Source organism: Acidobacteriota bacterium (assembly GCA_022562055.1).
Classification (GTDB): domain Bacteria; phylum Actinomycetota; class Acidimicrobiia; order Spongiisociales; family UBA5794; genus BMS3BBIN02.
In genome coordinates this window covers 1-40,778 of the sequence record JADFQA010000029.1, presented here as the reverse complement: position 1 = coordinate 40,778, position 40,778 = coordinate 1, and the positions used below count along the sequence as shown (strand labels likewise).

The following is a 40,778-nucleotide window of genomic DNA, read 5'->3' as shown; positions in this document are numbered from 1 at the left end:
TTCTCGCGGGCCATCTTCTCGGCGGAGTCACCCATCGATTCGCCGGTGGTGCGTTCGGCAATCGCCGGCGGGTTCGGTGCCAGGTCTTTCGGTCGAATCTTCGCAAAGGCCTTGAGTCTGGTCGGAAGGTCTTTCGCTGCGTTCGCCCTCATCATTGCGTCGACAAAGTTGTCCTGATAGGTGAGTGGTGGCCGCGACAACGTGTCGGCACCGCCTGCAATGACGATGTCTGCGTCCCCGGTGAGGATCTGTTGTGTGCCGCTGATCACAGACTGTGTGCTCGTTGCGCAGGCTCGCGACACTGAGTACGCGTCAACCGAGTACGGCAGGCCGATGGAGAGGGCGATTTCTCTGGCGATGTTTGGTCCCGAAATCTCTGGAACTACCGCACCAAACACGATTGAGTCGATGGCGTCGCGGTGGAGGTTGCTTCGCTGTATTAACTCTGCAACGACGGTGGAGCCGAGTTCGATGACACCTACGTTCGCGAACTGGGTTCGAGATTTAAGGAAGGGTGTGCGCAACCCGTCGACGATCACGACGCGTCGACCGTTGATCTCGCCGCGACTGTTGATGCTCATAACGCCTCGCAAACTTTGAGTGGTTGCTCCAAATTGTAGCGGAGCTGTGGTAACTACCTGCTATCGAATAGGATTGTTACATGGCCGACGAGTTCAACTTCCGATTTGATCCGAAATACCGGGCGTTACTCGCGCCGCTGGGAGTTCGGCCGCGCAACACCAGTGTCGTGGTCGATGACGAGCGTTTTGTTGCTACGTTCGGGCGATTTGTGATCGACACACCGATCAGCAACGTGAAATGTGCCCACATCACCCGTGACTACTCCGCGTACAAGGCGATCGGACTCCGTCTGTCATGGGTCGACTCTGGCGTGACGTTCGGCACAAACACTCGGGCTGGAGTCTGCGTGTGCTTTCACGAGCGCGTGCCCGCACTGATGCCGTTCGTAAGACGTAAACATGCCGCGGTTACGGTCACCGTGCGCGATCCTGAAATGCTTCTGCAGACGCTTGGTGAGCGCGGCATCGACATTTCGTCGGCGGTGTAGCTGATGAGTTCCTCGCGCCGGCAGTTCCTCAAGGGCCTCCTTGGTGGCGCCGGCGCCGGTGCGGTCGCGGTGTTGGGATGGACCCGACTTTTCAAGGAGAACGATGCCGACTCCTCCTCGGTCGCGGCGAGTTCGTCGACGTCTTTGGCCGCCAGTGCGTCGTCGGCATCCTCTAGTAGTTCCGTGCCCGCCGACACGACGCCGTCGGTAGCACCCGATGACACAACGAGTTCGTCTTCACCGCCAACGACATCTGTCGCGCCTACCTCGACGACCAACACAACAACGACCCCGCCCTCGACATCAACATCGTCGACAGGGACCACCACCACGACCAGTGCTCCGACCTCGACGACTTCGCCGCCGTCGGACTCGACTTCGCAGTTCGCCGCCTTCGTGACTGTTGCGGGGGAGTTGCCGGTGTTGTGCAAAGCTGCATGGAGCGCCAACCCAAATCTCGGCGAATTCACCAGCCACACGATTGAGCGATTCACCGTGCATCACACCGCGGCCGTCCTTTCAAGCGCCTCTCGGGCGCCGGCACGGGCCCGCCAGCACCAGAAGTTTCATCTTGGCAAGGGCTGGCCCGACTTGGCGTACCACTTCCTCGTCGACTCGCTAGGCAACGTATATGAGGGTCGTCCGATTACCGCTGTTGGCGATACCGCAACGAGTTACGACCCCACCGGCCATTTTCTGATCGCTGCTGAGGGGAACTTTGACGAGCAGGGCATCCCGGTTGCGCAACTCGCCGCGATGGCCGAACTGTTGGCGTGGGCCGCGGTCACATACAATGTCGATCCGAGCGAGGTACGCGGCCACAAAGACTGGGCGTCTGCTACCTCGTGCCCCGGTAGTGCGCTATATCCCGCGGTATCCGACGGCACGCTCGAATCGATGATGCGTGCCAACATCAAACGGGGCGTGAAGAACCTTCGTGTGATCTGCACTGCCGCCGCAGACCAGTACGTGATGGACCTTGAAGCCTCTGCCTAGATAGCGACCTCGCCCGTGGAGGTGTGGTCAGCGGTCCTCGACGGACTGTGTTGCGAACTGGAGGCGATGGAGGTCCGCGTACAGTCCGCCGTTTTCTAAGAGTTCTTGGTGTGTCCCTACCTGTTCGATCCGACCGTTGTTGAGCACGACCAACTTGTCTGCGTTGCGGATCGTTGACAGCCGATGCGCGATGACAAACGTCGTGCGGCCCTTCATCAATACGTCGAGGGCATCCTGCACAATGGCTTCGCTCTCAGAGTCGAGCGAGCTTGTAGCTTCGTCGAGTATGAGAATGCGCGGGTCGTTGAGCAGCGCCCGAGCAATGGCTACGCGTTGGCGTTGACCTCCCGACAACTTCACACCGCGTTCGCCGATAATTGTGTCGTATCCGTCGGGGAAGCTCGTGATGAATTCGTCGGCGTGGGCCGCTACGCAGGCGTCGCGTAGATCGTCGTCGGTCGCGTTCGGATCACCGACGCGCAGGTTGTCCGCAATGGACCCCGAGAAAAGCTGTGTCTCTTGGGGCACGGCTGCCATGATCGACCGGAGTGATTCCAGATCCCACGTTGCGATGTCGACTCCGTCGATCATGATCGACCCACTCTGGGGTTCGTAGAATCTTGGCAGCAATGCCACGAGTGTTGACTTGCCAGAGCCGCTGGGTCCGACGAGAGCTATGACTTCGCCTGGGGATGCTTCGAGCGTCACGCCTTCAAGCACGCCGGTGTCTCTGTCCGAATAGGAGAATTGGACATCGGTGAACGTAACCCTCCCCTCGACGGATTCCGGCGTGTAGGTTCCGCTCGTGGGGTCGCTCTCGCTCGGATTGTCAAGTAGTTCGAAGATGCGTTTCGACGCACCCATCGCCTCTTGGAGCTGTCCCCACAACCCGGTGAAGGTTCCGATGGCGCCTGCAATCGCCAGTGTGTAGAACAGGAATGTGACGAGCTGGTCGGCACCTAGTGCGCCGTCGAGCACCATCCGTCCTCCTCGCCACAAGACAAAGGCCAGGGTGCCGAAGCCGGTAAACGTGACGAATGGGATCATCGTTGCCCGCAGCCGAGCACGGGTCTTCGCGAGCACAAACGATCTCCCGACCGCATCGTTGTAGCGGCCTTCTTGCTGCCCGCTGTCGGTGAACCATTTCACGACGCGGATAGCCGAAAGGGCTTCCTCAGCAGCGCCGTTCGCTTCCGCGATGCTGTCCTGAAACTCCGTCGATGTGTTTTTGAGCCGCACACCGATCGCCCGGGCGACCACGATCGCGACAGGGAGGAACACCATGACGGAGAAGGCGAGACTCACGGAGATTCTGAAAATGAGAATCACGCCGCCGATCAGCGTGATGACCTGGGCCGCGGCGGTCGCAAGGGACGTCGAAACTGTTCCTTGCACCACCGCAATATCCGAAGTGAGGCGTGAGGTAATTTCGCCGGTCTTGTTTTCGTCAAAAAACCGGATTGGCATGGTGAGGAGATGGCGGTACGTCGCAATGCGCACGTCGGCGACAACACCCTCACCGAGGGATGCAAGCGTGAAGATCCGTAGCGCCATGAACAGCGATCGTGCAAGAAAGATGAAAGCAAGAAATAGTGCGGTCCTGTCAATGTCCGCCGTCGAACCCGAGCCGGTTAGCGCGTCTCCGACGAGCGAACCCATGACCTGTGGAAACACCAGCCCGAGGGCCGAGGCCATGAACACCCCAATGCCACCGAGAATCGCGTATCTGCGGTAGGGACCGACAAACGCCATCAGGCGGCGGAGCTGTGAGAGGTCTCGGCTCTTGGGTTGATCCTTGTCTTGTGCAGTCATGGCCCGTCATGTTAATTGCTGGTTCGCGGGTACTGGCACACCGTCCAGCCACAATGGGTGGTGTATCGATAGTTGCGCGTTGCTGGCGGCGCGGTTGCGGTTCCCGCCGGGCCATGCGGCTTGCTCGTGTCATCAGCGTATCCGCATCAGCTTATGCTTCTGCCATGACATGGAGTGTGGATCCTCCCATTGACACGATGGAGGCGAAAACGAAAACGTCCCTCCCGTCGGGTCCAGGTTGGGTGTACGAGCCGAAGTGGGATGGTTTTCGATGTGTTGCGTACGGGGGTGATCTCCGGTTGGACAGTCGCGCCAAGAAACCGTTGTTGCGCTACTTTCCCGAGTTGGTGTCCGCGCTTGAACAGCTTCCGGCAGACGCGGTTGTCGACGGTGAGGTCATCATCGTCACGGATGGACACCTCGATTTTCCTGCCCTACAACAACGAATTCATCCCGCCGAGTCCCGCATCAACAAGCTCGCTGCCGAGACTCCCGCCCAGCTAGTCGTGTTCGACCTCATCGCTATCGATGGTGCGGACATGCGCCCACGACCGTTTTCCGAGCGTCGTGCTCGGCTTGAAGAGTTGTTTGCAACCCTCGGCGAAGGGTGGAGTCTCACGCCCTCGACGGATGACCTTGCCACCGGGGAACGCTGGTTCCACGAGTTTGAGGCTGCGGGTTGTGACGGCATCGTGTGCAAAGAGTCGGCTGCCGCCTACCAGGGTGGTAAGCGTGCGATGGTCAAGGTGAAACATCGCCGCTCGGTGGACGTTGTCGTTGGTGGCTACAGGGTGCACAAGGACGGCGACAAGATCGGTTCGCTTCTGCTCGGTCTCTACAACGACGCCGGGGAGCTTCATTTCATTGGCCATTGCAGCGGGTTTTCAAACACAGATCGCACAGAATTGCTTGCGCGGTTCGAAGCGCTGCGTTCCGATGAGTCTTTCGGATCTGACAGGATGCCGGGTGCCCAGTCGCGGTGGTCCAGCGGTAAAGACATGTCCTGGGTGCCTGTGCAGCCCGGTGTCGTTGTCGAGATTTCGTATGACCAGCTGACCGGCAATTCGTTCAGGCACGCTACGCGATTCGAACGCTGGAGGCCTGATAAAACTCCGGAGATGTGCACGATGGAGCAACTTGAGCGGCCGACCGGTCCCGGTATCGATGCGGTCCTGCGCGCTGGAGACGACTGATCGGTCAACTAGGGTTCGCCTCGTTATGGCACACATCATCTGGGACTGGAACGGGACACTTTTGGACGACCTCCACATTGTGGTGGACGCCGTGTCGGCGTGTGTTGCCCCGCTCGGGCGAGGCGCGATAACGGCAGACGACTACCGCGATCACTACACCAGGCCGGTGGTGTTGTTCTACGAGAACCTGATGGGGCGTCCCGTCACGTCTGATGAGTGGGCCAGCATCGACGGTGTCTACCATGACACCTACCGGTCGCTAATGCGCCAGGCTGACCTTGCTGCCGATGCTCGTGCCGCGATTCGCGATGTCGCAGACCGGAATGGGACGCAATCAATCTTGTCCATGTGGTGGCATTCTGAGCTGGTTCCTTTCACCGCCGGGTTCGGTCTGCGTGATGTGATGCAACGCATCGATGGCAACCGCGAGGATGCGGGCGCTCTCAAGGCCGATCAGATGCGTTCCCACATCGAGATGCTGGTTGCCGCTCACGGGGTTGTGGCTTCAAAGGTGGTCGCCGTCGGAGATACCTTCGACGACGCGGCGGCAGCCGCCGCGGTTGGTATCCCGATCATCCTTTACGACGGAGGATCCCACCACCGCGTCGACCTCGAGAAAGTCGGCGTACCGGTTGTCTCCACTCTCCTGGAGGCAGTCGACATCGCTTCGACCCTCGTGTAGTCACGGCCGTTCTTGCTGTTCTGGCGTCCAATCGTGCAGGATCCTGCGGCACGATTGGACGCCAGAACAGAGAAAATGGGGCGGTCGGACGCTTCGACTGTATCGGCGATGCCCACGAGTGCAGTGTCTAGTCAGTTGTGTTGTCTCTGAGTGGCGCGCGGTAACTCTAAGTGGTTATGGTGGGCTTCGGAATTCCGTCGAGTTGAAGGGCCCAGGGTGGCCACGGGGAAGCGTTCGGTGTTTTGGTTTCGGTTTGTGACGTCGGTGTGGAGTTGCCCCGGTTTCTTCGGGCGACGCCCTGCCATCCAGCTTCATCTTGTGCTCAACCCTGTTGCGATCGCCGGTGTACAGCTCAGATACCCCGGATAGGTTCTGAGTTCATTGGTGCTGAGTCGGGGAGCCTTGAGGTAATGAACACCATCGTTCCTTGAAGTAGCACGGCCGTCGACCTTCTCGCTCAGCTCGCTGGCTTGTCTCGCGAAGTCGACATTTCCGTTTCGATTGACGATCCGAGAACCGAGCTACCAGAGTTACTAGAAACGTTTCTGGTAGCCTGGTGAGCAACATTATCATCAGCAAAGGAGCAATCCCATGATGATGGCAAGCAAGCAGGCCCTTGTCACTGGCGCCGCCAGCGGCATCGGACGGGCCGTGGTCAACCGGCTCGTCACCGAGGATGTCAGCGTCATCGCCCTTGATGTCGACCGTGAGGGTCTCGACGCGGCGTTCGGTGATGGCGTCACCAAGCTGGTTATCGATCTCGGAGAACAAGATGCCCGCCAGAGGGCCATCGAGGCCGCCGCAGGGTTTGACTATCTCATAAACGCGGCTGGGATCATCCGTCTGAAGCCTATCGCGGAATTCACAGTCGACGAGTGGCGGGAGCTAATGACGGTTAACGCCGAAGCGATTTTCTTCCTCTGTCAGGGGATCGGCCCGACCATGCTGCCCGGTAGCGCCATCGTCAACCTGTCATCGTCTTCCGCAAAGCTCGCTACGACCACCGAAGCTGCCGTATACGCCGCCACGAAAACAACTGTCCTGTCGATCACACGGTCATTCGCCTACGCCCTCGCCTCCATCCCGGTTCGTGTTAACGCGATTTGCCCGGCCATCATTGATACGCCGATGCAGGATGCTCTGCTCGAACGCCTAGCGTCGCTGCGGGGCACGACCACCGAGGAACTGGCGTTGGTGCGCAACGCCTCCGTGCCACTCGGGCGACCCGCTCAGCCAGAGGAACTGGCCGGGTACATTTGGTTCATGCTCTCTGACGAGGGTAGCTACATCACAGGCCAGACCCTCAACTACGGCGGGGGCTACGTCACATGGTGATCGACGGCCCTCAGACCGGATCAACGCGGCTACGTCGCGTGCACCACATCGGCATTACTGTCGTCGACGTAGACCGTTCTCTTGCATTTTGGAAGGTCTTTCTCGGCGTGGAGCCTCGGTGGCGTCGGATGCTTGACGGACCGTACCTTGGGCAGGTCACGGGATACGACGGAATCCGCATCGATGCCTCCATCATCGAGCTTCCTGGCGGCATCGCACTCGAAATTCTCGACTACAGGACCGACAAAAAAAGTCCCAACCCACCTGAGACAGCGAATCCGGGCAACGTTCATATCTGCATCGAAGTTGCCGACATCGACACAACGTGGGGCCACGCTATGGCCGCTGGAGCCACGCCGGTGAGTCCGCACCCGGTAATGGTGACTGTCGGGCCCAACACAGGTGCCAGGGTGGGCTATTTACGCGATCCCGACGGCATCACTGTGGAGCTGTTCCAGCCACCGCGCGGTGCCTGACTGAGGCTGGGACTTGACCTTGCAAGAAATCGATCAGTCAGACACCTTCCGCCCTTCAACGTCGTTTCCGCGTCGATCAGCCGTCCTCCGAGCGGCGCCTCAGTCGCCACACTTGAACAGCCAGATCCGCCGGTGCGCGAGGCGATACCGCTCACAGACTATCATCGAAACGATTCCTGGGAGGGAGTATGACCGAATCAGCATCAGAGCCCGAGCGACTCCTCCCACTTGCCGACATCCGTATTGTTGCCATCGAACAATACGGAGCCGGTCCCTTCGGGAGTCTCCACCTTGCCGACCTCGGCGCGGATGTCATCAAGATTGAGGACCCTCGGTTCGGCGGAGACGTGAGCCGCTACATTCCCCCACTCCAGGAGGGTGAGGACAGCCTGTTCTATGAAGCGTTCAACCGGAACAAGCGCAGCCTCAGCCTCGACATGTCGACCTCGGCGGGCAGGACTGTATTCGAAGACCTTGTGCGCAACTCCGATGCCGTGTACTCCAACCTGCGCGGCGACGTGCCAGAACGGCTCAAGATCACCTACGCCGATTTGTGCTCCATATAATCAGGCGATTATATGCGTGTCGCTGTCGGGATTCGGAATGAGAGGACCCTATCGCTCCGAGCCCGGTTACGACTATATCCTCCAAGGACTCACCGGGTGGATGAGCCTCACGGGTGAGCCGGGTGGCCCTCCGGCGAAATCGGGCCTGTCGCTGGTCGACTACGCCGGAGGCTATGTCGCTGCCATCGCTGCTTGCCGGTGTACATGCGGCACGTCGCGACGGTGTCGGCATGGACTGTGACCTGAGCCTATTCGATACCGCGATCAGTCTCCTTACATACCCGGCTATATGGTGGTTGAACGGAGAAATCGAACCCGTGCGTAAATCAAAGTCGGCGCACCCGTCCCTCATCCCATTCCAGGCGTTCGAAGCGAATGACGGATGGCTTGTTGTCGCCTGCCCCAAGGAGAAATTCTGGCAGCGGCTCACCATCGCTATCGGTTGTCCAGAGCTTGCCAGCGACCCTCGCTTTCGCAATTTCAAGGCCCGTCACGAAAACTCCGACGAACTCGCAGCGATCCTCGATCGGTTTGGGTGGCCGGCCCGGTGCCAACCGTGTTTAACTTGCTTTGAACGTTGAGCTGCGGAGGATAAGGTGAGTAGGCACGATCTCGACTTGAGCCGTCTGTACTTCCGCGGTCATTCGTTGCAGCATTACTTCGGCCGCAAGTTCGCCTAGAGCGACAGTATCACGAGCGATGACCGACACGGGAGGAACGTGGAGTTCGGCAAGGGGCACGTCGTCACACGAAATCAACGCCACATCTGATCCAACGCTCAACGATCTACTCTTGAGCGCACGTAGAACGCCGATAAGCGTAAGGTTGCCCCCGCAGAGGATTGCCGTAGGTGGGTTCGGATCATCGAGGACTTCATGCGTCATGGCCTCGCCGAACTCTGCGTTCATAGGCCCGCTTCTGATGAGATATTCGGGCTGAGGAATGTCGTGAGCACGGAACACCGCCCGAAAGCCTTCGAGACGTTCACGCCCGGGCCGTGTGACGAGAGGACCCGAGATCAACGCAATCCTCCGATGACCAAGACCGACCAGATGTTCGGTCGCATCGTTCATGCCTGAACGGTGGTCGGTGAGTACTGCGGCCGCCATGTTCAGTTCAGGGATCTCGCGATCAAGAAGCACAACGGGCGTGTCCACACGTTTCAGTTCTTCTATCGTCGATTTTCTGCTCTCATCCGCGACCGACACAATGAACCCGTCGACCTGCCTCCAACGAAGCAAGCGGATCATCTCCCCATCGCGTTGCGGATCCCCCTCTGAATTGGTGAGCACCATCGTATAACCAGCCTCTTCGAGACGCCGCGATGCGCCCAGAGTGATTTCAGCGAACAGCGGGTTGGAGATGTCGGAGACAATAAAGCCGATAGTTCGAGTCGATCCGCTTCGAAGTCCCGCAGCGAGGAGGTTCGGTTCGTAGCCGAGAGCTTCAACAGATTCCAGTACTCGACTGCGCATCGCAGTGCTAACGTCGGGGTGCTTATTGAGAACTCGGGACACGGACGACAGCGCCACGCCCGCGTACGCGGCAACTTCCTTGATGGTTGGGGCAGGTGTGTCAGTCGTCACATTGATGCACCGTTGTGTTCGCTCCCGGTTGTGCGCGATTCACATTAGCCGGGATAGTCTCCGGGAATACCCAGCTCGGCCAAACCCGCGCGAACCCACCGGACTCTTTCAGATCCCGACGTGCGCGCGAATCGGGGAACGGGGAGAGCGATAGGTCGTCCGCCGAACTCCAGCGACCGAAGCTGTGACTCATCGGGAGCAAACGATACGCGCATTCAGCGTAAGGTTACTCCGACGGGATAGGTCTCGCGTTTCCATACGATATTCCCGATGCTGAGCGCTGTTGGCCTTGAGCGTGCCAATCGCCACCAACCTGCGGGAAAAGTAGGGGAGCGCGTGTCTAGCTATCCGCGGGGCTTCGTTGTCGGTGCCGAACATGTTGCCATTGGGACACGGCTGGTGCTGGGAACATCAACGGTTTCAACACTTTGACGAATCGCGCCGAACGACACCGCCGCGAGACCGATGCCCCGGTGTGATCGCCCGTAGCCGAAGCCGGTGTCAGGCTCGCAGTGTCGCTGATTGGCCGAAGTGTCGGGTTCGGCATCGAGATGCAAGACGCGGTCGCGGCCGGATCACGGCAACGAACGACACGACATCAGTAGGACCGGTGCTCATGCCTCAATGATACAGATCGGCGTGCCGGTGGAAACTTCGTCATCAGACGACACGAGCATCTCAATGAGTGTTCCCGAAACCGGCGACGGGACTTCCATATCAACCTTATCGGTTTCAACCTGAACCAGCGGTTGTCCGGCTTCAATGATCGACCCTACCTCGGTAAGCCATTCCAGTATCACGACTTCGTCGACCGAGTCGGCAACCTTGGGCATTTTGATCTTGTAACGCATTCCGATCTCCTCGACAGATTATGGCGCGTAGATATGCCGAAACATTGTCGAAGGGTCGGGCTTCGGACTCTTGCCGACCAACTCTACCGCCGCTTCGATAGTTTCTTTGACCTCTGCATGGATTTCGTCACGCCCCTCAGAGTCGAAAACGCCGCGCTCGATCAATTTGTCTCCGTATGTGACAATGGGGTCTCTCCTGTACCACTCATCGAACTCGCCTTCCACCCGGTACGACGCCGTATCTGATCTCGAGTGACCCGCGTAACGGTATGTCTTCATTTCAAGGAGCGTTGGTCCGTCGCCGCGACGTGCGTGCTCCACAGCCACGGAGACAGCCTGTCGCACCGCCTCAACATTTTGACCATCGACGATCTCATTTCTCATCGCGTACGAATTCGCCCTGATCGCAAGATCCTCGATCGGTGTCGTACGATCGATACGGCTGTATTCGCCGTAAACGTTGTTCTCGCAGACGAATACGACTGGCAGGTTCCAGATCGCCGCCAGATTGAGGCTCTCGTGAAATGCGCCGATGTTCGTGGCACCGTCACCGAAAATCGCCAGCGCAACGGCGCCATTACCAGTTACCTGTGCTGTCAATGCGGCTCCAGCCGCAACCGGCAACCCTGCACCGACGATGGCGAACGTCGGCAGCAGACCCAACTCCGGCGCCGAAAGATGCATGGAGCCTCCCAGCCCACCAACCGGACCAAGCGTTCGCCCCATGATCTCGGCCAGAAGATCGACGACTGTCAACCCTAGAGCGAGTTCGATACCATGGCCGCGGTAAGTGCATGTAACCGAGTCGGCCGGGTTGACGACCGCCGCGATGCCCACAGCAACTGCTTCCTGGCCCGTGCAAAGATGGGTCGTGCCATGGACCAATCCATCGAGAAATAGTTGATTCACCCGGTCTTCGAATGTGCGAATCTCGACCATCCGTCGATACCATTCACGTGGGTCATCTCTAATGGATTGCCGCCGATCGAGCCTCTCAGCGGTGTTTACTGCTTTCATTGTTGATCCTCCCACCAGTGCGGCGGTATCGTGTCCCGTTTCAGGTAGTCGGTCACCTGCCGTGCAACGTAGGCAGCGTTCGGTCGATACCAGTTCTCGAGTTCCTTACCAAACGGTACGGGTACATCTGGGCTAGTTATTCGCAAAATCGGAGCGGCGAGTTCCCGAAACAACCGCGTTCCTATCTCCGCGGCGATGTCTGCCCCCCAACCGCCGCTGTAGGGATTCTCTTCGACGATTACGAGGCGACCGGTCTGTCGAACTGATGCTTCAACGGCGTCGACGTCCCACGGCACGAGACTCTGCAAATCGACGATCGTTGCGGACCATTCTGACTTGGACGCGGCCTCGATAGCAGTGCCCACGGTGGATCCAAGAGCAACAATCGTGACGTCCTCGCCCTCCGCCACAATGCTCGCTTCGCCGATCCGAATGATTTGGTCAACTCCTGTTTTGACTTCAGCTCTCTGCGCATAGAGGACTCTCGGCTCGAGCACCACGACGGGGTTGTTGTCTCTGATCGCCGCGCGCAACAATCCATACGCCGACTGCGGCCCAGACGGTACAACCAGCTTCAACCCAGGAGTTCCCATCATCCACGTTTCCATGGTTTGAGAATGCTGGCAACCGAACCCGAGACCAGCACCGATCGAAGCCCGTACTGTGATAGGTACCTTTATCTGCCCATTGGATAAGTAGTGGAACTTGGCGGCCTCAGTGGTCAACTGATCAAGGGCCACGCCAAGAAACTCGACGAACATAATCTCGACAACAGGTCGAAGGCCAGTCGCAGCAGCACCGACGGCGGCACCCAGAAAGGCCATCTCCGATATTGGCGTGTCCCTAACTCTTGATGCGCCGAACGCAGCAAGAAGCCCGTCACTCGTTTTAAACGGACCACCGGCTTCGGCAACATCCTCACCGAACACGATCACTGAAGAGTCTTCCTTCATCTCATCGTGAAGAGCTGCGACGATCGCTTGGTTCATTCTCATCCGGGGCATGGTCGACCTTTCATTGACATCCGATGACAGCTCCAGGATCTCCCTGACGTTGAGCGTTTACCGTCATATCGATCCGCATCGGAGGATCCAACCAATGTCCCTCGCCAAGATCGAATCTTTGTCATGAGCACATCGCCTAATCCAAAACGAAGCTGGCGGTTACCGGATGAAGATAACGGCCAGATCCGAAAGGGCAGAGCGCCATCGCGCGATCGACTTCCCCGGTCGACCGCGTTGCCAAGTTGGTACTTCTCCGCGCCTGCCACATCAACCTCCCGGGATTCCCAGGCTCAGAATCGGCACTCTTGCATCGCAGCGAGGGTGGATCTCGTAAGTACTGGTAACGTTTCCACATACTATAAGACATCATCCCGCGCTGTCAACCGTCGCAAAATCTGGCCCGAAAGACTCGGAAGGCTGAGACTTGACGGACCGCCGATCACGGAACCCGCGGCGGCACAACACCGCCAGAAACCTGCCGAACAATTCACCGGATGCCACAGGTTCCAGGGCGATCACGACCCGTTCGACAACGACCGCTGAGCCGGGACCCAGCCCGCGTGGACCGATCCGGGCTTATCGGGGTCTGTGCGTTAGCCGGGGGCATCCACTTTCGTGCGATCAGGGAGGTCAGGAGATTTGGTGGGTGCGCGGTTCTCGGTTCGGGACATGGACGTTCCGGAATCTTCACGCTGGTCGGTTGCGGCGGGTGGTGCCGGCTCGGACGGCGGGGACGAATGCGCTCCACTGCATCCAGGCTGAGAACCCTCGACGATTCGACGGTGTCCCCGCAAGCTCTATGAGGCCCATGGCGAGGGCGGCTTTTAGGTTGGTTCTGCCCATGTAGATCCGGTACAGCTCTCGCACCGACCCGCGCACCGTTACAGCCACGGGTAGGCACGGGTCCTCGAGACACACCGACACGTCGTGGCGTTCCATAGTGAGCCAGAACCGCCGTGGCTCGTTGGCGAATTCGAACGCCACGACCGTGCGTCCCGACGGCAGTTCCTTGCGGCGGACATGGCGCGAAATGGACAGCATCAGGAGTTCGGGATCGAGCTCGGCGGGTCGAGGGTCTTCCATCACCCATTCACCCACCCAGTCGCCGATTGCCCGAATAACCGGGCGCAGCGATTCGCCAGCTACGGTGAAGCGATACCCGTCCCCATCGGCAGCTCGCTCGATGATGCCGTCCCGTTGGAGCCTCTTGAGACGGCTTGCAAGCACCGAGCGGGAGATGCCGGGCAGCCCACGCTCAAAGTCTATGAACCTAGTGGGTCCGAACAAGAGTTCTCGAATGATCAGAAGTGTCCACCGGTCGCCGAGCAGTTCGGCACCTTTGGCAACTGGGCAATATTGGCCGTACGAGCGCATGCGGGCCAGTATCGCACGACCGCCACAAAAAGCGTGTTCGAATTTCGAACTTCTATTGTCGGTCGCGACCACATATGGTGACCACTATGACGCACACGCCAATCCCGCTGTTTCCAGAAGACGCCTTCAAGGGCACGATCCATGTACCCGGCTCGCTGGCTTACGACGAGGCGAGACAGATATGGAACGGCCAGATCGACAGGCGACCCGCACTCATTGCTACTTGCGTGGATACCGACGACGTCGCCACCGCCGTCAGATATGCGGTGGCCAGCGGTACACCGCTTTCGGTTCGGGGAGGCGGTCATCACGTCGCCGGGAGCGCAATCGTCGAGGCAGGCCTGGTCATAGACCTGTCGCAAATGTCAGACGTGACCCTATCTCCGGACAAGAGCACAGCATTGGTGCAGGGCGGGGCGAAACTCGGAAATCTTGATCGGGGCACGCTCCCGTTCGGCCGCCTCGTCCCAGCGGGAATCGATCACGACACTGGCGTCGGCGGTCTGACCCTTGGGGGTGGCATCGGTTGGACCTCTCGCAAACACGGCCTCACAAGCGACAACCTCACCGGCGTCACGATGGTCACGGCCGCTGGCGAAATCCTTCATGTCGACGAAGCCTCTGACCCTGAACTGATGTGGGGTCTGCGCGGTGGTGGCGGCAATTTCGGAATTGTCACGTCGTTCGAGTTCGCAACCCACCCACTCCCCGACAAAGTCCTGGCGGGGTTCGCCGTCTACGACGGCACCCACGCGGCCGACGTTCTGCGTCGCTACCGGTCGGTCGTCGCTCATGTACCGGATGAAATCACCACAATCGTGTTCCTGAGAAGCGCCCCAGAGGTCCCATGGATGCCGGAAGAGGTCCTTGGCAAGCCGGTGGTGATGATTGGTGTCGTATACATGGGCGACCCGGATGCGGCCGAAGCGGTCGTTGCCCCGTTCCGGACCCTCGGCACGCCCATAGTCGACACGATCCAACCGAAACCGATGATCGAACACCAGGCGGTACTCGAAGGAGCGAACCCCGTTGGGCACCGCTATTACTGGAAGTCCACGCCAATTCGGGAACTCTCAGACGACGTGATCGATACCTTTCACCGGCATCTCCAGACTATCTCCTCACCGCACAGCCTCCTCGGATTCTTCCAACTCGGCGGGGCCGTGGCACGTAACAGAGACATCGGATGTTTCCCCAATCGCGAAGCGCGGTTTCTCGTCAACTATGCAGTACATTGGATCGACCCCTCCGAGGACGGGCTCCACCGCGACTGGACACGTCAAGCAATGGCGGAAATCGAACCACACAGCTCAGGTGGCGGTTACGTGAACTTCCTCGCCGACCAAGGCATCGACGCTGTCCGTGCTGCCTACGGCGACGACAGATACTTGAGGCTGGTCGCCTTGAAGCATCGGATGGACCCAACAAACGTGTTCCGTCACAACCAAAACATCCCACCGTCCTGAGCCGTCGTCGGGCTGCACAATTGGTCGCAACCGGCGGCTCCCCTGGCACCGCCCTGCTGCCCGCTGACCCCGGTTGCCACGACATTTGTGAAGTGTCGGCTTCCAGTAGTCTCGTGGTCATGGATATATGCGACGTTTGCGGATTCGATTTCGAGGTGGTCGGTCGGGATGACGTCGGGCCGCGGGTGACGACCGCGGTCGAATCTATCGCTGCGCTGCTGACCGATGAGCCGAAGGTTTGTCTTGTACGGCCGTCTGAACAGCGCTGGTCAATGTTGGAGTACGGCGCACACGTCCGTGATGTGCTGCTGACCCTGCGCGACAGGCTCGTCATTGGTCTCGTCGAAGATGATCCAGGGTTCAAACCGCTGTATCGAGACGAACGGATCGATCTTGGCCTGTACTCCGACGACACGCCGGCGGCCGTCGCTGCCGAGTTGGGCGCTGCGACGTCGATGTTTGTCCGACTGTTCGATGCAATCGAACCGGAGCTGTTGTCACGATCGGTGCAGTACGGATCACCAAATCCGCAACCCCGAACGTTGCTCTGGATGGGCCTCCAGGCGATCCACGAATCGGAACACCACCTCACCGACATCAGAGAGAACCTGCAACAAGTCAAGAGAACTGACTGACAGTGTCGGCTGACGACGAGGCCGTTTCGTTGCCCCGCACGTCGAGCGGGTCACTTGGCGAACTTTCGCAACAGCGTCTCGGTTGCGGCGTCTGCGGGGAGCAGAGTCTCTAGGCGCAGTTCTTCGAGGGTGACGTCGAACGGCGCACCGATCGTTGCAATGGTCGTCAAGAACCGCATTTCTCCCATGGGTGTATCCATGTGCAACGGGACCAGTAGGTCGGCGCCGGTTGGTACCTCGGCTCGGGACAACAAACCGCTGACGTCCGGATAGGCAGTGACTTCGGAGAGGAGATCAACAAGCACCTTATCGCCGGGGCGTTCGGCGACCTCGCGTTCCAACCGACGCAGCAGCGCCGCCGCGGCGCTTTCCCAGTTGACGACAAATTCTCGGACACCCTTCGGGTGTAAAAGGAGCCGCATAATGTTGCCGCCAAACAACGGTGCATCCTCGGGAGATACCATCATCGACGTGAGCGCAGCGGCGGGCTGGTTGATCATCACCAAGGTCCATGCCCGGTCGACGACGTATGCAGGGAAGGGGGCGTGGGCCTCGAGAATCAACTCCAGCGCATGCCGCACCTGGTCCATGGCGGGCTCCTCCAAGCCGTGTTGGGAGTACACCGCGGCGTACCCGGCCGCATGGAGCCAGGTGTTGCGGTCGCGCAACGGCACATCGAGCACCGTTGCCAGATGGATGATCATTTCCCTGCTGGGTTTTGCCCGACCGGTCTCAAGAAAGCTCAAATGACGCTGCGAAACGTCCGCTGAAACCGAAAGGTCGAGCTGGCTCAATCGCCGCAACATGCGCCACCGCTTCAGCGCGGCACCAGACGTCTCCTGGGTGGTGGTCATGATGAGCTCCCGGTCGTTGGCCTCACCGTACCCGCCACCCTGTGCGAAGTCTATGACGTGGCAGGTAATTGAATCGCCTCGTCAACCTGCGGATACTTACGGGGACGGGCGAACGAAGGAGTAACCGATGACAGCCCTAGACACAACACTTCATGAAATGGCGACACCCAGACGCGGGCTGCTGAGCAAAGCAATGCTCGTAAACGCCACCGTCTCGGGTATCAGTGGAGCCGGTCTCGCCCTAGGCGCCCCTGCCCTCGATGAGTGGCTCGGACTCAACATGTGGGTACTCGTCGGTGTGGGAGGTCGGCCTAGTCGGGTTTGCAATCGACCTCAGGATCTGGGCTCGATCGGCGATATGGTTGAAACGCGGCGGCAAGCTTGCCGTTGCCGGAGACATCGTATGGGTGCTGGCTAGTGTCGAACTGATTGGGTTCACGGACGTTCTAACACCCTCGGGCAACGTTGCTCTCGCAGCCATCACTGTCATGGTTGCCGCATTCGCTGTCGTCCAGACCATCGGCCTCAAGCAACTCCCTGCGGAGGCGGTGTAACCGTGGCGGATTTCACCATCGAGACAACACGAGTTTTCAACGCCCCGATCGACATCGTGTGGGAAGTTGTTTCGGACGCCGGTGGGTACCACCGAGTCGTCGATACCCTGAGACACACTGAGATCACATCCGGGGACGGTCTCGGCATGGTGCGCCACTGCATTGACACCAAGGGGCGCGAGTGGAACGAGGCCTGCACGCTATGGGAACCGGGGAAAAGGATGCGGATGACGGTCGACGTGGCGAGTTATCCATCTGCCTTTCGGGCGATCTTCGAGCGTGTCGTAGGCACGTGGTCGGTCGAAGAACTGGCCGATGGCGTACACCTGTCGATGCGGTTCGACGGAGCCACCAAACTCGGTCCGATTGGCAAGGCGGCCGTCGTGGCGATGGGCCGCAAGTCAGTTCTTGGCTTGATCATGGACGGATACGAAACCCAGATTCGCGCTCGGTTAGCCACCGATTCGTGATGTAGCGCCGCGGTCTACAGACCTCGGCTCATGCCATCTCTGTGTTGAGCACCAGACAGAACGGGTGGCCGACCGGGTCGAGGAACACCCTGAACGTTTCACCGGGTTGTGATTCGGCCTTCGTCGCCCCGATCGCAAGCACCTGTTCTTCGCCAACATCGAGATCGGGTACATCGAAGTCGAGGTGGGCCTGCTGGGGATGTTCATCACCCGGCCACACCGGCGGTTGGTGATTGGGTGCGAGCTGGAACGCAATGGTCGCACCAGACCCGTTGTCTAGTTGCCACCATTGTCCAGCGCTCCTGGGATCCACCTCCCACCCGGTAATCACCGAATAGAAATTCGCCAGCCTTTCCGGGTCGGCGGTGTCGAGAGCAACCAATGCGAAACGAGCAATACCAGTCATGCGCTCACCCTAGCCAGCCAATCCTCCGCGACGCGCTTACGTTTCGGGGTCTGGCACGCGTCTCTTTGACGGTGCAACCCTTGGCGGCTCGCCTGGCATCTTCGGGTAATGCGGTGGCCACGGGGCATCACCAAGACCGTTCTCCTCGTCGGCTTCGACCATTGCTAGCGCGGGTGTGAGATCACATTCCGCCTCATCGATCCCATCTGTGAGGTCGCCAACATCGTCGAGACGGTCACGGAACCCCTCCATCGGAAATTGGTCGGGCTCGATAGATGCGAGCTCATCCCATGCGAACGGCGTCGATACCCAACCGGTGTGCCTCACGCTATAGGCGGACGCGACCGTCTTGCCCCAGGCGTTCTGGTTATAGTCGATGAAGATTCCCGTCCGTTCTTCTTTCCACCAGGCCGTTGTTGCGAGATCCATACGGCGTTCGAGTTCGCGACCGATGGCCAACGCCGCACGCCTGACCTCGTACGGATCCCATTGCGGTTTGAGGCGCACATAGACATGTATTCCGCGGTTGCCCGAAGTTTTCGGCCACGACGTCATCCCCATCTCGTCGAGTAGCAACCGCACACCGGCGGCCACTTCCTTTACATGCGAGAAGCCGAAGTCAGGCGTTGGGTCGAGATCGAGTCGAAGCTCGTCAGCATGACTCAGATCGTCAGCGCGACTAGCCCATGGGTTGAGATCCACACAGTTTTGTTGGGCCATCCATATGACGTCCGCGACGTCGAGCGGGACAAACATCTTCCCTGGCGACGACGCCGGAAAGTCCACGTCGACGAGCGTGCGAGCTCCCTTGGGGCGCTTCACGAAGATGGGTTTTTCACCGACCCCGTGGTTCCACCGTTTCAGCATCACAGGCCGGTTGTACACACCGCGGAGTGCCCCCTCCCCGCAGGTCACGAAATGTTTGGCGAGGTCGAGCTTCGTCCACCCCTGATCCGGGAACATCACCTTGTCAGGCGATGAAATACGTACAGGTCGGTCGGGGGTTTCGACATGGGTTTCTGAACTGGCCACACGGATATTGTGGCATGCCCCCTAAGTTTCGGCGGCGGCTACAGCGTGAACGTGTACACGTTCGTGTCGCGCCGCTCGAACCCCAGACTTGTGTACAGCCGGTTAGCGGCCTCGCGTGCAGGCCTGGATGTGAGTCCCACTGCCTTTGCGCCCGCGGTACGAGCTTTCTCAACTGCTGTCTCGGTCAACAACGCCCCGATGCCCTGGCCCCGAGATTCTGAGTCAACGATTACATCTTCAATGCGGGCTTGAAGCCCGGTCGGTATGCGATAGAACGCCAGCGTCAGCGACCCGACGATGGTGCCGGTGTCGCTGTCTTTGGCGACGAGCAAGAGGCTGTTGGGGTTTCCAGCGATGTCCGCCAGTGCATCGGCGTCTGGGGGTGGGCTTGTCTTGGAAAGTTGCGGCACGAGCCGTTCGAACGCTTTGACTACTGCGTCGTCGACTTCGACGATCTCGGTGATATGGATCATTTCCACAGTGTATTACCCAAGTTACGATGCGCGGTTAGCGGTTACGGGTCGTCGGTGCGTTCGCTGCGATCAAGAAAAGTGGTACAAATGCCGACATATCCTTTATGGAGTCTCTGTCCGGCAACGACCTTGTCGCGGCGCTCGATCGCGCCGCCGAATCGGCTGCGTCGCGCGATGGTGTCGACGCCGCGCATGCGGCCTTCGGGACCCTATCCGAGGCCGTCGGTCCCGATCTCTTTGTGTCCATCTACTTCCAGGCGATCGACCGACTCTGGCTAGTTGCTCAGGCTGGATATCCAGAGACGCTCGATGGCATTCCTCTCGGTAAAGGTGTCATCGGGCGTGCTTTAAACACGGGCGAGGCCCAGGTGATACTCGACCCAGACTCTGACGAAGACCTCATTGCTGACATCGAAGGGATCGAAGTTGAAGTAGTGGTCCCGGTTGGCGAATTTGTCGTGAACTTCGAGTTCACATGTCCTGTCACTGATCTCGAACTCGCCCCGTTTGTAACGTTCGCAGAGACCGTGATTTCCCGGATGACTCTGAAACTCGAAACCGATCCGCGTCAATTGTCCGATGGTCACGCGGTTGTCGCGATGGTGGGTCTAAACAATCCCGTCCTCATTGCCGAGTACGCGGCTCGCCTTGCTGGGCAGGGATTCGGTCTCAACATTGTGCAATGTGTTGTTGTCCTCCCAAACAGTGAGCCGATCAGCGCTGCATGGCGCCAACCAGGAAGCGAAGGAGCTAGGACCGTCTCGACCGAGCAAGCTCTTTCTGTGCTTAGGGAGTTTGCTGGCCTTACCGTGGGCACGACCGCAACTCCAAAGTCCTTCGGATGGGGCGAATACAACAGATTGCTCGTAGTGCCGTTTGTCAGCGACGGTGTCTTGATTGGGGGTGTGCTCGGTGGGGGGCGCAGCGTTGGTGTATCGCCGTCCGCAATGGCACATTTGTCGATGCTTGCCTCACAAGCCACGGTGTGTATTGGGCGCGTCCTCCACGAGGAGGAAATGCGTAGGACCCTCGACGCCCGCGCCGCGTTCATGGCAGCGGTGAGTCACGAGCTGCGCACACCGCTAACCGCCATGATTGGCTACGCCGAACTGCTCAGAGATCATAGCCTGACCTCAGCGGAGGATCGCTCTGAGTATGCCGAAGCGATTCGTGCGAACGCAGACCATCTTTTGGCATTGATCAACGATCTGCTCGATGTTGCGCAAGCGGAGTCTGGATCGCTTGCGATCGGTGATCTTGTGGAGTGTTCCCTTGGGGAGGCGATCGATGAGAGCATTCACAACGTCAGCTTGGGCGCCACCGACAACGGTGTCGAGATCGTATTCGCGGGGACCGACGCCCTTGTTCGATCGCACGCCATGCGTCTCCGGCAGATCCTCATCAATCTCCTATCAAACGCTGTGAAGTTCACCGATCAGGGTAAGATTTTCGTCAGTATCGATGTGGGTTCTAGCCAGATTCGGGTCGAAGTTGTCGACTCGGGGTGCGGTATTGACCCTGACGTGCTTGTGGGGCTTTTTCAGCCGTTTCAACGGGGACCCGCGCAGGGCGATCGAGCGGGTACGGGTCTCGGTCTTGTCATTTCGCGGCGTCTCGCCGAGGCCATGGGTGGATCACTCAACCTCTACAGCGACGGTCCGGGAACCGGCACCACCGCGGTTCTTACGATTCCGTCCGCGGGCTGATGGTTGGCCGCGCAGTCTCACTACGGCGAGTGGAGTCACATCCCTGCAGGCGCGGTCCCAGCGGAGTTTTCAAGGGCCGCAATTGTGTCGGCGTACATGCGGTGCTTGATGAGACCCAGAGTGTCAGGGTCTTTATCAGCTAGCTGACTTGCGACCTCAATGGCACGCGGGAGGACGTCCTCGTCTGCCACCGCTTCGTCGACGATGCCGAAGGACACGCACTCGGCGCCGCCGAACCGCGCTCCGGTCACCATCACACGATGTGCCGTCATTGCAGGCATACGCTGCATCACGAGGCCATTCATCCCGTCAGTGAACGGAATCTTGATATCGACCTCTGGGAGGCAAAAGAAACCGCGGTCGCTGCGCATGATTCGAAGGTCATGCGTCAACGCGAGCATCGCTCCCGCGGCAAATGTGTGACCGTTGAGCGCGGCAACAGTGATCGCCGGGAACCCGAGTAGCCGTGCCAGAACCTTTTCGGTACTGGCGACAAACGCGCGGACGTTGAGTCCCTCGGTGGCCATTAGCCAGTCAAGGTCAAGCCCGTTGGAGTAGTACTTTTCGGCGCCTGTCGTCACCAGTGCCTTTGGCCCAGGGGTGTTTTGGACTGTGTCTAGGGCCGCGTTGATGTCAGCAACCCAGGTGTCGTTCATGCGGTTTTCGCCGTCATCCATGGTGAGGACGAAGACTTTGTCTTGACGGTCAAGGTGCAAATTTCCTCCAGGGCTACGGCCGTACGCTACCCGCACGTCCGGGGTTTGGTACATTGGGTCCTATGGACGAACTTGTCGGCTCCTGGGCTGAGATCACAGCGATCGTGACCGACACAGATACGGCCCTCTATCTCGGCAGCGGCGACGTACCTGTTCTCGGCACGCCTCGCGTTGTTGCGCTCGTTGAAGAGGCCTCATGTGCTGCGATTAGTGATGGCCTCGAAGAGGGGCGCACCACCGTTGGCACGCGAATCGAGCTGGACCACTTGTCCCCTTCAGCGGTCGGGGCGGAGATCATCGCCCGCGCCGAAGTGATCAGTGTCGACGGCAACTGGGTCGACCTTGCAGTGTCCGTCATGATGGGAGATGAAGAGGTCGCCAGGGGAAGGCATCTCCGCGTGGTTGTCTCCAGAGACCGATTCGAGAACACCTAACGGGACGTTTTCGCCTCGTCTTGTGGACACGGCGGAACCTCGTGGTACTATCGAACACATGTTCGCATCTCGGTTGGAAAGCGCTTCAGGTTGGCTTGACGAACTGAATGAAGATCAACGTCGTGCCGCCACTTACCCTGCGAATACCCCATTGCGGATTGTTGCTGGCGCTGGGTCAGGGAAGACACGGACCTTGGCCGCTCGCGTTGCCTGGTTAATCGAATCGGGCGTCCCGGCCGAACGCATCATGCTGCTGACGTTCACCCGGCGGGCGTCTGCGGAAATGCTGCGGCGAGCATCTGGGCTCACCGCCGACAGAACCATTGCTTCAGTGTGGGGTGGCACATTCCACTCCATTGCTAACCGGCTTCTCCGCGAATTCGGAGAATCCTTAGGCCTGGTCCCCGGTTTTACGGTTCTTGACCAAGGTGACGTTGCTGATCTATTTGGCATCGTGAGAACGGAGAGCGGGGCGGCCGTTGGTCGCAAACGTTTTCCGCAGAAAGTCACAATTGCATCCATCTACTCGCGCGTCATCAACGCCCAGGTAGCCGTCGCGGACACCGTGGAAGAGCGTTTTCCGTGGTGTCTCGATCACATTGACGCCATCAAAGACATCGTGCGTCGGTACACCGAGCGTAAGAAGGCCAACAACACTGTCGACTACGACGACCTCTTGCTCTACCTACGCGGGCTTTTGACCTCGCCGATTGGGGGCACGGTGCGGTCGATGTTCGACCACGTTCTCGTCGATGAGTACCAAGACACAAACGCGGTGCAGGTAGACATTCTTGAAGCGTTGGTTGGTGCTGATGGGGCGCTCACCGTCGTCGGCGACGACGCGCAAGCTATCTACGGATTTCGGGCCGCGAGCGCTGACAACCTGTTGCTGTTTGACCAACGGTTTCGTTCGGTGGTGACAGTGAAGCTGGAACAGAACTATCGGTCAACACCGCAGATTCTCGATCTCGCCAACCACGTCATGACTCATGCGAAAGACATCGTGCCGAAGACTCTGTGGTCCGCCCGCCAAGATTCTGTAAAGCCGACCGTTCACACCTGCATCGACGAGGCCACCCAAGCCGACGTCATTTGCGACATGATTCTCGAGCGTCGCGAAGCCGGCATTGCACTACACGACCAGGCGGTCCTCTTTCGCTCTGGTCACCACGCTGACGGGCTCGAGATCGAACTCGCTCGGCGCAACATCCCCTTCGTGAAATATGGCGGGCTGAAGTTCATCGAGGCGGCGCACGTCAAGGACCTCGTTGCAATGCTGCGCATCCTTGACAACCCCAGGGACGAACTCGCATGGCACCGTGTCCTTGAAATGATCCCCGGGGTAGGCCCCAAGACAGCCGCACGTGTACTCGAAGCGGTCACCGCGAGCGCTGAGGAGGATGCGACAGGGCCGTTGACAGCGTTCTGTCGAGGTGATTTTCTGGTGACCGGCGAGGCGCGCAGCTGGATGAGTCGGCTTGCGGACGCGTTCGAGAAGGCCACCGGGGATGGTGTCGAACCGCCGGTACCGGTCCAAATCGAGTACCTCGGTGATGTGCTTGCGGACCTCTTGACCGAGCGTTATGACAACGTTGCGGTCCGCCTCGGCGATCTGGATCAGCTTCATGCCTTGTCGACCGAGTACACGCGCCGCAGTCAATTCATTGCAGAGCTCACCCTAGAACCACCCGACTCGACGTCTCAGGTCAGCGACCCTCACCTTGACGACGACTACCTGATCCTCAGCACGATCCACTCTGCCAAAGGTGGCGAGTGGGACTCGGTGTACATCATGCACGCAGCCGACGGCAACCTCCCGTCCGATCTTGCTCTAGGTGACGCTGACGGCCTAGAGGAGGAGAGGCGGCTGTTCTACGTCGCCCTCACAAGAGCCAAGAACAACCTTCACGTCCTCTACCCGCAGCGCTTCTACTTCAAGCGTTTTGGTACCGACTCGTCGCATACCTACGCCCAGCCGAGCCGCTTCCTAGATGGCACCGACCATCTCGTGAAACACGTTGCCGCGGTTCCATCCGGTGCTGATCAGGATGTTTTGGCAGCTACCCCAGGCGTGGATCCCGTGGCTGACGTGGTTAGCGCCCTCTTCGAGTAGAGACACTCACGTCGGGTTTGCGTGCGACGGGAGCATTGATCGCTCGCAGCGTGTCGCGTCAGATAGCGATCGCGTCGAGGAGTTCGCCAACTTCGTCCAGGTTCTTGTTGCCCGTCTGCAAATAGAAGCGGGTGACGCCAGCGTCGGCGAAGGTGCCGAGTTGGTGACGAATCTGTTGGAACGTGCCTCGCGGCGTGTTGCGCACCGTCAAGTGCGCCTCGAGTTCATCGGTTGTGATCCCGGCCTTGGCGGCCTCGGATGCAAGCAGTTCGTCATATTCGGGCTGGGTCTGGGCAGCGATCACCGCACCGGACGTCGATATCATCATGTCGTCGGGCAATCTTCCGGCGGCAGCCGCGGCTTTGCAGGCGACCGCGATCTTTGCCCGGAACGCTTCGGGCGACCCGGGGTAGCAGTTGAACTCTGCGGCGTACGTCCCCGCAAGCCGCGGCGTTTTCACCGCTCCCATGCCACCGATCAGCAGCGGGATTCCGCCAGCTGGCTGCGGCAGATGGTTGAACGCTTCGAGCGAGTAGAACTTGCCGTCGTGCGCTCTGTTTGCGAGCGCAGCGGAAATGTAGGCAAGGGCGTCTTCGAGACGCGCAAAACGTTCGGTCATCTCTGGATAGGGGATCCCGTAAATCTCATGTTCTCGGTCGAGCCATCCGGTGCCGATGCCCAACTTGAAACGGCCACCCGACATGTCGCTGATTGTCACCGCGGTTTTGTACAGCACAGAGGGTGGCGGAATGTGATCGGCGACACGAGTATCGACAGCTCGATCGTTGTGGTTTCGCGAGCCAACCCTGCAAGCTGAACGAGGCCGTCGAATGCGGGAGCTTCAGCGTCGGCATTCAGCGACATGAGGTAGTGGTCGGGGACCGCAAACGCAACGAGGCCGCGTTCCTCCGCCCACAGGGCAGCGCGAAGGAGCTCTTCGTAGGTCCCCGATGTTTGGAGCCCATACTCAAGACGGTGTGATCGTTTTGCCATGGAGCCAACTGTATCCGATGCTGGAAGACCGAGCGACATGATGGGCGTGACTCGCGTTGCGCCCGGGTCGCACGAGGCACGGGTGCCTCGGTACTGTCTATTTTCGTAATCGAACTACGAAGTCAGGAGAACGAGTGGACATTCAGGGGTCATCAGCGATTGTTACCGGCGGAGCGTCTGGTCTGGGGGCTGCAACGGTGCGCAGGCTTTCGGCTGCGGGGATGCAGGTCGTCATCATTGATATGCAGGACGAATTCGGAGAGACGGTTGCGGAGGAGGTTGGGGGAGCGTTTGTGCATGCTGATGTGACAGATGCGGACGAGGTGCAGAGCGCTATCGACATTGCAGTCGAGATGGGAGACCTGAGGGTCCTCGTCAACTGCGCCGGCATCGGTGCTGTTGCGAGGACTGTTAACCGTGATGGCACGCCGCACGACCTTGGTTACTTCCGCAAAGTGATCGCGATCAACCTTGTCGGGACCTTCAACTGCATCCGGCTGGCAGCGGTCGCCATGGCGCGTAACGAACCCGCGGCCGACAACGAGCGGGGAGCGATCGTCAACACCGCGTCGGTTGCGGCATACGACGGCCAGATCGGGCAGGCGGCGTACTCGGCGTCAAAGGGCGGAATCGTGGGACTGACACTTCCGGTCGCTCGAGACCTCAGCTCCGTTGGTATCCGCGTGAACACCATTGCGCCAGGGCTCATCGACACTCCACTACTAGCGGCCTTGCCCGAGCCGGCCCGAATTTCGCTCGGAGAGTCGGTCCCACATCCAAAGCGCCTCGGGAGACCCGATGAGTTTGCCGAGCTGGTGCACGTGTTGGTAACGCATTCCTACATGAATGGTGAGACGGTTCGTATGGACGGCGCCATCCGGATGGCGCCGAAGTAGCACGACGCCAACACAAGGGAAGAGGTCGTCTATGAGACGGTGAATATCGCGACTCTGCGGGAGCGTCACCGGGGACCCCACCGGTCGCGGCTCGGTTGACGGTCTAGACCTGAATGACCTCTCGGAATGCAAGATCGGTCAGTTCGCCCGGTCCAAGGAGTATGAAACCGAAGCTCAATATGCCCAGCAGCCCCGTCACGGCGGCGAGCACAGTCGAAGTCACGAAAGCCTGAGGACGCGTGTCGATGCTTCGGGCCGAAGCACCAATTGCACTGAGACCGATGATACCGGACGCCGCCGCTATCTACGGGCGACCTCAAGAGTGTGGAGCGTTCCTCTTCTCGGGTGACCGTGACGAGGTATACGATTATGGCGAGGCCGTTGGCGACCAGAGCCCCATACCCGTACAAATTCTTCTGATCCATATGCGCGATCGTCTTCTTGCTGGCGAAAGCAGCAGTCTCTTGCCCGTCGGTCAACCGCAACGGCGCCACCGCACCCAACCGTGCTTACTCATTCTGACCCCTCCACGACAGCAACGTCGCTGTCGGCTGTCACATCTAACTCCTCGGCTCAGCCGCAGTCGATCCTGTTGAGAACATCCGCCAAATCGTCCAGCATCTGCCCTGGATCAGACGCGAAGGTCGTGCCCCACACGTTATACATACCGCATATGTTGTAGGCGAGGGCATACTGCACGACTGGGTCGCCCTCACCATGCTGCAGACTGAAGAACGCAACCTCGTGACCCCCGAGATCGATGTGTTCAACGATCTCAGGCACTTGCACCCTGAGGCCCAGAACCTGGCGGTAGCCATTCGTCTCGGTAGTGGAAGTGAACGCAGAAATCGAATAGATCTGATTGTCGCGGTCGTACGCAATTGAGGAGTACGGAGCGCCGTGGGACGGATCCCAGCCATAGGACTCGACCCCCTCTAAATCGGGGACAAGTCCAGTGATCGCATCCAACCTGCGGATAAGGTCAGCCCGTGCCACGTAGTCGATCGTCGTGGACGTCACAGGCGGTGGCAAAGTTGTGGTCGTCACGGTCGGCGCCGAAGTTGTCGCGATTGGCGGGGATGTAGTATTCGTGACAGGTGACGTTGCTGTCGTCGCCGTCGGAACAGCAGTCGTTTCGACTACTCCCAGCGACGTGGACACCGACGGCGTGTCGGAACATGCTGCCAATACGATCCCCGCACTGAACGCCAACAACACCCATCGGAACTGCACGGCTAACGCTGCCACTTTTCGGCCCGGTAGGTTTCCAGGTCCGCGGCGTTGGAGGCGATAAACGCCCTCTCGAATCTGGTAATTGCATCGGCGCTTGCGACCCTGAGGTCCCTATTGCAGTTCTGGTCGATTGCGAAAAGTCTTTCCTCGAGGTCGGACAGCTGGTTGATCTCATCCCGATCGATCATTCCATCGTCAAGCTGGGCCGCCGAGACCGCGTCATCAACCAGGGCCATCATGTCGCCGGGTTCGGCAGCCGACACTCCTGCAGCTCCAACGCAACTCACCCATCCCGTCACCGCGGACCGGACCTCTTCGTTCGTTTCGAACTCGGAGCGTAATCCTTCATCGTATGCCGCCCTCAGTTCGGTCACCTCTGCGCTCAATCCCGGGATCGTAAGGTACGCTTCGCCTGTGCAGCTTGCGTTATAGGCGTCGGTGTCCGGATCTTCAGATTCCCAGCCCTCTCCAAACAATGCCTCGAAATAGCTACTCTCATCGACTCCGCCGAGGGATCGGGCGTAGACAATGTTCGGATCCTCTTGGATTTCAATCACCCTTTCCTGATTTCGGCGGCTGAGGGGGTCCACAAGTCCATAGAACCTCGCGTCTTGGTTGTTCGATGCGAACGTATTGAAGTCCGCCGGAACCACTTCGTACTCCAATCCGAGCCGCTGCATGCACTCCTGGATGCTCGCCTGGCGGCGGGTCTCTTCGTTGTTGAATATCGCTATCTCAAGCTCTGGGTTGTGTCGAAATCCCACATACGCGTCCATCGGGCGAGGTAGTTCCGCCACCGCCTGAGTAGACGTCGCTGCGACACCAGACAAGAGGCCGACCGTTAGGACGCCTATTACGGCCAAATACTTTCCAAAATGGTTCATAACAAAATTCCTTTCTCGAGGGTGATCAGAAAAGCCAGGAACACCTGTCAATAGATCAGGTTCCTCGGGTATCCCCAGTATTTGTCTACCGCCCATCCGATGCGCCATTGCCATGTCCTATTCAGAAGCCAATCGACACCAAGCTGGTACGTGTGATACTCCATTTCTAGATACGCAGCTTTGGCGTTCGTAGCAGTGAGCTCGTGGAGCGAGTTGTACTGGGAACATGTGGGCGTATGACATGCCTTGTCGTTGGTGCCGGGACTTGGCGGCCCAATTCGAGTTTTGAACTGGGCCGCTAGGGACTTCTGCGAGTTGTATTGGTAGATCACCGAAGTGCCGCCGTAGGACGTCCCTGCACCACAGTTCTGCGCTTGCGCGTTCGAATGCATAGCTATATGCATATCCGCCCCCCACGCGTTCGAGTCCGAGACCTTCGTGGTAACCGAAACTCCCCACCGGACCCGTACATAATAGTGTCGGTTTAGTAAATCGGTACCCCAACCCGAGGCCGCTTCCCTGGCAATGTCGACGGCACCGGTGGTCAACCCGTCCTCGACGTACCCATTGCAACCCGTGTTGGCCCCGCTATGGGACGCCGGCGACAGAAATACTTTGTAGGTGTTCCACCCGTTTGACGGAAAATAGTTGAAGGTTCCTCCCTGTGTGGCCCCGGCAGGTGCCGACGCCGCTGCTGCTTTGATCAGAAAGGAGGCGATGAAAGCGACGACTAGTAACGACGTTTTCATGCGGACGCTCCTTCCGGTGGGATGACGTTGGAGAGAACATGTGACTCCTCCGCTATCGAAGCCGGTTTGCGCCTAGCTGTGACAACCGGGGACGTTGTCCCTGGTGGAATGGTGTGATTGGGTGAGCCCTCCTTGCGAGACTGTGGGTTATTGGACTCGCAGCTCGAAGGAGGGCGTGTCTAGTAGGCGTGGTCCTCGGAAGTGTCGTGATGGAGGACGCGAACCGCAGAGGTCCTTGAAACGTTTTCACAGGCTTTCCCCTTCTGTGTTCCAGGTATCGCGTTCGCGATACTCACTGTGCATTGCCACATGAACCGTTTTGGGTTCCATAGCGGCGCTTCGGCTTGGGGCCGCTTCTGGGGTTTCGCTGTCCCAACACTTGCGGATACATGCCTTCGCTCGCGAGAGTCGGGACTTTACGGTTCCTACCTTGATACCGAGCAGGGCAGCGATTTCCTTGTGGGCCAGGTCGTTCACCGCGTGCAGGATCAGTGTTTCCTCCAGGGACGGTGGCAGATCGGATATTGCTGCCGAGAGGGGAATTCGAAGGCGCAGTGCGTCCACGCGCTCGACGACCGCTGTGTCGGACGCGCCAACCGTGGGGGGCGGGACCTTGCGCGTCAAGAGCTGGATAGGGTGTCGGCTGCGGAAGTGGCGACTGCAGAGATGCCGAGCGATCCCACAGAGCCTCGGCCGGGCGTCGTCCCTGTCGAACTCGAAAGCGGCGCGATGAGTAAACGCAACGAGGAATACGTCCTGCGCAACATCTTCTGCACGGGTTCGTCCGACGTGTGCAACGCAATACGCGAATATGTGGTGGAAGTGGCGGCTGTAGACGTCGCAGAACGCAGACGGTTCTTGCAGCGACCGGCGCATCGTTTCGCCGTCGTGTACCCCTGGTTTCGAGCCCGACACTGTGGCGACCCCCTTCGAAGTGATGACGCTACGAGTATCAACCACAACCAGTATGACACAAGCCACCGTTAAGGCAGAGTGGTGTCGGTATCGCCTACCTATCCTTGTCTCGGTGTCCAATCGTGCACCGTCGTGCACAGATGGACGCCAAGACGAGGGAATTCTGTTTAGGAGACAGTGAACGTTGCGACTCTGCGGGCGTGACCGGCGAAATCGAAATCGGGTTCTAGTGTCAGGTGGAACCCCAACCCGTGGAGGGCGGCGAGCAGCAGCTCGGCTCGAGTGATGGCATCGTTCGGTGTGATCCCGGGTACCGATCGTCGCACCGCTGCTGAGAATATCTCCAACCGTTGCCTGTGGTGTCTTGCAATCTTGTCGCGCATGGGCCCGTTGTTGAGGGCGCCCGCGATTGCGATCTCGGTGTACACGGCAGCCAGCGTCGGGTCGCCGGTGATGAACTGGATATACGCCTCAACCAGGTCGCTGACATCCGCATCCGAAGCGGCGTCGGGAGCCACAGCAGCGATCGCCTCGCTAACGACCCGCACGATGACCTCCTCTTTGGAGGCAAATATGTTGTAGAACGAGCCGGCTTGGACCGAGGCTTGCTCGCATATTGCCTTAAGAGTGGTGCCTTCCAGGCCGACTTCGCCTAGGAGGGCTCGCGTCGCCTCAACGATGCGGGCCTCGGTTCTAAGACCGGCCTGATATCTCGCCATGGGTTCCTTCCCTGTGCGGGCAGGCTAGCCGAAAAGCCGAATCTTGATCGCATACTCCAAAATGGAGCGTATACTCAAATTACGAACAACACTCGGTAGCATCGCTGCTACCGGAAGCAAGGGACCGCATCATGGGCCACTACAAGGCGAATTTACGGGATATCGAGTTCAACCTCTTCGAGGCGAACAACGTCGAGGAGCTCCTCGGTGCTGCGCCATTTGACGATATGGACCGCGCCACTGTCATGGATGTACTGCGCGAAGTTCGTCGACTTTCCGAAGACGAGTTTGCAGCGTCGTTTGTTGATGCGGACCGGATCAAGCTGTCCCTTGTCGATGGTGAGGTTGAACTTCCCGCCTCGGTGAAAAAGTCAATGGCCGCTTACTATGACGGCGGCTGGGACATGCTCGGCCTTCCCAAAGATCTCGGCGGGTTCGGAGCCCCGCCCTCGGTGCGGTGGGCCAGCCAGGAGATGCTGGTAGGCGCCAACCCGGGTGTCTACCTGTACGCATCCGGGGCGCTGATGGCTGCTGTAATCGCTGCTGAAGGCACCGACGAGCAGCGTGAGCGATTCGCAGTTCGAATGATCGAAAAGAAGTGGGCGGCCTCGATGGTTCTCACCGAGCCTCAGGCAGGTTCGGACGTCGGCGCCGGCACCGCAAAGGCGATTCACGTCGAAGGCAACACCTATCACATCGAGGGTGTGAAACGGTTCATTACCTCGGGCGAGCACGACCTCAGCGAAAACATCATCCACCTTGTCCTCGCCCGCCGTGAAGGTGGGCCATCGGGTACCAAGGGTCTGTCGATGTTTATCGTCCCGAAATTTCTCGTTAACGCTGATGGATCGCTCGGTGAGCGCAATGGTGTCTACGCCACCAACCTTGAGGACAAGATGGGGATTCGCGGGTCAACGACTTGCGAGCTGACCTTTGGGGTCGATAACCCCGCTGTCGGGTACCTCGTTGGTGGTGTTCACGAGGGCATTCGGCAGATGTTCAAGGTCATCGAAGATGCCCGCATGCTTATCGGGTCGAAGTCTGCCGCGACGTTGTCGACCGGGTTCCTCAACGCTCTCGAATACGCCAAGGTGCGCGTACAAGGCGCCGATCTCGCTAACGCAAAAGACAAATCTGCCGCTCGTGTCGAAATCATTCGGCACCCCGACGTTCGCAGATTGCTCATGCTGCAAAAGGCCTACTCGGAGGGCATGCGGGCGCTGGTTCTCTACACGGCATCGCTCTCGGATCACATGCTCGCCAAACCGGACAACGAAGACTACGCAAAGCGCAACGACTTTCTGTTGCCGATGGTGAAGGGATACTGCTCGGAAAAGGCCTATGAGCTGCTTGCGCAGTCGCTGCAGGTGTTCGGTGGCTCGGGATACACCCGTGACTACCCAATGGAGCAGTATCTCCGCGACGCCAAGATTGACACGATCTACGAAGGCACGACCGCAATCCAGTCGCTCGATCTGTTCTTCCGCAAGATCGTCCGCGACCGAGGTGCCACCCTGACCAACCTGGTCAACGAGATCCTTGAGGTTGTCAAGGGCGGACACGACGGGCTCGAAGCCGAACGGGCGCTGTTGGGAGCTGCGCTCGAAGACACACAGCAGCATCTCGGTGTGTTGGTTGCCCATACCATGGCATCGCAGGAAAACCCGACTGAGATCTACAAGACCGGTCTCCACACCAACGCGTTGCTCGAATCGCTGTCAGAAGTGGTCATTGGGTGGCTGCTCATCCGCCATGCCGGTATCGCGCTGGATGCGATCGACGGGGCGTCTGACACCGACAAGGTGTTTTATGAAGGCAAGGTTGCGTCCGCGAGGTTCTTTGTTAGAGATGCGCTGCCAAAGGCCCGGTTGCGCAGGGAAGCCGCTGAGACCGAGGATGGTTCTCTCATGACGCTGTCGGATACCGCGTTCTAAGGTTCCCTGAATTGGCCTCCCCAGCCGGCCGCACTACCCCGAGCACCTGGTGCCAGGGCTGAGGTACTCGGATGGGCCGTGCGGGTTGTTGGCTGACTGCCTAGTCTTTTGCGTGAGAGGACAGCCATGACCGACCGGACCGCATTCAGAACCTGCCCGCTGTGTGAGGCGACGTGTGGTCTAGAGATCACAGTACGCGACGACACTGTTATGCGCATCCGCGGTGACATGGACGACCCCTTCTCCAAGGGCTTCATATGTCCCAAGGGATCAACCCTCAAGCAACTCCAGGCTGACCCGGATCGGTTGACAACGCCGTTGATCAAGAAAGACGGCGTGCATGTCGAGGCAACTTGGGATGAGGCGTTCGATGCCATCGCCGTTGGCCTCGGGAAGCATCTTGACGCAGACCGAAACTCGGTTGCGGTATACCTCGGCAACCCCAACGTGCACAACCTCGCGGCAGGCATTTTCGGACGGGTGCTCATCCACGCTTTGGGTACCCGCAACGTGTTCACGGCGTCGACCGTCGATCAGATGCCAAAACACGTCGTGAGTGGTCTCATGTACGGGTCACCGGCGTCGTTCAGTGTGCCCGATCTCGATCGCACGCGGTACCTGCTGATGATCGGGGCGAACCCGGCGGCGTCGAACGGGTCACTGTGCACAGCCCCCGGGTTTACAGATCGCCTCGACGCCATCCGAGAACGTGGCGGAACCGTCGTGCTCATCGACCCGCGGCGGTCAGAAACGGCAGCCCACGTGACCGAGCACCACCCGATCAGGCCTGGCACCGATGCCTACTTACTCGCCGCAATGTGCAACGTGATCTTCGACAACGACCTCGTAGATCTGGGATCGGTCGAGCCATATGTTCGCGGTCTTGAAGAGTTTCACACACTCATCCGCGAATACACCGTCGATCTTGCCGCCAAAGCGACAGGCATCGCGTCGGAAGACATCGAACGATTCGCGCGGGATCTTGCGTCGGCGTCATCCGGTGCCGTGTATGCGCGCATGGGGACACACACCAGCCGTTTCGGAACTGTGAACGCGTGGCTGGCTGAGACCCTCACCATCATTACTGGGAACCTTGACAGCCCCGGTGGGCTGATGTTTCCGAAGCCAGCCACGGGCCGCCCCGTCGGGGATCAGGCCGGTGGCAGTGGTTGGAAGTTTGGGCGTTGGAATAGCCGTGTGTCGGGGAGGAGGGAAGTTCTCGGCGAGATTCCGACGGTGTGTCTGGCTGAGGAGATTCTCAGCCCTGGGAAGGGGCAAGTCCGAGCGCTCATCACGCTTCAAGGTAACCCAGTGCTCTCGATAGCCGACTCAACCAAGACCGAAGAGGCTCTTGAAGCTCTTGATTTCATGGTGAGTTTCGACATCTATCTCAACGAAACCACCCGGCACGCTGACGTGATCCTGCCGGGGCGATCCCCGCTGGAGAGGAGCCACTACGACCTTGTGTTCACCAGCCTGTCGGTGAGGAATGTTGCAAAGTGGTCGCCGTCGCTGCTTGAGGTTGATCGCCCGACTGATGACGAGATCCTTGCACGTCTTACACTGATCGCTTCTGGATTCGACCACCGGGCGGACCCCACCATGGTTTACGACGGCGCACTACTCAACGTGTTGACGCGGGCAACCCAAAACGACGCATCTCCGGCGAGCGGATTGGACCCTCTCGAAATTGTGAACCAGATCTCGGGTGACAGTCCCGCCGATCGGGTGCTCGACGCAATGCTCCGTACAGGTCCGTACGGTGACGGTTTTGGCGCGGTGGCCGACGGGTTGAACCTCACCAAGCTGAGCGATAACCCTCACGGACTCGATTTAGGGGCGTTGGAGCCTCGATTTCCCGGATTCCTGCAAACCGCCTGGGGTTCCATCGATCTCGCCGAGCCCACGTTCGCATCCGACATTGCACGGCTCGCCGATCATCTCAACGAGCCCCCTCCAGGCCTCGTCCTCATCGGCCGCCGACATCTCAAGACGAACAACTCGTGGATGCACAACCTTGACATTCTGACCAAGGGAAACAACCGCTGCACCGTGCAGGTCCACCCGACTGATGCTGCCAGACACGGTCTTGCCGACGGCGACCAGGCAAAGGTAACGAGCGAAGGCGGCGAATTGATCGTCGAGGTCGAGGTGACCGATGTCGTCATGCCCGGCGTTGTGTCGATTCCCCATGGCTGGGGCCACTCGTATGCGGGCACCCGGCTCAGTGTTGCTGAGAGCCGACCTGGGGTGAATCTAAACATCCTCACATCGAACAATCTGGTGGACGACTGGTCCGGCAACGCAGCTCTCAACGGTGTCCCGGTGACACTGTCAACCGTGTAGTCGCATCGGCGGTACCTTCTGACTCGTCGAAGCGCACCCTAGGTAGGACCGCTGCTAGTCAGCGATCTCGATATGTCTCTCAGGGTGACGAAGAATCGGGAGACCGTCCAGACTGGTGTTGTGGTTTTCCTTGTATTCGCTCAGCTCGGTTCGGTCACGCTTGAGCGCCCACTTGTCGAGCTGAGTGCGTTGGCTTTCGAGAGTCATATTCGGCACGCCGAAACCGCAGGAGTCTGCGATGCGGTCAACGCTCACATCGATGATCGACCGCGTACCCCGGAAGTAGGGGAACTTACCGATGAGTTCGTCGAAACCGACCTCTCCGGGCTCATGCCAGGTCGCCCGCCCATACAGTCGGACGATGCGTGCCGGACCCGTAAACGAGTTGAACATAATTGTGATGCGGCCGTTCTCGCGGATGTGAGCCACGGTTTCGCCTGTTGATCCCATCAGATCGATGTACGCAACCCGATGGTCGTCAACGACCACGAAGGTGCCGTCGAGCGCCTTCGGGGAAACGTTCACAAGACCGTCTTTGGCGAGGGGTGCGGTCGCAACGAAGAACATCGGCTGATTGGCGATGAACCTGGCAATCGCCGGGGTTATGTTGTCGTACGTCTTGCCCATCAGTGGACCCCGCGTTACTCATTGCTGCAAGCGTAGACGCCGGGTACCTAGGTGAGGGATCCGCATCGCACGCGGACCCCTCACCATACGCATTCAGGTTTACGAGACCGCGCCAAGTGCCTTTTCGAGGTCGGCCTTGATGTCATCTATGTGCTCGATACCTACAGATATGCGTACGAGATCGTTCGGTGTGCCGGTGGCGTCTTTCTCCTCGTCCGAAAGCTGGGCATGAGTCGTCGATGCCGGGTGGATGACGAGAGTCTTCGCGTCTCCCACGTTGGCGAGATGTGACGCAAGCTCGACATTGTTGATGAACGTTTGCGCACCCTCGTACCCTGCGTCGAGTCCGAAGGACAGGACACCACCGAACCCGTGCTTGAGGTATTTCCTAGCATTCTCATTGCTGGGGTGGCTCTCTAGACCCGGGTAGTTCACCCATGCGACCTTGTCATGACCTTCGAGCCAGGTAGCGATCTCAAGAGCGTTGTCGACATGACGTTGGACACGCAAGGACAGAGTCTCCAGCCCCTGCAGGTGTAGGAACGAGTTGAATGGCGACGGCGCCGCGCCAAAGTCACGAAGACCTTCGACGCGAGCACGGATTGCAAACGCAATGTTGCCGAACGGTCCGTTGGGTCCGAACACTTCGCCGAAGTTAAGCCCGTGATACGCGGGCGAAGGCTCGTTGAACAATGGGAACTTCTCAGTCCCGTAGTCGAACGTTCCTGCGTCGATCACAACACCACCGATCGAAGTGCCGTGTCCGCCAATCCACTTGGTAGTCGACGCCACAATGACATCGGCACCGTGCTCGATGGGCCGCACCAGGTACCCAGCAGCGCCGAAAGTGTTATCGACGATCAGCGGGATTCCAGCTTCGTGTGCGATGTCTGCAATCCGCCGGAAGTCTGGGACGTTGTACTGCGGGTTTCCGATCGACTCCAGATACACGGCCTTGGTGTTTTCGTCGATCAACGCCGCGATGCTGTCAGGGTCATCTCCGGCTGCAAATTTCACGTTGATACCGAGCCGCGGCAGGGTCACCTTGAACTGGTTGTAAGTGCCGCCATACAGGTAGCTGGTAGACACAATGTTGTCACCGCTCTGGGCGATGTTTGCGATTGCTACAAACTGGGCGGCCTGACCGGACGCCGTCACAACGGCTGCAACTCCATCTTCGAGCGCAGCGAGGCGCTTCTCCAGGACGTCGTTTGTCGGGTTCATGATCCGGGTGTAGATGTTTCCGAACTCTTTAAGACCAAACAGATTGGCTGCGTGATCGGTGTCGTTGAAGACATACGACGTCGTTTGGTAGATGGGGACCGCACGGGAATTGGTCGTCGGGTCTGGCTCTTGGCCTGCATGAATTTGCAGTGTTTCGAAACGATATGTATCGCTCATTGTTGTGGTTCCTTCGTCGTTGGTGATGAACAACGGCGTTCCGAGTCGAAGGAGGCGGTGCCTCAAAAGAACAAAAAAACCACCTCCCAGGTTCGGGGGAGAGGCGGTGAAGATATAACGCGCACTGGGTCGCATCCCATCGTTCTCTCCGGCATCGCCGGGAGCAGGAAGTGGCACCGTTCCCATTCGGGATGGTTGCCAAGGCTTCACAGGGCCTGATCCCTCCACCTTTCTAGATGATCTGTTGTTGACTTCTCGTTACGAGATTTTGCTTGCGCGCTCTCCCTTATGATCCGTTTGCTGCTTGAGCTTGCGTGGACCTTAGTGGCTGTAGACGGATCGTCAAGGTCGGCATCCTGTTGGTGGCATGAGAGAGGCTGACCCGGCGTTAATGTTCGGGTTCAGCGCTCCGGCTAGACGAGTTGAACATGAGCATCGGCAAAACGGCAACCCAGTATTTCACCTTCGGATCCTCCGCTGATCCGTTCCGGTTACGGGCGGGTGGTTCGTTAGACCAGGTCACGCTTGCGTACGAGACGTACGGTACTCTGAACGTCGACAAGTCAAACGGTGTGCTTTTGTTTCATGCACTTACCGGCACGCACCATGCGGCTGGTGTGACGACTGAGGTCGCCGGCACTGACGGTCGCTGGGTGGAGGAGATGCACGATGGTTGGTGGGACGCCTTTATTGGTCCCGGAAAAGCTCTAGACACCGACCGGTTTTTTGTTATTTGTGTCAACTACCTCGGGGGGTGTTACGGGTCGACCGGGCCAGCTTCGATCAACCCTCGGACCGAGAAACCGTATGGCAGTTCGTTCCCAGACGTGGGTCTTGCGGACATCGTCGATTCGCAGGTGGAGCTCATCCGTCATCTCGGCATCGAGCGCCTTCACGCCGTTGTCGGTGGTTCCACCGGTGGTGTCTGTGCAATGTCGCTCGCCACTCGGTACCCCGACCTCGTCGAGACAGTTATCCCCATTGCAGCGGGTGCGAATCCGACGCCGTTGCAGATCATCCACAACTTTGAACAGATCAACGCAATCCAGAACGATCCCGACTTTGCAGGTGGCGATTATTACGACGGTCCGCACCCGGACAGCGGACTTCGCCTAGCAAGGATGATTGGTCATAAGGCTTTCGTTTCGTTGGAGGCAATGCAGCGACGAGCGCGCGAGGAAATCGTCAGGGGTGGCGCGGGGCCGGGGACTTACACGATTCAGCATCCCTTGGAGTCGTACATGTGGCATCAGGGCACCAAATTTGTGAAACGTTTTGACGCCAACAGTTACCTCCGGCTGATGTCTGCCTGGCAGCAGTTCGACCTGGTTGGTGAAGCCGAGGTTGCCGGTTTCGAGGACCTGTTCACTGCGTGTAAACATCAGCGCTACATGGTCTTCTCCATCGATTCTGATGTGTGTTTCTATGCTGAGGAGCAGTCCGAGTTGATGCGGCTGTTAGCTTTAGCGGATGTCCCCGCGCGTCGCATCACCGTGCATTCAGACAAAGGCCACGATTCGTTTCTGCTCGAACCGGCGCTCTACACACCGCACCTGTCTGACACGCTGCTGAACGAGTGGTCCGAGTAGCGGTGCGGTCCCCGATTGGAGTCTTCGACTCTGGGATTGGGGGCCTGACCGTTCTCCGAGAGCTGCGCGAGGTCCTCCCGAGCAGCGACTTCATCTATCTCGCCGATCAGGCCTGGGCACCGTACGGCGAGAGGACGTTGACGTCGCTGAAGACTCGGGCAACTGAGATCACCGAATGGTTTGTGCGTCAGGGATCGTCAGTCGTGGTCGTTGCATGCAACACGGCTTCGGGCGCGGCGTTGCATGAGCTTCGAGAAGTGTTCTCCGATGTGGTGTTTGTGGGCATGGAGCCTGCTGTGAAACCCGCCGCGGAGACGTCGGTGACCGGGGTCGTTGGTGTCTTGGCGACCTCGGGCACTCTGGATGCTGAGCTGTATGCCGACGTGGTCGAACGGCACGCCGACGGCGTGACGATTGTCGAACAACGCGGGGTGGGGCTTGTCGATCTCATCGAGGCGGGCGACCTTGACGCAGCGGTGCCGCTGCTTGAGAAGTATCTGCAACCGATGCTTGCCGCGGGAGCCGATCGGATCGTGCTCGGATGCACACACTATCCGTTTCTCATCGATCGCATTCGAGAATTGATCCCACCCGGTGTGGACATTGTCGACCCGGCACCAGCGGTGGCACGCCGTGTGTTGTCCGTGGTTGAGGATTCTGGTGGGTCTGGGTCGATCGTGCTCAAGACGACCGGGTCCATCGGTAGTTTCGTCCAGCAGCTCGCCCGCCTCGGTTGGCTAACCGCAGCATCAGAGGTCGCAACTACCGACCTGTCTTAACTCCCTGGATTCTGGCGCTAACCACGACCGTATACGGCACCAGAAAGCGCCAGAAATATGGCCTGGCGCAGCTCTGGATTCTGGCGCTAAATTCGACCGTATGCGGCACGACGTAGCGCAAGAATCGGAAAAAGCGTGGGTGCGGGGGGTTGGTAGGGTTGTTGCATGAAGGAATTCATTGCAGGATTGCCGAAGGTCGAACTGCATCGGCATCTTGAAGGGTCTATCCGACCGGCGACTGTCTTTGCGCTGGCGCAAGAGCATAGGATTGATATTGGCGTCGAATCGGTAGAGGAGCTTGCTGAGTCCTACGTGTTCGGCGACTTTCCGAGTTTCGTTGACCTGTTCCTCAAAACAACGAAAGTGCTGCGTCGCTCTGAAGATCTTGAACTGATCGTGAGCGAGATGGCAGGCGAGATGGCCGACGAAAACACTCGGTACGCCGAGGTGTTTTTCTCTCCCGTGTGGCATCAGATGAATGGGATGACCGAGAGAGAGATCACCACCGGTCTCAACGCCGGCCGGGCAACAGCCGCGAGGCTCGGTGTCGAGTTAGCTTGGATTGTTGACAATTCCCGCCACCTCGATGTCCAAACCGGGTTCGATGCGGTCGACTACGTCGCCGGTACAAATGCACCCGATGGGGTAGTCGCCGTGGGTCTCGGTGGGCCGGAGGTGGGGTTCCCACCCGAGCCATGGAAGCTGGTGTTCGACAAGGCACGCGCCGCTGGTCTCGAATCGATACCCCATGCGGGCGAGACAGTGGGCGCCGAAAGCGTGCGTGGTGCGATCATCGCACTTGGCGCAAAGCGAATCGGCCACGGCGTGCGCTGCCTGGAGGACCCGGAGGTGGTTTCGATGCTGGTCGACCGCGGGCTTCCGATCGACGTATC

Annotated in this window: 40 protein-coding genes, 1 pseudogene and 1 riboswitch; of the genes and pseudogenes, 20 read left to right on the top strand and 21 right to left on the bottom strand. The window is 59.1% G+C overall.

Annotated features, from left to right (window positions below):
- A partial coding sequence (locus IIC71_10945; GenBank protein ID MCH7669695.1) for an acetyl-CoA C-acyltransferase occupies nt 1–581 on the bottom strand: 581 nt, incomplete at its 3' end.
- Nucleotides 582–661: 80 nt separating this feature from the next.
- Between IIC71_10945 and IIC71_10940 the strand changes: the two genes are divergently transcribed.
- Both IIC71_10940 and IIC71_10935 read left to right on the top strand, forming a co-directional pair.
- Nucleotides 662–1,069 carry a hypothetical protein gene (locus IIC71_10940; protein MCH7669694.1) on the top strand — a complete coding sequence of 136 codons (408 nt, stop codon included), beginning with the start codon at nt 662–664 and terminating at the stop codon, nt 1,067–1,069.
- A gap of 3 nt (nt 1,070–1,072) precedes the next feature.
- Nucleotides 1,073–2,065 carry an N-acetylmuramoyl-L-alanine amidase gene (locus IIC71_10935; protein MCH7669693.1) on the top strand — a complete coding sequence of 331 codons (993 nt, stop codon included), beginning with the start codon at nt 1,073–1,075 and terminating at the stop codon, nt 2,063–2,065.
- Between the two features lie 27 nt (nt 2,066–2,092).
- Here IIC71_10935 and IIC71_10930 read toward each other — a convergent pair whose 3' ends face one another.
- A complete protein-coding gene (locus IIC71_10930; GenBank protein MCH7669692.1) occupies nt 2,093–3,877 on the bottom strand; it encodes an ATP-binding cassette domain-containing protein in 1,785 nt (594 codons plus the stop codon).
- Between the two features lie 164 nt (nt 3,878–4,041).
- On the opposite strand from IIC71_10930, the gene IIC71_10925 reads away from it, so the two are divergent.
- The 5 genes and pseudogenes from IIC71_10925 (at nt 4,042) to IIC71_10905 (ending at nt 8,710) form a co-directional block, all read left to right on the top strand.
- Entirely contained in the window at nt 4,042–5,070 is a 1,029-nt protein-coding gene (locus IIC71_10925) for an ATP-dependent DNA ligase (GenBank protein MCH7669691.1), read from the top strand.
- 25 nt (nt 5,071–5,095) lie between these two features.
- Nucleotides 5,096–5,752, top strand: coding sequence for an HAD family hydrolase (locus IIC71_10920; protein ID MCH7669690.1), 657 nt, complete (start codon nt 5,096–5,098; stop codon nt 5,750–5,752).
- A 591-nt stretch (nt 5,753–6,343) separates the two neighbouring features.
- Nucleotides 6,344–7,087, top strand: a complete 744-nt coding sequence (locus IIC71_10915; protein ID MCH7669689.1) for an SDR family oxidoreductase — start codon at nt 6,344–6,346, stop codon at nt 7,085–7,087.
- Nucleotides 7,081–7,563, top strand: a complete 483-nt coding sequence (locus IIC71_10910) for a VOC family protein (protein MCH7669688.1) — start codon at nt 7,081–7,083, stop codon at nt 7,561–7,563. The genes IIC71_10915 and IIC71_10910 overlap by 7 nt, the downstream gene beginning before the upstream one ends.
- A 188-nt stretch (nt 7,564–7,751) precedes the next feature.
- Nucleotides 7,752–8,710, top strand: a pseudogene (locus IIC71_10905) (CoA transferase).
- On the opposite strand, the gene IIC71_10900 reads toward IIC71_10905, so the two are convergent.
- The 5 genes from IIC71_10900 to IIC71_10880 all read right to left on the bottom strand — a co-directional run bounded on the left by IIC71_10900 (nt 8,690) and on the right by IIC71_10880 (nt 13,961).
- Nucleotides 8,690–9,715 carry a LacI family DNA-binding transcriptional regulator gene (locus tag IIC71_10900; GenBank protein MCH7669687.1) on the bottom strand — a complete coding sequence of 342 codons (1,026 nt, stop codon included), beginning with the start codon at nt 9,713–9,715 and terminating at the stop codon, nt 8,690–8,692. The pseudogene IIC71_10905 and the gene IIC71_10900 overlap by 21 nt on opposite strands.
- 614 nt (nt 9,716–10,329) lie before the next feature.
- Nucleotides 10,330–10,566: a hypothetical protein gene (locus IIC71_10895; protein ID MCH7669686.1), complete on the bottom strand. Its 237-nt coding sequence runs from the start codon at nt 10,564–10,566 to the stop codon at nt 10,330–10,332.
- 18 nt (nt 10,567–10,584) lie between these two features.
- Nucleotides 10,585–11,583, bottom strand: a complete 999-nt coding sequence (locus IIC71_10890; protein MCH7669685.1) for a thiamine pyrophosphate-dependent dehydrogenase E1 component subunit alpha — start codon at nt 11,581–11,583, stop codon at nt 10,585–10,587.
- Nucleotides 11,580–12,578, bottom strand: coding sequence for an alpha-ketoacid dehydrogenase subunit beta (locus IIC71_10885; protein ID MCH7669684.1), 999 nt, complete (start codon nt 12,576–12,578; stop codon nt 11,580–11,582). The genes IIC71_10890 and IIC71_10885 overlap by 4 nt, the downstream gene beginning before the upstream one ends.
- Before the next feature lie 696 nt (nt 12,579–13,274).
- Nucleotides 13,275–13,961 carry a winged helix-turn-helix transcriptional regulator gene (locus tag IIC71_10880; protein MCH7669683.1) on the bottom strand — a complete coding sequence of 229 codons (687 nt, stop codon included), beginning with the start codon at nt 13,959–13,961 and terminating at the stop codon, nt 13,275–13,277.
- Nucleotides 13,962–14,035: 74 nt separating this feature from the next.
- On the opposite strand from IIC71_10880, the gene IIC71_10875 reads away from it, so the two are divergent.
- Together IIC71_10875 and IIC71_10870 are read left to right on the top strand one after the other, a co-directional pair.
- A complete protein-coding gene (locus tag IIC71_10875) occupies nt 14,036–15,427 on the top strand; it encodes an FAD-binding oxidoreductase (GenBank protein MCH7669682.1) in 1,392 nt (463 codons plus the stop codon).
- A gap of 119 nt (nt 15,428–15,546) precedes the next feature.
- A complete protein-coding gene (locus IIC71_10870; protein MCH7669681.1) occupies nt 15,547–16,062 on the top strand; it encodes a DinB family protein in 516 nt (171 codons plus the stop codon).
- Nucleotides 16,063–16,112: 50 nt separating this feature from the next.
- Here the strand turns inward: IIC71_10870 and IIC71_10865 are convergent, their stop codons facing one another.
- Nucleotides 16,113–16,916: a helix-turn-helix transcriptional regulator gene (locus IIC71_10865; protein ID MCH7669680.1), complete on the bottom strand. Its 804-nt coding sequence runs from the start codon at nt 16,914–16,916 to the stop codon at nt 16,113–16,115.
- Nucleotides 16,917–17,176: 260 nt separating this feature from the next.
- On the opposite strand from IIC71_10865, the gene IIC71_10860 reads away from it, so the two are divergent.
- Nucleotides 17,177–17,470, top strand: a complete 294-nt coding sequence (locus IIC71_10860) for a hypothetical protein (protein ID MCH7669679.1) — start codon at nt 17,177–17,179, stop codon at nt 17,468–17,470.
- 2 nt (nt 17,471–17,472) lie between these two features.
- Nucleotides 17,473–17,940: an SRPBCC family protein gene (locus tag IIC71_10855; protein MCH7669678.1), complete on the top strand. Its 468-nt coding sequence runs from the start codon at nt 17,473–17,475 to the stop codon at nt 17,938–17,940.
- A gap of 28 nt (nt 17,941–17,968) precedes the next feature.
- Here the strand turns inward: IIC71_10855 and IIC71_10850 are convergent, their stop codons facing one another.
- Genes IIC71_10850 through IIC71_10840 form a run of 3 tightly spaced genes read right to left on the bottom strand, consistent with a single transcriptional unit; the run spans nt 17,969 to nt 19,851 of the window.
- On the bottom strand, nt 17,969–18,346 hold the full coding sequence (locus tag IIC71_10850) for a VOC family protein (protein MCH7669677.1): 378 nt from the start codon (nt 18,344–18,346) through the stop codon (nt 17,969–17,971).
- Between the two features lie 36 nt (nt 18,347–18,382).
- On the bottom strand, nt 18,383–19,378 hold the full coding sequence (locus IIC71_10845) for an ATP-dependent DNA ligase (GenBank protein MCH7669676.1): 996 nt from the start codon (nt 19,376–19,378) through the stop codon (nt 18,383–18,385).
- Between the two features lie 38 nt (nt 19,379–19,416).
- Nucleotides 19,417–19,851, bottom strand: coding sequence for a GNAT family N-acetyltransferase (locus IIC71_10840; protein ID MCH7669675.1), 435 nt, complete (start codon nt 19,849–19,851; stop codon nt 19,417–19,419).
- A 104-nt stretch (nt 19,852–19,955) separates the two neighbouring features.
- On the opposite strand from IIC71_10840, the gene IIC71_10835 reads away from it, so the two are divergent.
- The gene (locus tag IIC71_10835) at nt 19,956–21,557 is read left to right on the top strand and encodes a HAMP domain-containing histidine kinase (GenBank protein MCH7669674.1); all 1,602 of its coding nucleotides are present in this window, start codon (nt 19,956–19,958) and stop codon (nt 21,555–21,557) included.
- 35 nt (nt 21,558–21,592) lie between these two features.
- Here IIC71_10835 and IIC71_10830 read toward each other — a convergent pair whose 3' ends face one another.
- Nucleotides 21,593–22,327, bottom strand: a complete 735-nt coding sequence (locus tag IIC71_10830) for an enoyl-CoA hydratase/isomerase family protein (protein MCH7669673.1) — start codon at nt 22,325–22,327, stop codon at nt 21,593–21,595.
- A gap of 8 nt (nt 22,328–22,335) precedes the next feature.
- Between IIC71_10830 and IIC71_10825 the strand changes: the two genes are divergently transcribed.
- Nucleotides 22,336–22,707: a thioesterase gene (locus IIC71_10825; GenBank protein ID MCH7669672.1), complete on the top strand. Its 372-nt coding sequence runs from the start codon at nt 22,336–22,338 to the stop codon at nt 22,705–22,707.
- Between the two features lie 58 nt (nt 22,708–22,765).
- Nucleotides 22,766–24,820, top strand: coding sequence for an ATP-dependent helicase (locus IIC71_10820; GenBank protein ID MCH7669671.1), 2,055 nt, complete (start codon nt 22,766–22,768; stop codon nt 24,818–24,820).
- Nucleotides 24,821–24,878: 58 nt separating this feature from the next.
- On the opposite strand, the gene IIC71_10815 is transcribed toward IIC71_10820, so the two are convergent.
- Nucleotides 24,879–25,538, bottom strand: coding sequence for an LLM class flavin-dependent oxidoreductase (locus IIC71_10815; protein ID MCH7669670.1), 660 nt, complete (start codon nt 25,536–25,538; stop codon nt 24,879–24,881).
- Complete coding sequence (locus IIC71_10810; GenBank protein MCH7669669.1) at nt 25,535–25,813, bottom strand: LLM class flavin-dependent oxidoreductase; 279 nt, start codon at nt 25,811–25,813, stop codon at nt 25,535–25,537. The genes IIC71_10815 and IIC71_10810 overlap by 4 nt, the downstream gene beginning before the upstream one ends.
- 134 nt (nt 25,814–25,947) lie before the next feature.
- On the opposite strand from IIC71_10810, the gene IIC71_10805 reads away from it, so the two are divergent.
- Nucleotides 25,948–26,709, top strand: a complete 762-nt coding sequence (locus IIC71_10805) for a 3-hydroxyacyl-CoA dehydrogenase (protein ID MCH7669668.1) — start codon at nt 25,948–25,950, stop codon at nt 26,707–26,709.
- A 573-nt stretch (nt 26,710–27,282) separates the two neighbouring features.
- Here the strand turns inward: IIC71_10805 and IIC71_10800 are convergent.
- The 5 genes from IIC71_10800 to IIC71_10780 all read right to left on the bottom strand — a co-directional run bounded on the left by IIC71_10800 (nt 27,283) and on the right by IIC71_10780 (nt 31,209).
- Nucleotides 27,283–27,957 carry a hypothetical protein gene (locus tag IIC71_10800; GenBank protein ID MCH7669667.1) on the bottom strand — a complete coding sequence of 225 codons (675 nt, stop codon included), beginning with the start codon at nt 27,955–27,957 and terminating at the stop codon, nt 27,283–27,285.
- The gene (locus IIC71_10795; GenBank protein ID MCH7669666.1) at nt 27,945–28,826 is read right to left on the bottom strand and encodes a hypothetical protein; all 882 of its coding nucleotides are present in this window, start codon (nt 28,824–28,826) and stop codon (nt 27,945–27,947) included. The genes IIC71_10800 and IIC71_10795 overlap by 13 nt, the downstream gene beginning before the upstream one ends.
- A 47-nt stretch (nt 28,827–28,873) precedes the next feature.
- A complete protein-coding gene (locus IIC71_10790; GenBank protein MCH7669665.1) occupies nt 28,874–29,575 on the bottom strand; it encodes an N-acetylmuramoyl-L-alanine amidase in 702 nt (233 codons plus the stop codon).
- A 246-nt stretch (nt 29,576–29,821) separates the two neighbouring features.
- On the bottom strand, nt 29,822–30,535 hold the full coding sequence (locus IIC71_10785; protein ID MCH7669664.1) for an RNA polymerase sigma factor: 714 nt from the start codon (nt 30,533–30,535) through the stop codon (nt 29,822–29,824).
- 122 nt (nt 30,536–30,657) lie between these two features.
- On the bottom strand, nt 30,658–31,209 hold the full coding sequence (locus IIC71_10780) for a TetR/AcrR family transcriptional regulator (GenBank protein MCH7669663.1): 552 nt from the start codon (nt 31,207–31,209) through the stop codon (nt 30,658–30,660).
- Between the two features lie 131 nt (nt 31,210–31,340).
- Here IIC71_10780 and IIC71_10775 point away from each other — a divergent pair, with 131 nt between their 5' ends.
- Together IIC71_10775 and IIC71_10770 are read left to right on the top strand one after the other, a co-directional pair.
- Nucleotides 31,341–33,143, top strand: coding sequence for an acyl-CoA dehydrogenase (locus tag IIC71_10775; protein MCH7669662.1), 1,803 nt, complete (start codon nt 31,341–31,343; stop codon nt 33,141–33,143).
- Nucleotides 33,144–33,269: 126 nt separating this feature from the next.
- Nucleotides 33,270–35,489 (top strand): molybdopterin oxidoreductase family protein, encoded by a 2,220-nt coding sequence (locus tag IIC71_10770; GenBank protein MCH7669661.1) that lies wholly within the window; start codon nt 33,270–33,272, stop codon nt 35,487–35,489.
- Nucleotides 35,490–35,543: 54 nt separating this feature from the next.
- On the opposite strand, the gene IIC71_10765 is transcribed toward IIC71_10770, so the two are convergent.
- Both IIC71_10765 and IIC71_10760 read right to left on the bottom strand, forming a co-directional pair.
- Complete coding sequence (locus IIC71_10765) at nt 35,544–36,116, bottom strand: pyridoxamine 5'-phosphate oxidase family protein (GenBank protein ID MCH7669660.1); 573 nt, start codon at nt 36,114–36,116, stop codon at nt 35,544–35,546.
- A 99-nt stretch (nt 36,117–36,215) separates the two neighbouring features.
- Nucleotides 36,216–37,517, bottom strand: a complete 1,302-nt coding sequence (locus IIC71_10760; protein ID MCH7669659.1) for an O-acetylhomoserine aminocarboxypropyltransferase/cysteine synthase — start codon at nt 37,515–37,517, stop codon at nt 36,216–36,218.
- 133 nt (nt 37,518–37,650) lie between these two features.
- Nucleotides 37,651–37,760, bottom strand: a riboswitch (SAM riboswitch).
- Nucleotides 37,761–37,945: 185 nt separating this feature from the next.
- On the opposite strand from IIC71_10760, the gene IIC71_10755 reads away from it, so the two are divergent.
- The 3 genes from IIC71_10755 to IIC71_10745 all read left to right on the top strand — a co-directional run.
- Nucleotides 37,946–39,106, top strand: coding sequence for a homoserine O-acetyltransferase (locus tag IIC71_10755; protein MCH7669658.1), 1,161 nt, complete (start codon nt 37,946–37,948; stop codon nt 39,104–39,106).
- Between the two features lie 2 nt (nt 39,107–39,108).
- Nucleotides 39,109–39,885: a glutamate racemase gene (gene murI / locus IIC71_10750; GenBank protein MCH7669657.1), complete on the top strand. Its 777-nt coding sequence runs from the start codon at nt 39,109–39,111 to the stop codon at nt 39,883–39,885.
- A 165-nt stretch (nt 39,886–40,050) separates the two neighbouring features.
- On the top strand, nt 40,051–40,778 hold a 728-nt coding region (locus IIC71_10745; protein ID MCH7669656.1), incomplete at its 3' end, for an adenosine deaminase family protein.

Bases quoted from the DNA above. Each gene is read 5' to 3' on its own strand.
- IIC71_10940 (MCH7669694.1), top strand. From the start codon at position 662: ATGGCCGACGAGTTCAACTTCCGATTTGATCCGAAATACCGGGCGTTA.
- IIC71_10935 (MCH7669693.1), top strand. From the start codon at position 1,073: ATGAGTTCCTCGCGCCGGCAGTTCCTCAAGGGCCTCCTTGGTGGCGCC.
- IIC71_10930 (MCH7669692.1), bottom strand. From the start codon at position 3,877: ATGACTGCACAAGACAAGGATCAACCCAAGAGCCGAGACCTCTCACAG.
- IIC71_10925 (MCH7669691.1), top strand. From the start codon at position 4,042: ATGACATGGAGTGTGGATCCTCCCATTGACACGATGGAGGCGAAAACG.
- IIC71_10920 (MCH7669690.1), top strand. From the start codon at position 5,096: ATGGCACACATCATCTGGGACTGGAACGGGACACTTTTGGACGACCTC.
- IIC71_10915 (MCH7669689.1), top strand. From the start codon at position 6,344: ATGATGATGGCAAGCAAGCAGGCCCTTGTCACTGGCGCCGCCAGCGGC.
- IIC71_10910 (MCH7669688.1), top strand. From the start codon at position 7,081: ATGGTGATCGACGGCCCTCAGACCGGATCAACGCGGCTACGTCGCGTG.
- IIC71_10895 (MCH7669686.1), bottom strand. From the start codon at position 10,566: ATGCGTTACAAGATCAAAATGCCCAAGGTTGCCGACTCGGTCGACGAA.
- IIC71_10890 (MCH7669685.1), bottom strand. From the start codon at position 11,583: ATGAAAGCAGTAAACACCGCTGAGAGGCTCGATCGGCGGCAATCCATT.
- IIC71_10885 (MCH7669684.1), bottom strand. From the start codon at position 12,578: ATGAGAATGAACCAAGCGATCGTCGCAGCTCTTCACGATGAGATGAAG.
- IIC71_10880 (MCH7669683.1), bottom strand. From the start codon at position 13,961: ATGCGCTCGTACGGCCAATATTGCCCAGTTGCCAAAGGTGCCGAACTG.
- IIC71_10875 (MCH7669682.1), top strand. From the start codon at position 14,036: ATGGTGACCACTATGACGCACACGCCAATCCCGCTGTTTCCAGAAGAC.
- IIC71_10870 (MCH7669681.1), top strand. From the start codon at position 15,547: ATGGATATATGCGACGTTTGCGGATTCGATTTCGAGGTGGTCGGTCGG.
- IIC71_10865 (MCH7669680.1), bottom strand. From the start codon at position 16,916: ATGACCACCACCCAGGAGACGTCTGGTGCCGCGCTGAAGCGGTGGCGC.
- IIC71_10860 (MCH7669679.1), top strand. From the start codon at position 17,177: ATGAGTGGCTCGGACTCAACATGTGGGTACTCGTCGGTGTGGGAGGTC.
- IIC71_10850 (MCH7669677.1), bottom strand. From the start codon at position 18,346: ATGACTGGTATTGCTCGTTTCGCATTGGTTGCTCTCGACACCGCCGAC.
- IIC71_10840 (MCH7669675.1), bottom strand. From the start codon at position 19,851: ATGATCCATATCACCGAGATCGTCGAAGTCGACGACGCAGTAGTCAAA.
- IIC71_10835 (MCH7669674.1), top strand. From the start codon at position 19,956: ATGGAGTCTCTGTCCGGCAACGACCTTGTCGCGGCGCTCGATCGCGCC.
- IIC71_10830 (MCH7669673.1), bottom strand. From the start codon at position 22,327: ATGTACCAAACCCCGGACGTGCGGGTAGCGTACGGCCGTAGCCCTGGA.
- IIC71_10825 (MCH7669672.1), top strand. From the start codon at position 22,336: ATGGACGAACTTGTCGGCTCCTGGGCTGAGATCACAGCGATCGTGACC.
- IIC71_10820 (MCH7669671.1), top strand. From the start codon at position 22,766: ATGTTCGCATCTCGGTTGGAAAGCGCTTCAGGTTGGCTTGACGAACTG.
- IIC71_10810 (MCH7669669.1), bottom strand. From the start codon at position 25,813: ATGGCAAAACGATCACACCGTCTTGAGTATGGGCTCCAAACATCGGGG.
- IIC71_10795 (MCH7669666.1), bottom strand. From the start codon at position 28,826: ATGAACCATTTTGGAAAGTATTTGGCCGTAATAGGCGTCCTAACGGTC.
- IIC71_10790 (MCH7669665.1), bottom strand. From the start codon at position 29,575: ATGAAAACGTCGTTACTAGTCGTCGCTTTCATCGCCTCCTTTCTGATC.
- IIC71_10780 (MCH7669663.1), bottom strand. From the start codon at position 31,209: ATGGCGAGATATCAGGCCGGTCTTAGAACCGAGGCCCGCATCGTTGAG.
- IIC71_10775 (MCH7669662.1), top strand. From the start codon at position 31,341: ATGGGCCACTACAAGGCGAATTTACGGGATATCGAGTTCAACCTCTTC.
- IIC71_10770 (MCH7669661.1), top strand. From the start codon at position 33,270: ATGACCGACCGGACCGCATTCAGAACCTGCCCGCTGTGTGAGGCGACG.
- IIC71_10765 (MCH7669660.1), bottom strand. From the start codon at position 36,116: ATGGGCAAGACGTACGACAACATAACCCCGGCGATTGCCAGGTTCATC.
- IIC71_10760 (MCH7669659.1), bottom strand. From the start codon at position 37,517: ATGAGCGATACATATCGTTTCGAAACACTGCAAATTCATGCAGGCCAA.
- IIC71_10755 (MCH7669658.1), top strand. From the start codon at position 37,946: ATGAGCATCGGCAAAACGGCAACCCAGTATTTCACCTTCGGATCCTCC.